General features: G+C 33.5%; 53 protein-coding genes and 8 pseudogenes (1 of these 61 running past the window's edge). 40 read left to right on the forward strand and 21 right to left on the reverse strand.

All coding sequences use genetic code 11. The features are described from left to right. Positions 1–525: pseudogene (locus JFT89_RS15345) on the forward strand (protoporphyrinogen oxidase); the annotation flags it as partial. 65 nt (positions 526–590) lie between these two features. Here the strand turns inward: JFT89_RS15345 and JFT89_RS15350 are convergent. Next, positions 591–1,139 (reverse strand): hypothetical protein, encoded by a 549-nt coding sequence (locus tag JFT89_RS15350; protein ID WP_002065355.1) that lies wholly within the window; start codon positions 1,137–1,139, stop codon positions 591–593. 231 nt (positions 1,140–1,370) lie between these two features. On the opposite strand from JFT89_RS15350, the gene JFT89_RS15355 reads away from it, so the two are divergent. Beyond that, positions 1,371–1,922: a GNAT family N-acetyltransferase gene (locus JFT89_RS15355; RefSeq protein WP_002031946.1), complete on the forward strand. Its 552-nt coding sequence runs from the start codon at positions 1,371–1,373 to the stop codon at positions 1,920–1,922. 43 nt (positions 1,923–1,965) lie between these two features. Here the strand turns inward: JFT89_RS15355 and JFT89_RS15360 are convergent, their stop codons facing one another. Together JFT89_RS15360 and cspD are read right to left on the reverse strand one after the other, a co-directional pair. Continuing rightward, positions 1,966–2,151, reverse strand: coding sequence for a cold-shock protein (locus tag JFT89_RS15360; RefSeq protein WP_000286202.1), 186 nt, complete (start codon positions 2,149–2,151; stop codon positions 1,966–1,968). A gap of 86 nt (positions 2,152–2,237) precedes the next feature. Next, on the reverse strand, positions 2,238–2,441 hold the full coding sequence (cspD, locus tag JFT89_RS15365) for a cold-shock protein CspD (RefSeq protein WP_002012849.1): 204 nt from the start codon (positions 2,439–2,441) through the stop codon (positions 2,238–2,240). Positions 2,442–2,825: 384 nt separating this feature from the next. On the opposite strand from cspD, the gene JFT89_RS15370 reads away from it, so the two are divergent. The 3 genes from JFT89_RS15370 to JFT89_RS15380 all read left to right on the forward strand — a co-directional run bounded on the left by JFT89_RS15370 (position 2,826) and on the right by JFT89_RS15380 (position 5,244). Next, positions 2,826–3,722 (forward strand): CPBP family intramembrane glutamic endopeptidase, encoded by an 897-nt coding sequence (locus tag JFT89_RS15370; protein ID WP_002065357.1) that lies wholly within the window; start codon positions 2,826–2,828, stop codon positions 3,720–3,722. Continuing rightward, the gene (locus JFT89_RS15375; protein WP_201040328.1) at positions 3,722–4,381 is read left to right on the forward strand and encodes a DEAD/DEAH box helicase family protein; all 660 of its coding nucleotides are present in this window, start codon (positions 3,722–3,724) and stop codon (positions 4,379–4,381) included. Before JFT89_RS15370 ends, JFT89_RS15375 begins: the two co-directional genes overlap by 1 nt. 257 nt (positions 4,382–4,638) lie before the next feature. Next, on the forward strand, positions 4,639–5,244 hold the full coding sequence (locus tag JFT89_RS15380) for a PRK06770 family protein (protein ID WP_016095292.1): 606 nt from the start codon (positions 4,639–4,641) through the stop codon (positions 5,242–5,244). Between the two features lie 105 nt (positions 5,245–5,349). Here the strand turns inward: JFT89_RS15380 and JFT89_RS15385 are convergent, their stop codons facing one another. Next, positions 5,350–6,222, reverse strand: coding sequence for a LysR family transcriptional regulator (locus JFT89_RS15385; protein ID WP_201040329.1), 873 nt, complete (start codon positions 6,220–6,222; stop codon positions 5,350–5,352). A gap of 129 nt (positions 6,223–6,351) precedes the next feature. On the opposite strand from JFT89_RS15385, the gene JFT89_RS15390 reads away from it, so the two are divergent. Next, positions 6,352–7,395: an aspartate-semialdehyde dehydrogenase gene (locus JFT89_RS15390; protein WP_201040330.1), complete on the forward strand. Its 1,044-nt coding sequence runs from the start codon at positions 6,352–6,354 to the stop codon at positions 7,393–7,395. 109 nt (positions 7,396–7,504) lie between these two features. Here JFT89_RS15390 and JFT89_RS30675 read toward each other — a convergent pair. Continuing rightward, positions 7,505–7,902 (reverse strand): annotated as a pseudogene (locus tag JFT89_RS30675) (hypothetical protein). 409 nt (positions 7,903–8,311) lie between these two features. On the opposite strand from JFT89_RS30675, the gene JFT89_RS15400 reads away from it, so the two are divergent. Further along, positions 8,312–9,433: a C45 family autoproteolytic acyltransferase/hydrolase gene (locus JFT89_RS15400; protein ID WP_033707619.1), complete on the forward strand. Its 1,122-nt coding sequence runs from the start codon at positions 8,312–8,314 to the stop codon at positions 9,431–9,433. Between the two features lie 53 nt (positions 9,434–9,486). Next, complete coding sequence (locus JFT89_RS15405) at positions 9,487–9,750, forward strand: hypothetical protein (RefSeq protein ID WP_016095296.1); 264 nt, start codon at positions 9,487–9,489, stop codon at positions 9,748–9,750. A 112-nt stretch (positions 9,751–9,862) separates the two neighbouring features. Here the strand turns inward: JFT89_RS15405 and JFT89_RS15410 are convergent. Next, a pseudogene (locus JFT89_RS15410) lies at positions 9,863–9,949 on the reverse strand (tyrosine-type recombinase/integrase); the annotation flags it as partial. Between the two features lie 1,459 nt (positions 9,950–11,408). On the opposite strand from JFT89_RS15410, the gene JFT89_RS15415 reads away from it, so the two are divergent. Continuing rightward, a complete protein-coding gene (locus JFT89_RS15415; RefSeq protein ID WP_016095298.1) occupies positions 11,409–11,660 on the forward strand; it encodes a DUF3947 family protein in 252 nt (83 codons plus the stop codon). Between the two features lie 362 nt (positions 11,661–12,022). On the opposite strand, the gene JFT89_RS15420 is transcribed toward JFT89_RS15415, so the two are convergent. Beyond that, on the reverse strand, positions 12,023–13,948 hold the full coding sequence (locus JFT89_RS15420) for a collagen-like repeat preface domain-containing protein (protein WP_016095299.1): 1,926 nt from the start codon (positions 13,946–13,948) through the stop codon (positions 12,023–12,025). A gap of 432 nt (positions 13,949–14,380) precedes the next feature. Between JFT89_RS15420 and JFT89_RS15425 the strand changes: the two genes are divergently transcribed. Both JFT89_RS15425 and JFT89_RS15430 read left to right on the forward strand, forming a co-directional pair. Continuing rightward, complete coding sequence (locus tag JFT89_RS15425; protein WP_002012858.1) at positions 14,381–14,533, forward strand: hypothetical protein; 153 nt, start codon at positions 14,381–14,383, stop codon at positions 14,531–14,533. Positions 14,534–15,679: 1,146 nt separating this feature from the next. Continuing rightward, positions 15,680–15,949 (forward strand): heterocycloanthracin/sonorensin family bacteriocin, encoded by a 270-nt coding sequence (locus tag JFT89_RS15430; protein WP_201040331.1) that lies wholly within the window; start codon positions 15,680–15,682, stop codon positions 15,947–15,949. Between the two features lie 306 nt (positions 15,950–16,255). Here the strand turns inward: JFT89_RS15430 and JFT89_RS15435 are convergent, their stop codons facing one another. Continuing rightward, entirely contained in the window at positions 16,256–17,158 is a 903-nt protein-coding gene (locus tag JFT89_RS15435; RefSeq protein WP_201040342.1) for a LysR family transcriptional regulator, read from the reverse strand. Positions 17,159–17,287: 129 nt separating this feature from the next. Here JFT89_RS15435 and gabT point away from each other — a divergent pair, with 129 nt between their 5' ends. From gabT to JFT89_RS15465, 6 genes and pseudogenes are all read left to right on the forward strand, one after another. Continuing rightward, entirely contained in the window at positions 17,288–18,613 is a 1,326-nt protein-coding gene (gene gabT / locus JFT89_RS15440) for a 4-aminobutyrate--2-oxoglutarate transaminase (protein ID WP_016095302.1), read from the forward strand. Between the two features lie 14 nt (positions 18,614–18,627). Then, a complete protein-coding gene (locus tag JFT89_RS15445) occupies positions 18,628–19,317 on the forward strand; it encodes an MOSC domain-containing protein (protein ID WP_016095303.1) in 690 nt (229 codons plus the stop codon). Positions 19,318–19,520: 203 nt separating this feature from the next. Next, a complete protein-coding gene (locus JFT89_RS15450; protein WP_002069922.1) occupies positions 19,521–20,405 on the forward strand; it encodes a GNAT family N-acetyltransferase in 885 nt (294 codons plus the stop codon). A gap of 33 nt (positions 20,406–20,438) precedes the next feature. Next, positions 20,439–21,034, forward strand: a pseudogene (locus JFT89_RS15455) (DUF1349 domain-containing protein). 262 nt (positions 21,035–21,296) lie between these two features. Beyond that, complete coding sequence (locus JFT89_RS15460; RefSeq protein ID WP_016092610.1) at positions 21,297–23,051, forward strand: ABC transporter ATP-binding protein; 1,755 nt, start codon at positions 21,297–21,299, stop codon at positions 23,049–23,051. Next, positions 23,044–24,840, forward strand: coding sequence for an ABC transporter ATP-binding protein (locus JFT89_RS15465; protein WP_016095305.1), 1,797 nt, complete (start codon positions 23,044–23,046; stop codon positions 24,838–24,840). The genes JFT89_RS15460 and JFT89_RS15465 overlap by 8 nt, the downstream gene beginning before the upstream one ends. Before the next feature lie 158 nt (positions 24,841–24,998). Here JFT89_RS15465 and JFT89_RS15470 read toward each other — a convergent pair. The 3 genes and pseudogenes from JFT89_RS15470 to JFT89_RS15480 all read right to left on the reverse strand — a co-directional run. Then, a pseudogene (locus tag JFT89_RS15470) lies at positions 24,999–25,472 on the reverse strand (exosporium protein D); the annotation flags it as partial. After that, positions 25,472–25,681 (reverse strand): annotated as a pseudogene (locus tag JFT89_RS15475) (glycosyltransferase family protein); the annotation flags it as partial. The pseudogenes JFT89_RS15470 and JFT89_RS15475, both read right to left, overlap by 1 nt. A gap of 142 nt (positions 25,682–25,823) precedes the next feature. Beyond that, the gene (locus tag JFT89_RS15480) at positions 25,824–26,408 is read right to left on the reverse strand and encodes a LysE family translocator (RefSeq protein WP_201040332.1); all 585 of its coding nucleotides are present in this window, start codon (positions 26,406–26,408) and stop codon (positions 25,824–25,826) included. Between the two features lie 106 nt (positions 26,409–26,514). Between JFT89_RS15480 and JFT89_RS15485 the strand changes: the two genes are divergently transcribed. Beyond that, positions 26,515–27,072, forward strand: coding sequence for a helix-turn-helix domain-containing protein (locus JFT89_RS15485; protein ID WP_002069930.1), 558 nt, complete (start codon positions 26,515–26,517; stop codon positions 27,070–27,072). A 323-nt stretch (positions 27,073–27,395) separates the two neighbouring features. On the opposite strand, the gene JFT89_RS15490 is transcribed toward JFT89_RS15485, so the two are convergent. Next, a complete protein-coding gene (locus tag JFT89_RS15490) occupies positions 27,396–27,845 on the reverse strand; it encodes a BclA C-terminal domain-containing protein (RefSeq protein WP_016095307.1) in 450 nt (149 codons plus the stop codon). A 322-nt stretch (positions 27,846–28,167) separates the two neighbouring features. Between JFT89_RS15490 and JFT89_RS15495 the strand changes: the two genes are divergently transcribed. After that, entirely contained in the window at positions 28,168–29,106 is a 939-nt protein-coding gene (locus JFT89_RS15495; protein WP_201040333.1) for a DUF4183 domain-containing protein, read from the forward strand. 61 nt (positions 29,107–29,167) lie between these two features. Here the strand turns inward: JFT89_RS15495 and JFT89_RS15500 are convergent, their stop codons facing one another. Beyond that, positions 29,168–29,458 (reverse strand): DUF4183 domain-containing protein, encoded by a 291-nt coding sequence (locus JFT89_RS15500; RefSeq protein WP_002069935.1) that lies wholly within the window; start codon positions 29,456–29,458, stop codon positions 29,168–29,170. 477 nt (positions 29,459–29,935) lie between these two features. Here JFT89_RS15500 and JFT89_RS15505 point away from each other — a divergent pair, with 477 nt between their 5' ends. Then, the gene (locus JFT89_RS15505) at positions 29,936–31,237 is read left to right on the forward strand and encodes an exosporium glycoprotein BclB-related protein (RefSeq protein ID WP_201040334.1); all 1,302 of its coding nucleotides are present in this window, start codon (positions 29,936–29,938) and stop codon (positions 31,235–31,237) included. A gap of 311 nt (positions 31,238–31,548) precedes the next feature. Here JFT89_RS15505 and JFT89_RS15510 read toward each other — a convergent pair whose 3' ends face one another. The 3 genes from JFT89_RS15510 to JFT89_RS15520 form a co-directional block, all read right to left on the reverse strand. Continuing rightward, positions 31,549–31,731 (reverse strand): hypothetical protein, encoded by a 183-nt coding sequence (locus tag JFT89_RS15510; protein WP_201040344.1) that lies wholly within the window; start codon positions 31,729–31,731, stop codon positions 31,549–31,551. 124 nt (positions 31,732–31,855) lie between these two features. After that, positions 31,856–32,488, reverse strand: a complete 633-nt coding sequence (locus JFT89_RS15515; RefSeq protein ID WP_201040335.1) for a cupin domain-containing protein — start codon at positions 32,486–32,488, stop codon at positions 31,856–31,858. 293 nt (positions 32,489–32,781) lie between these two features. Beyond that, positions 32,782–34,170, reverse strand: a complete 1,389-nt coding sequence (locus JFT89_RS15520) for an HD domain-containing protein (protein ID WP_002069258.1) — start codon at positions 34,168–34,170, stop codon at positions 32,782–32,784. Between the two features lie 205 nt (positions 34,171–34,375). Between JFT89_RS15520 and JFT89_RS15525 the strand changes: the two genes are divergently transcribed. From JFT89_RS15525 to JFT89_RS15535, 3 genes are all read left to right on the forward strand, one after another. Continuing rightward, complete coding sequence (locus tag JFT89_RS15525) at positions 34,376–34,699, forward strand: luciferase domain-containing protein (protein ID WP_002069261.1); 324 nt, start codon at positions 34,376–34,378, stop codon at positions 34,697–34,699. A gap of 72 nt (positions 34,700–34,771) precedes the next feature. Next, positions 34,772–36,082, forward strand: a complete 1,311-nt coding sequence (locus tag JFT89_RS15530) for a phytoene desaturase family protein (protein ID WP_201040336.1) — start codon at positions 34,772–34,774, stop codon at positions 36,080–36,082. Further along, entirely contained in the window at positions 36,060–36,929 is an 870-nt protein-coding gene (locus tag JFT89_RS15535; RefSeq protein ID WP_016095313.1) for a sigma-70 family RNA polymerase sigma factor, read from the forward strand. Before JFT89_RS15530 ends, JFT89_RS15535 begins: the two co-directional genes overlap by 23 nt. 34 nt (positions 36,930–36,963) lie before the next feature. Here JFT89_RS15535 and JFT89_RS15540 read toward each other — a convergent pair whose 3' ends face one another. Further along, positions 36,964–37,122 (reverse strand): hypothetical protein, encoded by a 159-nt coding sequence (locus JFT89_RS15540; RefSeq protein WP_002085567.1) that lies wholly within the window; start codon positions 37,120–37,122, stop codon positions 36,964–36,966. Positions 37,123–37,427: 305 nt separating this feature from the next. On the opposite strand from JFT89_RS15540, the gene JFT89_RS15545 reads away from it, so the two are divergent. From JFT89_RS15545 to JFT89_RS15555, 3 genes are all read left to right on the forward strand, one after another. Then, on the forward strand, positions 37,428–38,021 hold the full coding sequence (locus JFT89_RS15545) for an O-methyltransferase (RefSeq protein WP_002147990.1): 594 nt from the start codon (positions 37,428–37,430) through the stop codon (positions 38,019–38,021). Between the two features lie 348 nt (positions 38,022–38,369). Next, positions 38,370–39,482 (forward strand): toxic anion resistance protein, encoded by a 1,113-nt coding sequence (locus tag JFT89_RS15550; protein WP_002119468.1) that lies wholly within the window; start codon positions 38,370–38,372, stop codon positions 39,480–39,482. A 24-nt stretch (positions 39,483–39,506) separates the two neighbouring features. Beyond that, a complete protein-coding gene (locus tag JFT89_RS15555; RefSeq protein WP_002069267.1) occupies positions 39,507–40,340 on the forward strand; it encodes a DUF3974 domain-containing protein in 834 nt (277 codons plus the stop codon). A 57-nt stretch (positions 40,341–40,397) separates the two neighbouring features. Here JFT89_RS15555 and JFT89_RS15560 read toward each other — a convergent pair whose 3' ends face one another. After that, positions 40,398–41,957: a glycoside hydrolase family 10-like protein gene (locus JFT89_RS15560; protein WP_201040337.1), complete on the reverse strand. Its 1,560-nt coding sequence runs from the start codon at positions 41,955–41,957 to the stop codon at positions 40,398–40,400. Between the two features lie 226 nt (positions 41,958–42,183). Here JFT89_RS15560 and JFT89_RS15565 point away from each other — a divergent pair, with 226 nt between their 5' ends. From JFT89_RS15565 to JFT89_RS15595, 7 genes and pseudogenes are all read left to right on the forward strand, one after another. Continuing rightward, the gene (locus tag JFT89_RS15565; RefSeq protein ID WP_016095315.1) at positions 42,184–42,489 is read left to right on the forward strand and encodes a PTS sugar transporter subunit IIB; all 306 of its coding nucleotides are present in this window, start codon (positions 42,184–42,186) and stop codon (positions 42,487–42,489) included. Between the two features lie 11 nt (positions 42,490–42,500). Further along, the gene (locus JFT89_RS15570; protein WP_201040338.1) at positions 42,501–43,784 is read left to right on the forward strand and encodes a PTS sugar transporter subunit IIC; all 1,284 of its coding nucleotides are present in this window, start codon (positions 42,501–42,503) and stop codon (positions 43,782–43,784) included. Positions 43,785–43,862: 78 nt separating this feature from the next. Further along, positions 43,863–44,129: a hypothetical protein gene (locus JFT89_RS15575; protein ID WP_016095317.1), complete on the forward strand. Its 267-nt coding sequence runs from the start codon at positions 43,863–43,865 to the stop codon at positions 44,127–44,129. Positions 44,130–44,150: 21 nt separating this feature from the next. Next, positions 44,151–45,302, forward strand: a complete 1,152-nt coding sequence (gene anmK / locus JFT89_RS15580) for an anhydro-N-acetylmuramic acid kinase AnmK (protein WP_016095318.1) — start codon at positions 44,151–44,153, stop codon at positions 45,300–45,302. 18 nt (positions 45,303–45,320) lie between these two features. After that, positions 45,321–46,220, forward strand: coding sequence for a BadF/BadG/BcrA/BcrD ATPase family protein (locus JFT89_RS15585; protein ID WP_033707443.1), 900 nt, complete (start codon positions 45,321–45,323; stop codon positions 46,218–46,220). 138 nt (positions 46,221–46,358) lie between these two features. Beyond that, positions 46,359–46,907 (forward strand): glycerol-3-phosphate 1-O-acyltransferase PlsY, encoded by a 549-nt coding sequence (gene plsY, locus JFT89_RS15590; RefSeq protein WP_201040339.1) that lies wholly within the window; start codon positions 46,359–46,361, stop codon positions 46,905–46,907. A 69-nt stretch (positions 46,908–46,976) separates the two neighbouring features. Beyond that, positions 46,977–48,559: pseudogene (locus JFT89_RS15595) on the forward strand (aminotransferase class V-fold PLP-dependent enzyme). 127 nt (positions 48,560–48,686) lie between these two features. Here the strand turns inward: JFT89_RS15595 and JFT89_RS15600 are convergent. Then, positions 48,687–48,824, reverse strand: a complete 138-nt coding sequence (locus JFT89_RS15600) for a DUF3956 domain-containing protein (RefSeq protein WP_002127410.1) — start codon at positions 48,822–48,824, stop codon at positions 48,687–48,689. 343 nt (positions 48,825–49,167) lie between these two features. Between JFT89_RS15600 and JFT89_RS15605 the strand changes: the two genes are divergently transcribed. Then, a complete protein-coding gene (locus tag JFT89_RS15605) occupies positions 49,168–49,380 on the forward strand; it encodes a hypothetical protein (protein WP_000416118.1) in 213 nt (70 codons plus the stop codon). Positions 49,381–49,627: 247 nt separating this feature from the next. Here the strand turns inward: JFT89_RS15605 and JFT89_RS15610 are convergent, their stop codons facing one another. Together JFT89_RS15610 and JFT89_RS15615 are read right to left on the reverse strand one after the other, a co-directional pair. Further along, positions 49,628–49,957: a YkvA family protein gene (locus tag JFT89_RS15610; RefSeq protein ID WP_002035120.1), complete on the reverse strand. Its 330-nt coding sequence runs from the start codon at positions 49,955–49,957 to the stop codon at positions 49,628–49,630. 193 nt (positions 49,958–50,150) lie between these two features. Beyond that, positions 50,151–50,909 carry a hypothetical protein gene (locus tag JFT89_RS15615; protein ID WP_016095323.1) on the reverse strand — a complete coding sequence of 253 codons (759 nt, stop codon included), beginning with the start codon at positions 50,907–50,909 and terminating at the stop codon, positions 50,151–50,153. Positions 50,910–51,000: 91 nt separating this feature from the next. Here JFT89_RS15615 and JFT89_RS15620 point away from each other — a divergent pair, with 91 nt between their 5' ends. The 6 genes and pseudogenes from JFT89_RS15620 to JFT89_RS15645 form a co-directional block, all read left to right on the forward strand. Beyond that, positions 51,001–51,270, forward strand: a complete 270-nt coding sequence (locus JFT89_RS15620) for a hypothetical protein (protein ID WP_016095324.1) — start codon at positions 51,001–51,003, stop codon at positions 51,268–51,270. Positions 51,271–51,343: 73 nt separating this feature from the next. Continuing rightward, positions 51,344–52,696 (forward strand): DEAD/DEAH box helicase, encoded by a 1,353-nt coding sequence (locus JFT89_RS15625; RefSeq protein WP_201040340.1) that lies wholly within the window; start codon positions 51,344–51,346, stop codon positions 52,694–52,696. A gap of 252 nt (positions 52,697–52,948) precedes the next feature. After that, positions 52,949–53,584, forward strand: coding sequence for a TetR/AcrR family transcriptional regulator (locus JFT89_RS15630; RefSeq protein ID WP_002069302.1), 636 nt, complete (start codon positions 52,949–52,951; stop codon positions 53,582–53,584). 46 nt (positions 53,585–53,630) lie between these two features. Further along, the gene (locus JFT89_RS15635) at positions 53,631–54,893 is read left to right on the forward strand and encodes an MFS transporter (RefSeq protein WP_274606665.1); all 1,263 of its coding nucleotides are present in this window, start codon (positions 53,631–53,633) and stop codon (positions 54,891–54,893) included. A gap of 6 nt (positions 54,894–54,899) precedes the next feature. Further along, a pseudogene (locus tag JFT89_RS15640) lies at positions 54,900–57,237 on the forward strand (ABC transporter permease). A 12-nt stretch (positions 57,238–57,249) separates the two neighbouring features. Beyond that, positions 57,250–57,671, forward strand: the 5' portion of a protein-coding gene (locus tag JFT89_RS15645) for an ABC transporter ATP-binding protein (protein WP_002136331.1). The gene runs 340 nt beyond the window's last position; the window shows 422 of its 762 coding nt (coding positions 1–422); the start codon lies at positions 57,250–57,252; its stop codon lies beyond the right edge, outside the window.

The raw sequence follows: 57,671 nt of genomic DNA on the forward strand, positions 1-57,671 counted from the left end.
CATTTTAATAAATTTAAAAATTCATCGCTTATAAGTATTTACTTAGGTTTTGACATACTAGATGAACAACTACCGGCTGACGGCACAGGTTTTATCGTAACGGAAAACAGTGATTTACATTGTGATGCTTGCACATGGACAAGCAGGAAGTGGAAACATACATCTGGTAAACAAAAGCTATTAGTAAGAATGTTTTATAAGAGCACTAATCCAGTATATGAAACGATCAAAAGTTATAGTGAAGAAGAATTAGTACGAGTTGCTTTATATGATATTGAAAAGAGCCTCGGAATTAAAGGTGAACCGGAAGTAATTGAAGTTACAAATTGGAAAGATTTAATGCCGAAATATCATTTAGAACATAATCAAGCTGTTCAATCATTACAAGAAAAATTGGCCGTGCTTTATCCTAATGTATACTTAGCTGGTGCTTCATATTACGGTGTAGGAATTGGTGCTTGTATTGGAAACGGAAAGAATACTGCCAATGAAATAATTACGACATTGAATGAACAGTCAAAATAATAATATTGAATACATATGTAAATAAAATGTCCCTCCAACATAATGGAGGGACATTTTATTTGTAATTATTTCACATTAATTGCAATCTTTTTATGATTGTCTTTATTCTCTTTAATAGTTAATGTTATTTTTCCAGATTCTTCAAAGGAATACGGTGAGAGCCGATAAAGTTCTTTAATACTATGTTTTTCTTTTAATTTATTTGTAGGAATTAATGTTATATTAGGCTTCCATGTTTCCTGTTTGCCTGAAGGGTAGTCTACTATTATTTCTGGATTATTTAATTGTATTGTTTCCCAAGAGACAAAATACAGTTCAACTTCTGTCTCTTTTTTTAGTAATTCTTCTGAGAAATAACCAAACTCACCAACATTACCAAAAACAGTGAAATTTTGATTTTGCAATTTAATATCTAAATATCTAGGTTGATATGTTGCTGCGTGATACATTCCGTATGAAAGAGAGAGTGTAGCAGCGATTAATATACCAACTGAAAATGTCTTAAAGCTATTTCCTTTAAAACTTGTCATCATAAATGAGTTTGGTGTGAATTTTTTTGCGAATAAAAAAATGAGTAAAATGAGCAAGAGGGATAAGCCAATGAAAATATACATAAAGTTTAAGCGCCTCCGTAAGAAGTATTTACTGTTTTTCTATATTTTAACATGAGAGGGTATAAATTAGGGGTGGTTTTTAGAGGGGAATTAATAAATCCAACGAAGTTATATATTATTAAGAGGATAAAACATCGCTAGAAATATTTGATTTGTGGGACATTAAGGACTTTCCTAATTAGAAATACTTTTTCTGCTATAATAAATGAGTAGAGAGAAAGGAGTGATCCTATGGTATTTCCTATGTTAGAAACAGAACGCTTGCGCTTAGTTGAAATAGAACAATCTTATTGTCAAAAAATATATGAAATATTCTCATTAGATGAGGTAACGTGTTATTACGGTATGAATTCTTTTACTGAGTTTGGACAAGCTTCACGTATGATTGAATCTTTTTCGAAAAATTACTTTGAGAAAAAGGCAATGCGTTGGGGGATTGTATTAAAAGATACAAATAATCTAGTAGGAACAATTGGATTAAATAATTTACAACTTTGGAGTAAACGCTCAGAGATTGGATATGATTTGCATCCTCGTTATTGGGGGAATGGTTATGCTTCTGAAGCTGCTCGAGAAATTATTACTTATGGATTTCGAGATTTAGGCTTATTTAGAATTGGAGCTATTACATATCCTGAAAATATAACTTCGTGTAATATGTTATCTAAATTAGGTTTTCAACAAGAAGGGCTGTTACGTGGATACATTCATCAAGGAAATAAACAACACGATGCATTAATGTATTCTATTGTACGAACAGATGTAGAGGATATTCATTATTAATAAAAAAGCCCCTCTTATTTAAAATAAGAGGGGCTTGTAAAAATCAACCTATTTTAGGTAATAAACGTTCTCCGCTTTTCATACTACTTTTACATAAAGGGCATTTAGGCTCTTCTTCAAATGAAAAGTTCTTTCTCATCCATCCTAAACAATCCTCTGATTCACATTCCCAAACAGGGGTTTGTTCTGGTGGTACTTCTGCTACATCGTTCTTTCGATTGCGATACATGTAACCACTCCTTTTATGTAAAAATTTTTAGTTATATATTAAAAAGGTTGTTAACCGAGCTGGTAACAACCTTTTTATTGATTGAATTATAGCTTTACAACGTTTTTAGCTTGAGGTCCACGGTTACCGTCTTCAACTTCGAAGCTAACTTCTTGACCTTCGTCAAGAGATTTGAAGCCGTCGCCAGTGATAGCTGAGAAGTGAACGAATACGTCGCTACCGTCTGCAACTTCGATGAAACCGAAACCTTTTTCGCTGTTAAACCATTTTACTTTACCTGTTAATGTCATGGTAATGCCTCCTAAAATTTAAAAAGATTACAATATGATCGGCCTTATTCGATTGGAAATAAAAGTTCACATATTATCAAAAATCCATAAGGAGTACAAAACATTCCTGATTGATACTTGATAATATGCAAAGAAAATATAGTACTAAATTGACCTTAATTACTATCTTACAACAAATGGTGGGAAATAGCAAGTGTTGGGAAAATCAAGAAAAAATAGGGGGGTTTATAGCAAAAAGGCACAAAGACATCTCTTTTATTTATATATTATGCCTAATTTGGATTTATGCTAAACTGAGAACATTTTAATTAATAAGTATGTATAAGGGAAAGGATATATATATTTAAGAACAGTTGTGATTTATTTGTTTAGGAGGAGAGAATATTGCGAAATACTCAATTTAAAATAATCGAAGCTGCGAAAGAAGGAAGAATAAAAGTTCATCCTATTTTAGCTGTAATACTAGCTATTGTATTTTTAACTTTAGGTGAATTTTTTATGTTATTTATGCTGTTTTTACCGAAAGCGGATACATCATTTGTAAAGGCAATTTATAATAATATTGAGATGATATTAACGTTTGGTGGGGCTATATTTTTTATTTTTTTATGGATTAGGTTTGTAGAAAAAAGGTCATTTTCATCCATTGGTTTTTGGAAAGTGCAATGGATGAGAAAGTATTTGAGAGGTGCGTTAATAGGATTTGTCTTCATTTCAATACCAGTAATTGTACTTGTATTAACAGGGATTGTAAAACTACAAATGCAACAAATTACGGCAACCGCCATATTTGGTATTGTAGGATCTTTAATTGCTTTTTTAATACAAGGTGCAACGGAAGAAATTATTGTACGAGGCTGGTTGTTTCCAGTTATTTCTGTTAGAAGTCGTATATGGGTTGGGATTATAGTGACGTCCTTTTTATTCGGTTTTCTTCATTTACTTAATCCCGGTATTACAATTCTTTCAATATCGAATATAATATTAGTTGGTGTATTTACAGCATTTTACGTTTTAAAAGACAGTAGTCTTTGGGGGATATGTGCGTGGCATTCCATTTGGAATTGGGCGCAATATAACGTCTATGGTTTTGCAGTTAGTGGCATGACGATATATTCAACGCCGCTATTTAAACCTGTAACAAATGGGTCAGAAGTGCTTCATGGAGGCTCATTTGGTATTGAAGGTAGTATCATTACAACAATAATGCTTTCTATCGCTTCAATCGTTTTATGGAAACAGTTATGGGGGCGAAAAGTGAAACAACGAGATATTAGCTAATGAAAGAGGGAGAAAATATGGGGATTGTAGCGTTTGAGGGAGCGAGCGCTGTTGGTAAAAGTACAACATGTCGAGAATTAGAAAGAAATTACGGTGCATTTATTATTCCAGAAGTTAACGTTTTATTTGAAAGACCTAGAAATGAACATAGAACATGGTATTTTGAAAAACAAGTGGAGCGCTGGAATATGGCAGTGCAGAAATCACAGCAATATGAAATAGTAATACTCGATGGTGATATTTATCAGCCACTTAGTTATAATTGGTGTTTCCATTTTGATATATTTAATCAACCATTATCTTTAATAGAAAATTTTTATAAAGAAAAGTTAATAAATAAGGAAATTGGTTTTCCTGATCAATATTTTTATTTATACACGGATGATGAAGAGCTTAGAAAACGGAAAGAATTTGATGAGACGAAAAGCAGAAGAAACTTTGAAAAACATTTACATATATCTAAAGTATTTCAGCGGTATTATGAAAATTTAAATAACGTTGCAGACGGGTACTGTAAATTGATTGAAGCGAAAAGTGTAAAGTCGAATGAATTAGAAATTGTGACGAGTTTAAACAACTTAAATGTGTGTGAAGATAGACGTTTTGATCTTTCTAGGTTAGATGCTATTACGGAGTGGTTAAAAGAAAATCGTGCATAAAGTAAAAACAACGAGTGGTGTAGAAGGTGCTCGTTGTTTTTTTTGTTTCTTTATAAATATAAAGGTGAATTTTGTAGAATATTTTTAATGTTTAACAGAATAATCTTTCAATTCCGCAAAAAAAGAAATACAATATAAGGAAATATATATAAATAATATGATAGGGGATGGGATGATATATTTTGAATGAAGTAACGGTTTTATATAAGAAATAATCAGGTAGTAAGAACTGAGATGTTTTGGAGGGAACAAGCGAGATGAAAACACTTTTTAAAATAATAGGGATTATAGCTGGTATGGCAGTAATCGGCGTAGGTGTAACATATGGTATGCTGTATTATTTGAATAACAGTAAACCTGCTGCTAAAAAAGCTTCACCAGCAGCTCCGGCAGTAGAAGTGTTAGCTGATAGTAATGTAAAAGCCGAAGATGCGAAGCTTTTAGAAAATGGCAATCATTCATTACCGAATAGTGGTTTTAACAAAAATTTTAAATGGACAGATGAGAACATACAGACAGCATTACATGAAATGGCACATCAAAAAACGAAAGCTGATCAAAAGTGGGGCTATATTTTTATAACACAAGAACGTATTGAAAGTTTACTTGAAATTATAAACAGTAATGATGTTGCACAAAAAAGTACATATGTGGATATTTTAGAACGATGGAAACAAGGAAAATATGAAAAGATTGATGTGGACCACAACAAGATTTGGAAATTACAAAGTGGGAATTTAGGAGAAGGGAAAGGAGTAATGTCAGAAAAGGAGCAAAAAGAATTAATTAATCAAGTTTTTATACAAAAAGGTACATATTCAGGTAGTAAATTAATTGCAGGTGAGGTACAAGCTAATAAATAATATACATATTGATTTTGAAACACCTTTACTGTTATGAACACAAATATTTTAACAAAAATGAGTAATTGCTTTTTAGAGCAGTTACTCATTTTTGTTATTACTCGCTTACTTTTCTATTCTCTCTAATAATGTAAGAAACGATTGCAAAACTGGGGATATCCATCTAGATTTATGATAGATTACGTGGCTTTGAATGACGGCTGGAGTTTCGATGGGCTGAAAACAGAGTTGTTCTTTTTGATTACTTTCTTGTACAACGATGTAAGGGAGAATAGAAATTCCTAACTTACACATAACGGATTGTTTAATGACTTCAACATTGGAAGTCTCAAATGTTTTATTAGGATTTTTTCCGCTTTGACGTAAAAAACAATCTACCATTGGTCTATAGCCACAGCTTTGTTCTGTAAATATAAATTGAGTATCTTGTAATAAAAGGAGTGGATCAGTGTTTGAAGGGAAATGAGCAGGGAAAATCCATCCAAATGTTTCATTACATAAATTGCACGTAATAAAATCATTATGCTCTATACTTTCTCCAATTATGAAGATAACATCGGTTTCTCCTTCATGTAATTTTTTCAATGCTTGCTCATTGGTATTTGTCTCAAGTACGATATTTACTTTCGGATTTTCCTGTTTGTAAGTACGTAATAATTGTGGTAACCGATACACTGCCAATGATTCATTAGATGTAATAGCCAATGTTCCTTCTAAATGGTCACTGTTTTGAGGGATTTCTTGCGCTTTATCATAAATAGTAAGTAATTCTAATGCATACGGATGAAATTGATGACCTGCTTTTGTAAGAAGTATTTTTTTTCCTAATCGATCGAATAGAGGAATGTTTAAATCGTTCTCTAATGCTTTAATATGGGCTGTCACAGTAGATTGCGCATAACCTAATGCATGAGCAGCTTTAGAAAAGCTACCATATTTAACAATGGCACAAAATGTTTTAACATGTCTCATTTCCATAAATGATACCTCTTTTATTATCATGATTTGTGAATGATTATATCATGTATTTCAATTTTTCAAATCATTAAATTTCTTTTAAAATTAAGTTGTGGAGAAATTCATTCAATTGGAATTGGAGGAGAAAAAATGAGTGAAAAGAGCTATCATGTAGCTGTAGTTGGAGCTACAGGCGCAGTAGGGCAAAAAATCATTGCATTGTTAGAGAGGGTAACGAAATTTAATATAGAAGAAATTACATTACTCTCGTCAAAACCATCTGCTGGTAAGATAGTACAATTTAAAGGGCGAGAGATTAAAATACAAGAGGCAAAATCAACTAGTTTTGAAGGTGTAGACATTGCCTTTTTTAGCGCTGGGGGAGAAGTTTCTAGACAATATGTAAATCATGCAGTTTCTAGTGGTGCAATCGTAATTGACAACACAAGTGAATACCGAATGGCACACGATGTACCACTCGTCGTTCCAGAAGTAAATGCACATACTTTAAGGGAACATAAAAGGATCATTGCAGTTCCGAATTGCTCAGCACTACAGATGGTAACAGCTCTTCAGCCAATTCGAAAATCATTTGGTTTAGAACGAATTATTGTTTCAACGTATCAAGCCGTATCAGGCTCAGGAATTCATGCGATTCATGAATTAAAAGAACAAGCTAAGTCAATGCTTACAGGTGAAGAAGTGAAGAGCACTATATTACCAGCGAAAAAAGATAAAAAACATTATCCAATTGCATTTAATGTATTGCCGCAAGTGGATATATTTACAGACAATGATTTCACATTCGAAGAAGTAAAGATGATTCAAGAGACGAAGAAAATTTTAGAAGATCCAAATCTGAAAATGGCAGCTACTTGCGTCAGAGTTCCAGTTGTATCGGGGCATTCTGAATCAGTTTATATTGAACTTGAAAAAGAAGCGACCGTTGCAGAAATTAAAGAAGTACTACTGAATGCACCAGGTGTTATTTTACAAGATAATCCTAGTGAACAAATTTATCCAACGCCATTATATGCAGAGGGTAAAAGAGATACATTTGTAGGTAGAATACGTAAAGATCCTGATACATCAAAAGGATTCCATCTTTGGATCGTTTCTGATAATTTATTAAAAGGTGCTGCTTGGAACTCAGTTCAAATCGCAGAGACATTGGTGGAAAATGGGATTATTTAGTATGGATTTATATAAATATTGAAAATAGAAGGATATTTGGGAAACCGTTAATTATAATGGTTTCCTGTTTTTTACTTAAGGAGTATTTTCCTCTTACTTCAATTAAAATTTAATTTAAGTTAGTTTTTATAGTGTTTTTATAAATATCAACTTTATCTGCAGAGAATTTTAAAAATCTAGGCTCTCCGTTAATTGTGAGATTAATATTAAGTGATAAAGGCATTTCAACCTTTTTCACTACATCTTCTATAGCAATATACTCATCTTCTTTTTCGTTATAAAAACAATGGAACTAATTAATACCTCATTATTTTCAATATCAATACTACACATCATAGGGAATTTCTCATCATTATGTATTATTAATTCGCCAAGTACTATTGAACCGTTTAATTCTTCTGTAAAATTTATTGTTTCCACTGGTTTTACCCACGTTTCATCGCACTCTTCATTTTCCGCTTCGTCTATTGCCCATTCCCATATTGGGTTTTGTTTCAGGTCCTCAATAGTTAATTAATCAATTGGTTTGCTATTACACATTAATATATACTCCTTTTGCCCTGAAAATGGATGAGTAAAAAATTTATTCATTAATTGTAAAATGTGGCTATTTGCAATCCTATAAATACAAGTTTGCTCGTTTCAATAAATAGTTGATCGCAAATAAGAAGTTTCAATGTAGAGTGTTATCCATTTGATATTATTAAATCTAGTTTTGTAATGTTGAACTTATTTTTACAACCTATTAAAAGTCTATTCTTACGGTAATCTTAACAAGGTTTTAACTAGACAGCAAATAATGACTTTTGAAAAGGAAAACCGTGGTTGTGATGGGGGAAATAGCAAAAAACATCAAGAATGAACAAAAGTGTTTTGGTATGATATGGAATATATTCAATGTGAGGGGGAGATTATGGTGTATCAAGTAAAGGGGTACTTTTCATCGCTAAAAGGAAGTCATTATGAAGTTGGAAAACAGCAAGGGGAGTTTGTGAAAAATCATCCGTATCTCATTCCACAATTTATGCAGCAAGAAAATTTAATATCAGATAGCCATTGGACAGAATCTAGAAATGTACTAAAACAATATTGTCCAGGAATTAATGAAGAAATTGAAGGGTTTTGCGAAGTATTGAAAATTCCTTCTAGAAATATGATGTATTATTATCAAACACTATTAAAAGTAGGTTGTAGTCATTGTGCAGTATTACCTAGAAAAACTGATTCAGAGCATACATATGTATTAAGAAATTATGATTTATCACCGAGAATAGATGATATGCGTTTTTGCTCGACGCATGTTGAAGGTGCATATGCACATAGTGGCTTTTCTACTCAATATTTTGGACGAACAGAAGGAATTAACGAGCATGGGTTATCTGTTACATTTTCGGCATGTGGTCAACCTGTAGGGAATATTGATGGTTTAAGAAAGCCGATGGTAAATGGTTTGCAATGTTTTGCGGTAATTCGGGTATTATTGGAGAAATGTCAAAATGTGCAGGAGGCTAAGATATTAATAGAAGAAATGCCAATTGCAAGTAACATTAATATAATTGTAGCTGATCCTTTAAAAGCGGCACATATAGAGATTTTTGATGGTTTTAAATCAACAACAACTAAAGAAGACAGTCAAGGCTTTATCGTATCAACAAACCATGCAGTCAGTTCACCTATTCAGAAATTAAATAATAGGAAATTAGAACAATCTACAAAAAGATATCACATTTTACATGAGCATTTAAATCGAAATGAACAGGTGAGCATGGAATCTTTAAAAGGATTGGTAGAAGAAGAATATCCTATCGGGGTGACGGTGCATAATTATGAAGAGTGGTTTGGGACTTTGCATTCTGTATTATTTGATTTACAGGATCGTACATTGAATATTTGCTTCGGATCGCCACTTTTAAACGAGTGGTACTCATTGAAAGTTGGAGAAAGCCTTCCGTTTTCCGAAGTGAATGTGAACTTTAAAAATAAAACTTATGCTGACTTTTGGAGAGAAGAGAAAAATGAAATGACTCCTAAAGATTAAAAAGGAATAAGATGGTAAAATGAAGGGGTGGGAATAGACAGGGGGGATTGCCATTGCTACAAGCTATGTTACCAATTGTTCTAATCCTTTTTCTAGTCGATTTGATGTATATAACATATCAAAAAAGAAAAAAAGCGGGGATAAAAGGATTAAAAAGTTCATTAACTTCTATTTGTTGCTTTTTAATTGCAATCTTAAATTTGTTTGCATATTGGCTTCATTTTGGCGGTATTTTTACTTGGCTAGTCTCAATCGTATTGTTGCTAGTGGGGGCGTATTTTACAAAATATATTCCAATCTCAAAAAAGGTGCACTAAAATTACATGAGTTTATATGTAATGTTTTATTTCAATGTGCTATAGATGCCTTTAAATCAATGCTTTTGAGCATTTCGATATGTGTTTGCAAACATTTTGTAAACACATATCGAAATATACCCTTCGCGAATGTTTTCGCTGCATCTTCTTGCATATTGGGTAAGACATGAGAATATACCCTTAAAGTTAAAGAGATATCAAATGTCAATGACAGAATTCATGAAGTTTGTAAAGTGCGAGAACGAAGGTGTTTTTGACATCAAGCAGATGTACAGCGCTGAAAAAGCTTTCAAGAAAATGCAGAACCACCGAAATCTACATTTTGCTTACATGGGTATGCGAGTAAATGTAGCTGGCAAGTGGGGTACGATCGTTGGAAACTAGAAAACTAATTTGTTCGATGGGGAAATAGAAGCGTACAACTGCCACCCTTATTGGGAAATTGCTTACTTCGATGAAGAAGGCAATGTGGTTCATAGCTGTCAAAAGGGAGAGTATGCGATATAAGTAAAAAAGGACGAGCAGTCGTACCTACTGTCCTTTATAGGAGAAAAATTATTCTGGACTAGAACTACGAATAACCAGAAAACGCGCTTTTAACCAGTGTTGTCAAAGATGTAATAATCTATGCAACAAAAAAGCTTAGTCGGAATTCAAAACACCAAAATGGCTTGCATTGGTAAACAGGATCAAAAGTAGTATATGCAAAATGAAAAATTCCATACAAAAAGCAGACAACAATTTTGGTTGTCTGCCAGTGAGTAGAATGAGTTAGCTAATTGTGATAAATTGCTTTCCCATTACAAGAAGAGTGAAGCTGCTAGTTCAAACAGCTTGTAGGTAGTCTTTTCGATATTTTAAAAAATATACAGAGAAAGCAGATAAGTGACGAATCTACCTGCTTCTGCTGTAACAAAAGAAAGAAGTATTAGTCGTGGATACGGCGGCTTGAAAATAGTATGTATTGGTTTTGAAAAAATATTCAAGGAGTGAAGGGAAATGGAATGGGGACAAATTTGAGGGCTATTCACTCGAACAGCTTCGTACCCGTCACAGTCGTTATCCTATTGTGACGGGTATCTGACTTATATTATTGAGGGAACGGGACGGAAGGATGCCACGGTATTGTTGCAGGAATCCAGACGGACCTGCGCGCTTACCCCAGCATTCGCGAGCTGCGTCACGGCATTCAAGATAGCAGATTTTCTGCCAGATTTGACGGCTACGTTATAGTTCACGACTAGGGGACGAACTGGGTCCTGAGGGGGAAATCGATTGAGAAGTGCTTGATGATAGGTTGTTCTTAACGTGACGTTCGCTGTCAACGTGATACCTTCTATAGTAATGCCAGTCAGCGTTGTCCCGTTAAATGAGGTGAGTTTGACTGTAAGCATGTAACGGTTTTGCATATTTATTTTTCCTTTATTATTAGACTTAATTTATTTTATGCTTGTCTAACAATTTAGTGTAGACACTTGCATCATAATAAATTGAAAGATATATAAGATTATATTTTGATAAGGCGTGGAGATTAAAAAAAGGCAGTTGAACAAAAACGTTATTTGAATAAAAGCTAGTGGACTAGTTTTTAATACTCACTGAAATTAACACTCATAATATACTTTGTAATAACTTATATGGAAGTGAGTTGAATACTAATGTTTTATTCATATTTTGATACCCGAGATAGAATGCGTCCGTATGGTACGGCGGGTATTACGTATAGTGGAGCACAAAGTACAATTCAAGCTGTTCAACAAGCGTTACAAGCACAGCAGCAAATGAAACAAATACAGCAAGGCATACAACCGTACTATTCATCTATGGAGTATTATTATCCAATGCATCATATTACACCATACGGAATTTCTGTTTCAACAATTCCATATGGAACTGTATACAATTTATAAAAATATGCGAGGAAATAAATTTGAGTATTTATATAAGGGCGCAAGTACAGAGCGCCCTTATAAGAAATGATTCGTATCTGATGAATTAATATTCAATTAAATGTGTAATTAAGATTAATATAAAAATTTTATTTTGTATGTATTTGAAACACGAAAAGAGCACTTAATAAAGTGCTCTCATGACGAGATCATTCACTCAAAAGAAAGAAATACACCATATCATACGAAAATATTTTGAAATGCTCTTGGGCAAATTAATTATTATTTATAAAAAAAGCAGCTAGCAAAAGCTAACTGCTCGGATATGATGGGGATTAATGGAAGAACAGAGAAATATGATTAGTGTCTCTCTGTTTTTTATATTATTCGCAAATAAATCCGGTTGCTATACCAGTTGGAGCAACACCTACTGGGACCGTATCAATAACCGTATTTGTAGCAGTATTGATGACAGAAACAGTATTACTAGCTTGGTTTGTAACATAGGCGCGAGTGCCATCTGGTATGATAGTCACTTGGTCTGGTGATAGTGCAACCGGAATGGTATCGATGACGGTGTTTGTCAACGTACTTATTACAGATACATTATTACTTACTTTATTTACAACGTAAATACGAGCTCCATCCGGTGTAATAGCTATACCAACAGGTTCGGTACCTACGTTAATTGTATCAATAACGGAATTTGTAGCGGTGTTAATAACAGAAACAGTATTGCTGTTTTGATTTGTGACATAAGCACGAGTCCCATCTAGTGTGAAGACGATTATCCTAGGTCGAATACCGACATTAATGGTACCAACAACTGTGTTGGTAGCAGTAGCGATAACAGAAATTGTATTACTTAATTCGTTTGCAACATACGCAAGGGTCCCATTTGGAGAAACAGTAATTCCTTGCGGAGCGATTCCAACATTAATGGTACCAACAACTGTGTTGGTAGCAGCGTTAATAACAGAAACTGTATTATTACCATGATTTCCAACATAAACAGTTGTGTTATTTGGAGAAACAGCTACACCAATTGGATTAGTTCCAACAGGGATGGTAGCGATAACTGTATTAGTGGCAGTATCAATAACGGAAACGGTATTAGAAAAAATATTAGTAACATAAGCACGAGTCCCATTTGGTGAAACTGTTACTTCGAGAGGTGCATTATCTACAGTGATTGTATCGACTACTGTATTTGTTCCGGTGTTAATTACAGATACTGTATCATCTGCAGGATCATCAATGGCTCCTGCGTTTGTAGCATAAACAAGGAAATTACATCCAGGTCCCGTCGGCCCAGTAGGCCCAGTAGGTCCCGTCGGTCCAGTTGGCCCCGGTGGGCAATCACAATCTCCCGATGGCCCAGTAGGTCCCGGTGGTCCTTCAGGCCCTTGAATACCTTGCACGCCTTGAGGTCCAGTAGGTCCTTCAAGCCCTTCAGTTCCTTGAATGCCCTGCACGCCTTGAGGTCCAGTAGGTCCTTCAGGCCCTTCAGGCCCTTGAATGCCTTGCACGCCTTGAGGTCCAGTAGGTCCTGGTGGCCCAGGAACTCCTGTTCCTGTCCCTGAACCAGTAGGTCCTGGTGGTCCTTGAATACCTTGAATACCTTGCACACCTTGAGGTCCAGTAGGTCCTTCAGGCCCTTCAGTTCCTTGAATGCCCTGCACGCCTTGAGGTCCAGTAGGTCCTTCAGGCCCTTCAGTTCCTTGAATGCCTTGCACGCCTTGAGGTCCAGTAGGTCCTTCAGGCCCTTCAGTTCCTTGAATGCCTTGCACGCCTTGAGGTCCTTCAGGCCCCGTAGGCCCTGTCGTTCCAGTAATGTTTAATAGTGAACTATTCAAGACTCCTTGTAAGATTAAGCTAAATGTCTGCTGTAACAAGGGGTCCGATATATTTGAACAACTAATAAGCGAAGACAAGTTTTGGAATAGAAATTGGAATAATGCTGAGATTTGAGTGAGAGATGCAGTAGGTAAGGAATTGATTAATTGGTTTATAGTTCTTAAAACTAAATTTCTATTTGGTGTATTTGGTTGTACTGCTATTAATAAATCATTTAATGCCTGTAATGCTGTTTGGAGTATATGTCTAGTTGTAGGATTTGGTGTTGTGAAGAAAGAAAGAATAGCTTGGTTTAATTGGTTTATTATTTGCAATAATTCTTGTTGTTGAGAATTTGAGAAAAAAACAGGTGTACAACAATTACTTTGATTACAAGGGGATACAGAAATAAAGCAGGGGAGCTGAAACTTATCACACGAATTTGGTGAGTTTGACTTATTATTATATCTCATAAATAACTCCTCTAAAAAATTTAAAATGTTAGGTATGTCTTGATAATCTATATTAGCAACTGAGTTTAAAGTATTTATGGGTATATGTTTAATATGAAATGTTCAGAAATTTTTCTTCCTTCAAAGTATATGTCAATAAAGTGAAGATGATCTTATTTTACATGTAATCATATATATAAATAAAATGAAGATATTTTTATAGTACATATAATCAATACTTAGTTACTAATAGGATGTTGTAATCATAGGAATAGAAGATATTATGACATATGATTTTATTAATATGACTCGCATTCCATATAACGGGCATCTGATTTGAATTTTTTCCAGTATCTTAATACATTTAAGAGACTGGATTGTTTAGTGGAAATAAAACTTAATAAAATAATCCTTTTATAAGTAAGTAGATCGAACGGAGGGGAACCGTATCGTATGAATCAATTGTCATTTTCTGAAGACATCGATGAAAAAGAGATGCGAAGACTTGTGGTGAAGGAGCTGAAAAACTACAAAGCATTGTGCGTTCGGATGAAAAATCAAGAAGAACAGGCTCAAGCGGGGGCATCGTTCTTTTTCCTAAAATAAAAGGTGACGATAAGAATCATGAGATACGTTTTAAACAAATTGAACGGACATTGAAATATGCTCTTGATAATGATCAACGTCAGATAATTGAATTGAAGTATTTTGGGAGTGAGAAAGTCAAAGATTCCTATGTTTATAATGAATTGATGATGAGGCGTGATAGTTTTTATGAGAATAAAAAAATAGCTATCCGTTTGATAGCTACTGCTTTAGGGATTATATGAACGTGGTTTTATTTTAGTGAAGATGAAATTATGATCTTTTGTGTTACTGATATAAATTGTTATATGATACGTGTAATCCATCTTACTCGCTCTGCCTTGTGGCAGGGCTTTTTTATATAATAATATAAATTAAGTAGTTAAAGAGGTGTGTTTAAATGAGCTGGGAAGAATCATATAGAAGAGAGCAACCATGTCCATGTGGTAAGGGGAAATATATTGAAATTATGAAGGTGTATGCAATAGAAGAAATATAAGAAAGTGCTAACACGTATGCGGAATAGACATAAAACATCGCTGATTTGCCATTCATAAAAATAGACTTTTCTTAGCAGAAATCACTAATTATAAATACTTATAAAATTAGCTCTGATATAGCAGATATTGAAGCGAAGAAAAATAAAGATGGGAGTGCATATTGGAAATACGAAGATGACCAAACAAAATTATGGAATATACGACTATAGAACTAGAAAATGATGACATAAATCTAAATATTATTGTTTAAATTCATATTTTATAATGTCCATTTAGCCCGCATTAACTGCCCGTAAACCCCCTCTGATTAAAGTTTCACTTTATAAAAATGAGCCCATAGTAAAAATAACCTAAAAATAGGCATATGAGCAAGGTGCATCATCTAGTGATAGGTCATATTTTGTTGGTGCACGTATTGAACTTAGTTTATCCCGCAATTTGTGGGCAGTAAAACTCCCACCTCAAAATTCAACTGGAGCAAAGAAATTAGGTGGGAGCCCTGCTGCCCGTAAACGCCCGATTGGTGCGGGCTAATAATCAGTGGGGGATGAACAAAACCCCTACTGATTAAAGTTTCACTTTATAGCGCTATTTCTACTTAGATTTAACGAACAGAAATATAGGAAAGTATCGATGGGGTTTTAGTTTATAAACGGAGGTCATGAAGATGAAGAATTTTCAACAAGAACTACAAGCGTTAAGCCTTAATGATTATCAGCCTGGAAATATTGTGTATTGGGACCAGCAAAACCAATATCCATATTACTATATTACAGATGATGCTCGTCGCTGTGGCGGCTGTGGCGGTGGTCGTTGTGGTGGATTCCGTTGTTTTGGTTGCTTCGGTTGCTTTAGTTGTTTTGGTTGTGGTGGTTGCTCTAATTGCTCTAATTGTTTTGATGGTTTTAATGGTACTGCTGTAACATTTGAATATTGATAAGAGACAAAAGGAATCCATTTTGAAAAAAGATTGATCGAAACGGATTCCTACTTTGTGAAGCATTATATAATTTTTATAAAAAGTGCTAACAAGTTTGCAAACGGACTTGCTAACACCTATACGAAATAGACATAAAATATCGCTGATGTGTAGCTTAATAATACGATAATAATTTAGCACTTATAATGAATAATAGGTTATTAGAAAAGAAACCATAAAATGTAATGTTTTATATCATTATAAAAAGAGATTATTCTAATAGGTCGTTGTGTAACGGCTGCATAGGATAATCTCTTTTTATGCTTATTTTTGTAAAGAATGTACTGTTATTTTGAGTTGCTCAATAAATTTCCGGGTAGCAGCGCACATATATTTATCTCTTCTATAAATAAGTCCTATATCTATTGTTGGAGTGGGGTTTTCAATTTTAATAGCTTGTATGTGCTCATTTTGCAAAAAGTCTATATACGGTTTTGGTAACACGGTAATCCCCATACCTTGTGCGACCATTTGAATTAAAGATTCCATTGTACTAATTTCTAAAATTGGCTTTGGTTTAAAGTTAAAGTTTTGACAATGGGATGTAATTAGTTCAGTTAAAAAGAAATTTTTAGGTAAAAGAATTAAAGGATAGTTCTGTAATTCTGCAATAGATACACGATCATGTTCAGTTAAAGTATGACCGGTTGGCACGACTAATGTAAGTTCACTTTTATATAGTGGGATAGAAACAATTTCTTTATCTTGTACTGGAAGAAATGTAATGCCAATATCTAATTCATTTTGTAATAATTTTTCACGAATTTCCCCTGTACGAAGACCTAATACAGAAAGTTCAATATTGGGATATAAATTATTGAAATTTAAAATGGCTGGTGGTAGTAAATAATTTACGACGGTTAACAATGAGCCGATTGTTAAGGATCCATGTTGTAATCCGTTTAAATCTTGAATGGCAGAACGGGCTTGTTCGACTTCGTGAAAGATTGTTTTACTGTGCGATAATAAAACTTTTCCTGCTTCAGTTAAAGATATTTTTTTACCAATTCGATCAAAAAGTGGCATTCCTACTTCATGTTCTAATGCACGTATTTGTTGGCTTAGTGAAGGTTGTGAAATATTTAATTTCTCGGCTGCTCTTGTGAAATGTAATTCTTTCGAAACAGCTAAAAAGTATTCTAATTGTCGTAATTCGATTGAAATCACCTCAAGTTTAATCATAGGATATACCTATCATTATTATATAAATAATTGAATTGAACAATGGTTTTGTGGGATTTATAATCATTTTATCAGAAATGGATTGATTAAAAAATTAGATGAGGTGAAGAAAAATTGTTGAAATCTAGCGTATTACCGGGCAGTTATTCACAAGTACTTCAAAAAAGGTATGAGGAGGCTGTACCGACAGGAATATATCATTTAACGCCTTTATATGTAAAAGAAGCAAGGGGAGCGATAATCACAGATGTAGATGGAAATCAGTTTATTGATTTTGCTGGTGGAATTGGTATGCAAAATGTTGGCCATTGTCATCCGAAGATTGTAAGAGCGGTACAAAAACAAGCAGAATCATTTATTCATCCTTGTTTTCATGTAACTCCATATGAAAATTATATTACTTTAGGGGAGAAAATTAATGAGAAAGTGCCAGGTACAAGTAAGAAAAAAACGATGTTTGCCAATAGTGGTGCGGAAGCGATTGAAAATGCTGTAAAAATCGCACGTAAAGTAACAGGGAGGAGTAAAATAATTTCATTTGAACGAGGATTTCATGGGAGAACATTAATGACAATGTCTCTATCGACCAAAGAAAATCCATATAAAGCAGGATTTGGTCCGTTCGTTTCAGACATGCATATATTGCCGTATCCGTACTATTACAGAGCTGAAGAAGGAGCTTCTCTTGAAGAAGTGGATTCTCAAGTCATCTATCAGTTTGAAAGGTTTTTAGAAGAAGTATCACCTGAACAAGTAGCGGCAATCGTAATGGAACCAGTACAAGGAGAGGGTGGGTTTATTGTTCCTTCCATTTCATTTGTAAAACGATTACGAGAAATTTGTAATCAATGCGGTATTTTAATGATAATGGATGAAGTGCAAACTGGATTTGGCCGAACAGGGAAATGGTTTGCAACGGAACATTTTTATATAGAACCTGACATAATGACTTTGTCAAAATCAATTGCTGGCGGTTTACCATTAAGTGCTATTGTCGGTCGTGCGGAGTTGATGGACATTCCTGGGAGAGGACAAATTGGTGGAACTTTTGCCGGGAGTCCGTTATCATGTGCAGCCGGTCTTGCTGTATTTGAAATAATGGAAGAAGAAAATCTAGTTGAAAGGGCTCAGCAAATTGGAAATAGAATAATGTCACATCTACATCAAATGCAATTAAAGTACGAAGTGATTGGTGATGTTCGTGGAATCGGTGCGATGGTTGCAATGGAACTTGTAACGAATCGCATAACGAAAGAACCTGCAAAAGAACTAACAGTAAAGCTAATTGAAGATTTTTGGAAGAATGGGCTTATAAGTATTGGAGCAGGGATATTTGATAATGTACTACGCTTTTTACCACCTCTAGTTATCTCAAACGAAGAAATAGATAGAGGGTTTGAAATAATAAATGAGTCTTTTGAAAAGTTGTGCCGCAATTAAGAGGAGGGATTTGAATGACTAAAGTATATGAAATCCTATCTTTAAATATAGGATTTCCAAAAGAGGTTATGTATGGTGGGAAGTTAATTCAAACAGGGATAAATAAAAAGCAAGTAAAGGAACCTGTTTTTTTATCATTTTTAAAGTTTAATGGAGACGGACAGGCGGATTTAGTTCATCATGGAGGGGTAGATAAAGCGGTTTGTGTTTATACTGGTGACCACTATCCTTACTGGGAAAAAGAGTTGAATCAAGAACTTGTATATGGAGCTTTCGGTGAAAATATAACGGTAAGAGGAATGCGAGAAGAGGATGTTTGTATCGGGGACATGTTTCAATTTGGAGAAGCGATTGTACAAATAACGCAACCAAGACAGCCTTGTTTTAAATTAGCGAAGAAATATAATATTCCAAAGTTGCCATTATATTTTCAAGATACAGGATACACAGGGTTTTATTTTCGTGTATTAAAAGAAGGGTGGGTATCACCAGTCGATACGTTAAAACGGCTGGAGTCTGATCAAAAAGGTGTTACAGTAGCGTTTGCTAATCGTATCATGCATAAGGAAAAACTAAATATTGAAGGATTAAAAAGAATTTTAGAAGTAAATGCACTTTCTACTAGTTGGAGAAAGACATTTGAAAAGCGTATGAGTGGAGAAGAAATTAATACGAAGGAGAGGCTTGAAGGAACGAAAGAATAAATTTTTTTTATAAATGGTGCATTTCTATTAGTAAAAGCTAATTAGAAAGCACTATTTTTATATAATAAACTAATCAAAACATAAAATAAATTAAACCATTTTTAAAAGTTTTATGATACTATATTTATTTGAAAGGCCTATTTTTTGAGAGCAGGTCATATAAGTATATCTAAATTAATGGAATCGACGTATGGAGGGACAACATGGGGAATGTTGAAAAAATGGCAAACTTTCTATTAGAAGAACCGAGAAGAGAACAGTTATTTCCTTTATTTGAAGAAGTGTTTGGGATTACAAGTCAAACATTGAATGATTTTTCGGAGAAAGGGTATTGGGATTATACATATAAAGCATTATCATTTTTACAAGATGATAATGCGATTGCAAATGTTGCGGCATTTTCACTTCCGCTTTTAATTAATGGTGAAAAAATAAATGCAGCGGGTATTCAATCAGTAATGACACATCCGAATTATCGTAGACGAGGATTAATGAAACAATTGTTTAGTAAGATGATAGAGGAAATTGATGAGCAATTCGAGTGTACGGTCTTGTTTACTGAAAATCCGGAACTATATAAACCATTTGGTTTTCAAATTGTGCAAGAATATTTGATGACAGTATCATACGAAAACAAGAGTAATAAAGATTCTCAACTTAAAAAGTTAGATTTTTATAATGAAGCGGATAGACAATTAATATATGAGATTATTGAAAATGGCCAAAGGCTTTCTAATAAATTTTCAACGTTAAATTACCGCTCTTCATTTTATTTAAATATGTATGATTCAACATGGAATGAAAACCTGTATTATTCAGAGAAATTAGATGCGCTGATTATTTTTACAGTAGAAAATCAAAAACTAAAATTATTTGGAGTATTTGCGCCGGTAATTCCGATTTTAGATGAATTATGTGAGGAAATCCCTGGGGAATTTACGGAGATTGAATTTTATTTTTACCCAGATCAATTAGGAATTGATGATGTACAATATACAGAATTACAGACTAGTAAGTATTTAATGGTTCGAAGTAATAAAGAATTAGATTTTAAAGGTTATAAATTCCCGGTATTAACTGAGTTTTAAATATTAATTTAAATGCTTTTTTATGGAGGAATTATGAAAACATCATATATACCAAACCATATTGAGCAACTTACTGTAATGAACGCACCTGAATTTTACAAACTTGAAGACAATGATACATTCATTGTCCATTCGAAAGAAGAAACAGATTTTTGGCTGAAAACCCATTATGGTTTTGAAGTAATGAATGGCCATGTATTTTATGATGAGATAATGACAGATTTTCAGGCTGAAGTTCAATTGCGCATGAATCCAAATGCGACATACGATTAAGCGGGTTTATTTGTTATGATTTCTGAGAAGTGTTGGTTAAAAACATCTTTAGAATATATTCCTGAGGGCCATCACATTTAGGTGCTGTCGTAACGAATAATGGCTATTCTGATTGGTCAACGCAAGACTATCCAAATGAGTTTGCTAAGCAACAATTACGTTTTCGAATTATTCGAAAACTTGGCGATTATACAATATATGTGAAAACGAGTCAGCGATGGGAACAAATAAGAATCGCTCATTTGATGGAGGACATAGGTAATGAGCCTGTTAAAATTGGTTTTTATACGTGTAGTCCTTCTGAAAATAATGGATTCGAGACCGAGGTTTTCGATTTTAAAATTGAACAAATATAGATGGGAAAACCGCATTCTTACTAAATGAGAATGCGGTTTTTATTAAGTTAAAGAGTATTCGCATCAACTGGCAGTGAAAATGCCTGGTAGATTAAAGTTCCATTTTATTGACTAAAAATGATTTAAAACTTATCATTTAATAATGTTAAATATTAATTTGCCTAATATAATAGGACTAATGGAGAAATTACAGACTATATCGCTCAAATAAGGAGGACTATAAATTATTCGATGGTAATTTCATGAAAAAAGGAGATTGTGTATGAAATCATTTCGCAAGTTGTTACAGTATTTAAAACCATACATGTTCTTCGCTATTATTGGACCGCTATTTATGGTACTTGAGGTTGCGATGGACTTAATTCAACCGACAATAATGCAACATATTATTGATGTTGGAATTGCAAACCGGGATTTGAATTATGTAATAAAAATGGGGCTTCTTATGATAGGAGCAGCAGCAATCGGTTTAGTTGGAGGACTTGGTTGTATGATGTATTCTACAAAAGCTGCTGTTAATTTCGCTACAGACATACGAAAAGATGTGTTTGCGAAAATAGAAACATTTTCTAGCAAAAATCGTGATTCATTTGGAACAGGTAAATTATTAACAATCGTGACAAATGATATTACATCTATTCAATCGGCAATGACGATGACGTTACGTGTACTTGTCCGTGGACCGTTATTATTTATTGGAAGTATCATTATAGTCTTTGTAACAGCGAGAGACCTATTTCCAATTTTACTTGTTGTGGTACCCGTATTATTAGTTGCAATTGTATTGATTGCAGGTCAATCGAGCGGTTCATTTAAGCGAGTACAAGAAGCATTAGATAAAGTAAACACAAAGCTACAAGAAAATTTATCCGGTGTACGTGTTATAAAAGCATATGTAAGACAAAAATATGAAATCGCACAGTTTGAGAAAGTTAATACAAGTTTAACTGAAATAAATATTCGTGCAATACAAATTATTTCATTGATGATGCCAATTATTATGCTAGTTGTAAATAGCGGAATTGTAGCAACTTTATGGATTGGTGGCGAGAAAGTTTTTAACGGTACACTCCAAGTAGGGGCCATTTTAGCTTTTATTAACTATTTAAATATCATTTTAATGTCACTTATGTCTATTAGTATGGTATTTATTCAAATTGCCCGTGCTTTTCCATCAGCTGATCGTGTACAACAAGTCTTACATACTGAAGTTGATATTACAACTGAAGGCGACGTATATGAACCAAAACAAGTGGGTGGTAATGTAGAGTTTAAAAATGTTAGCTATAGTTATACGAAAAATAATGAATATGTTTTAAAAGATATTTCATTTACTGTACGTAAAGGTGAAAAAATAGGGATTATTGGATCGACCGGAAGTGGTAAATCTACATTGGCGAAACTATTGCCACGACTTTACGATGTTGATCAAGGTGAAATATGTATAGATGATGTTAATGTGAAAGCATACGATTTGCAAAAACTTCGTGCTTCCATTGGCTTCGTTCCACAAAAGGCACTTCTTTTTTCAGGCAGTATAGAAGAGAATTTACGTTATGGCAAAGAAGATGCAACTTATGATGAATTGGAATTAGCATCTTCATCTGCTTGTGCGACTGAGTTTATCAATAAGCTGGAAGACTCTTATGAATATAACTTAACACAAGGTGCAACCAATCTATCTGGTGGTCAAAAACAACGTATATCTATTGCAAGAGCCCTAGTGAGAAAGCCATCTATTCTTGTATTAGACGATTCTACATCGGCAGTTGATGCGAAGTCAGAGGCTGTAATACAGGAAGCGTTAAGGACAAGATATAGTGGCACAACGACATTTTTAATTGCATCAAAAATATCTTCTATTATAGATGCTGATAAAATCCTCGTTTTGAATAACGGTGAATTAGTTGGAAATGGTACGCATGAGGATTTATTGGCAACTTGTGAAGTGTATCAGGAAATTTATCTTTCCCAAGGTGGTAGCCTGCAGCAAGAAGGAGGGGAAGAGCGTGCGTAATTTTCAAGGACAATTTGGAAATAAAGGTGGACGTAACAATCCGAAAACGGGAAAAACTAAGAATACTAAAGGAACTATAATGCGAGTATGGAACTATATGGGGTATCAAAAAGCATCTCTTATGTTCGTTATTATTCTTGTATTTATCACGACATTACTAGGTTTACTTGGGCCATATTATATGGGGGTCATCATTGATGAATACATTGTACCGAAGGATTTAAGCGGGACAGCCAGAATGTGCATGCTACTCATTGCAATATATGGGATAACCGTATTATTAACATGGTTACAAACATTTGTAATGATTAATGTTGCATTAAAGACTATACAAAAAATACGACAAGATATTTTTGAAAAAATCCAAACACTTTCTCTACGATTCTTTGATGTACGTTCTCAAGGTGATTTAATGAGCCGTGTGACAAATGATATTGATAACTTAAATCAAGCTTTGACACAAAGTGTTGTGCAAATCATTTCATCAGCGTTAACGTTTATAGGTGTAACAATTGCGATGTTTTCATTAGATTGGATTTTAGCGATTGTAACTTTAATTACAGTACCTATTATGTTTTTCGTTACGAAAAAACTAGTTGCTTATAGTGGGAAAAACTTTGCGAAGCGTCAAAAGGATTTAGGAGAATTAAATGGATTTATTGAGGAAGCTATTACAGGCGCAGACGTAACTACGTTATATGGAAAAGAAAAAGAAACTGTACATAACTTTAATGAAATTAACGAACAGCTAAGAATTTCAGCAACGAAGGCTGAAACGTTTTCAGCATTTATTTTTCCAAGTATGAACTTTATTAATAACTTAGGAATGGGGCTTGTAATTGGAACTGGATCGGTAATGGTATTAAACGGAATGACAACAGTAGGTGTCATTGCAGCTTTTATTAATTATTCTCGGCAATTTTCAAGACCACTTAGTCAATTTGCAACTTTAATGAATACGATTCAAGCGGCAGTTGCTGGAGGAGAACGTGTCTTTGAAATTATGGATGAAGTACCAGAAATTCAAAATAAAAAAGATGCAGTACTTGTAAAAAATTTACAAGGACATGTTAGGCTTGAGAAAGTTTCATTTGGATACGCACAGGACAACATGATTTTAAAAGATGTGAGTCTCGAGGCGAATCCTGGGGAGACAATCGCTTTAGTCGGTCCAACTGGATCAGGAAAAACAACAATTATTAATTTGTTAACTCGCTTTTATGACATTCAAAAAGGGCAAATTAGCATTGATGAAAAAGATATAAAGGATTATGATATTAATTCTTTGCGGAGTAAAATAGGGGTTGTTTTACAGGATACGTATTTATTTGCAGGAACGATTATGGAAAATATTCGATATGGACGTTTAGATGCAAGTGATGAAGAAGTAGTTGCAGCAGCAAAAGCAGCATCAGCACATTCTTTTATAAAACATCTACCGAATCAATATGAAACGGAAATTGCTTCAGAAGGTTCGAATTTAAGTCAAGGACAAAAACAACTCCTTGCGATTGCACGAGCGATTTTAGCAGATGCAGATATATTAATTCTCGACGAAGCAACATCTAATATTGATACGAGAACAGAATTACAAATTCAATCGGGATTAAATAATTTAATGAGAGGGCGAACAAGTTTTGTAATCGCTCATCGGCTGAAAACGATTGAAAAAGCAGATCAAATACTTGTAATTAAAGATGGTAGTATTTTTGAAAGAGGAAATCACGAATCTCTTATGGAAGAGAAAGGATTCTACTTTGATTTGTATACAAGTCAGTTTAAAATTTAACAAAAATATTGATGTAATGCGGTTTCTCGTGATAAGAGAAACCGCATTTTTTGTATTTGCAAACATTGCTATCCGAATAGTCTCTCACTAAATGTTTTAACAGCATCCTCTTGTATTAATGGGAAAATGTAAAAGGAGAGATTTCTTTTTCGGTTATTCTAGCAATCATAATCGTTGTCGTATTCATTGCAACATTCATCGCAAGGGCTGTTCTGATCATTGCAGCAAATACAAAACGTTTTATTGATAAATATATCAATAAAATCAAAGGAATCGGAATTATTTGTGAGGGTAAGTTTTTGGAAATCTTCTACTTGAAAAATCCTTGTTTCATTAGGAACTATCGTAGCGATAATTGGTGTGTTAGAAATCCTTGTTTGAATAGTTACTTCAATGGGACCGGAATCGTTAGGAACAGATATTTGAAGTAATGTTTTGTTGTGATTAATAGTAAGATCTTCAAAAACCACTCTTGAAGAGTTAGGGGGTACGATAATATCTAGAGGTACATTTCCAGTTGAGGAAGTTCCCGAACCGGCTATGGTATGAGTCTCAATAAAACAGTTACTCTTTTGGTTAAGAGAATGTGATTGTTCTGCATAGTAATCATTTTGGTCATCACAGCAGATGCAAATTCTAATACTTTTGAATTGCGAATTTCCCAATGAGGTGCAAATAACTTACATATTTCCACTGAACGGTCAGTAGATCCTCGGTTAATTAGAATATCGTGATCAAATAGTTTTGTATGATGCATTAACCACCATGGAAGTAAATATTCTTCATTGTAAAAATGAGAACTTAAAGTAGTCTTAATGAAAACCTCCTTCTTATATAACACATTTCTTATTTAGTACGATAAGGTGGGAATCTTATCGCTAGAAGGTTCCCACCTTAAAACTAGAAAAACAAAGATGATAGGTGTAAGGATAATTATTTATTTCGGATTGACTGTTAAATTAAGAATTGGGATGGTTATGGAGTTAGTTGATAACAATTGAAATAGCGCTAAAAATTAATAAAACTGCCATAATAATGTTAAAGAATTGGTTATGTTTTAATAAAAGTTTTTGGAATATTGAACCGAATAGGCTCCAACTAAACGTACTCATTAAACCGACTACCCCTAAAAATAATGAAAAAAGAAGGTAACTAGAATATGAATTGTAATAAGGGAGAATAAAAGTTGATACTACAGTCAGCCCGAATAATATTCCCTTTGGATTAACGAATTGAAGCATAATTCCTACTAAAAATAAGTTTTTATTGCTTTTTTCATTTGTATTTGCACTACTTTTACTATTGAGTATTTTAAAAGCTAAATAAAGCATATAAGCTACACCTAAAATTTTTAAAGGAAATTCAATTATTGGCAGAATGTTTATAAGTATAATATTAAAGAAACTACATAATGAAGTGATGATGAAAAAGCCGAAAGCCACTCCGAAGCAAAATTTAATGCTACTTTTTAACCCATGTTGGTTGGCGTATGTCATAGCTAAAAAATTGTTAGGACCTGGTGTGAAGCTACTAATAAAGACGAATAATGAAAAAGAAAATATAGGCATTTCAAACCTCCCTTTTAATTTGTATGTTATAATGACCGAAAAGAACAATATAACGTGTACTTTTTATTATACATAATGGTCGTTATATTGTATAGGAGTGTTTTTTATGGAGGAAATTCAACTTATCCTTGCAAAAAATTTAAAAGCTATTCGAGAAAAAGAAAAGCTGAGCTTAGAAAAAGTTTCTCAATTAAGTGGTGTAAGTAAAACGATGATCGGACAAATTGAAAGGGGAGAATCTAGCCCGACACTAACTACGATTTGGAAAATTGCTAATGGCCTGAAAGTGTCTTTTACTTCTTTAATCAATAATCCACAGCCAGATACGAAAGTTATTTTACGAAACGATGTTCAAGTATTATCTGAAGACAATGGGAGATATAAAGTGTATCCTTCGTTTCCTTTCCAAGATGATAGACATTTTGAAATCTATACTGTTGAAATTGAAACAGAAGGAAAGTTATATGCTGAAGCGCATAAAGAAGGAACAGAGGAATTTATAACTGTGTTTGATGGTGAACTGACAATTGAGGTAAATAATTGTCAATATAGATTAAATAGTGGAGACTCAATCAGGTTTAAGGCGGATAGACCTCACGCTTATTATAATTCAGGAAGTACGTTAACTCGGTTGAGTATGACAATTTATTATCCAGCTTCATAAGTTTTTATGTACATAAAAAATATAAGGGAAGCGTAATTATAAAACCATCTATACAAGGTGGTTTTTATTATGTGAAAAATTACAAAAAAAGACACTCATTTGAGTGTCAACACAGTATTTCTCTCGCATATAGGATTGGAGAATGTTTCTCAAATACATATTGAGATGATTAGTAAAGGAGAAACTGTCTTCATAAATAACTTAACATTGATAGCGTATAGAGTAAATTGATAATGTTTATCCGGAATATTTAGTATAGATAGTTTCTACTATCTATATAGGGGAATGGCATTTAAAGCTAAGAAGAAAAAATGAATCATTTATTAATCAACTCGTATAATTGTTAGAGAGGCGCCAGTTGATCCACCACCGACTAAATTGACAATTGATAAGAGATCGAATAATTGAAGAGAAATAGTATTACCTGCATTTAATATTGTAATTAAATTATTATTATAACTTGAAGTAGATAAGGCAGGAGATAGAATTGAGCCCAGAAGTGATGTAGATCCGTTTAAAATTAGTCTTGAACCCGCAAGAAGTACAGTTGTAGTATTAATTTGATAAGAAAGATAATAACGTCCCGTTACAGGGACTGTAAATAAATCATTCGCACTATTGACTGCAAAGCTATCAAGGCTTTGATTGTTTGAGAGTGGTATGTTAGTACCACCTAGTACAACTGAAACTGTTCCACCCACTGTATTATTTGCAAACATAGAATTTGTTGTAACGTTTATGCCGGTACTACCCGTGGGTCCGGTATTACTCATGGGTCCAGTACTACAGTAGGACTAGTTAGTCTATAAGGAAGGATAATTGTACGTCATTATTTTGGGGATTTTCTCTATCTTTATTTTTAATTAAAATCACCTCATTTTTATGATAAAGGAGATACTTTTCATATATTCTATTAATAATATTTTTTATAGTAACGGCATGCTGTTTAAAATACATTCATTTTTAGTAAGTTACATTAAATTTGATTTTGTACAAAGATTTTAATCGAGAGATTAATAGTATTTTTTTAGATAATTCTTTTAACATTTCGGAACATCTAACATTTAATAAATACTATAGAAGGGGGATGCAAATTTGAATCGATATGACAAATTACCAATGTCTAAGGAAGTTATGGATTCTAAAAATATTGGTCCTACATTTCCACCTCTTCCGTCTATTAATTTTCCAACCGGAGCAACCGGAGAAACAGGAGCAACCGGAGCAACCGGAGCAACCGGAGAAACAGGAGCAACCGGAGCAACCGGAGAAACAGGAGCAACCGGAGCAACCGGAGAAACAGGAGCAACCGGAGAAACAGGAATAACGGGAGAGACAGGAGTAACAGGAATAACAGGAATAACCGGAGCAACCGGAGAAACAGGAGCAACCGGAGAAACAGGAATAACAGGAGTAACAGGAATAACAGGAATAACCGGAGAAACAGGAGCAACCGGAGCAACCGGAGAAACAGGAGCAACCGGAGAAACAGGAGCAACCGGAGAAACAGGAGAAACAGGAATAACAGGAGAGACAGGAGTAACAGGAATAACAGGAATAACAGGAATAACCGGAGCAACCGGAGCAACCGGAGAAACAGGAGCAACCGGAGTAACAGGAGAGACCGGAGAAACAGGAGCAACCGGAGAAACAGGAGCAACCGGAGTAACAGGAGAGACCGGAGAAACAGGAGCAACCGGAGCAACCGGAGTAACAGGAATAACGGGAGAAACAGGAGCAACAGGAATAACCGGCCCAACGGGAATACCGGGAACAATCCCAACAACAAACCTATTATATTTTACTTTTTCAGATGGGGAAAAACTTATATATACTAATGCAGATGGTATAGCACAATACGGTACAACACAAATCTTATCACCAAGTGAAGTTTCTTATATTAATCTATTTATAAATGGAATTCTTCAACCACAACCTTTTTATGAAGTTACAGCTGGTCAGTTAACTTTATTAGATGCTGAACCACCCTCACAAGGATCTTCAATTATCCTACAATTTATTATTATCAATTAAAAAGGACAGATTTCCTATAAAGAGAAATCTGCCCTTTTGTTCTAAATTTGGTTAGTTAAAATTAAGTGACGATAAATTCAATTGTAATTGGAATTCCACCGTCTAATACATCTCCGCCAGGAATTGTAATAGCACCAGTAGGACCTGTGGTGACACTGGAGTTCACGCTAGGTTGAATTATGCCGTTTACATAGAGGTTGTAATACGTAAAAGTCGGAAAGGCAGTTGCAGTAGTACCGGTATCGTTTAAACAAGCTGTTGCAGCAATTGCAAAAGCTGCACCTGTTCCTGTTCCAGCTCCTAGTGTAGATGTAAATCTTCTAGAAGCGATAAATGGTTGAATAATTGGCAATTAAATTTCACTCCTTTAATTATTTTTTGAACGAAGTATAGAATAACTTGTCCACTATATTGTATGAAAGTTTTTTATAATAGAAACGGCTTCATGATTATAGAAGGAACACAATATTAGTAAAGGTATCATTTTTAATTATTTGAAAGAATGATGTTGTTACTTGTGGAATATATGCTAATGATTTATTTATGTTTTAATTTTTAAATGAAAATGTGCTTTTGGACCTAATAGATAAACGTGGAAAAATAAAATAAACTCTTAAGTTTAGGTGTTTAATCTAAGCAGTCAATTATTAAAAACATATAATTAATATGTGAGTCATGAACATAATTAAATTACGTTTTCAAGTTTGATTATAATTCATGTTTCCTATTTTAAGAGAAACATATAACTCAACTACTTTTTACAATCGCATCTTTTATAGTTCTTAGAATAGGAAAACACTCAACTATAAGAAAAGTAAGGAGGAAATAAATGTCACATAATAATTGTTTTGGTCATAATAACTGCAATCCGATTGTTTTTTCAGCAGATTGTTGTAAAAACCCACAGTCAGTTCCTATTACTAGCCAACAATTAAGTCAATTAATTACTTTACTAAATTCATTAATATCAGCTATTGCAGCATTTTTTGCAAATCCAAGTAATGCAAACAGATTAGCGTTACTCGATTTATTTAATCAATTTTTAATTTTCTTAAATTCCTTATTACCTTCCCCAGAAGTTAATTTTTTGAAACAATTAACTCAAAGTATTATAGTTTTATTACAATCTCCAGCACCTAATTTAGGACAATTGTCAACATTATTGCAACAATTTTATAGCGCTCTTGCACAATTCTTCTTCGCTCTAGATCTTATCCCTATATCCTGCAACTCAAATATCGATCCTGCAACTTTACAAGTTCTTTTTGGTTTATTAATTCAATTAATCAATGCTACTCCAGGGGCGACAGGTCCAACAGGTCCAACAGGTCCAACAGGTCCAACAGGTCCAACAGGAGCAACAGGAGCAACAGGAGGCGGAGCAACAGGAGCAACAGGAGCAACAGGAGCAACAGGAGCAACAGGAGCAACAGGAGCAACAGGAGCAACAGGAGCAACAGGAGGCGGAGCGACAGGAGCGACAGGAGCGACAGGAGCAACAGGAGCAACAGGAGCGACAGGAGCAACAGGAGCGACAGGAGCAACAGGAGCAACAGGAGCAACAGGAGCAACAGGAGCGACAGGAGCGACAGGAGCAACAGGAGCGACAGGAGCAACAGGAGCAACAGGAGCAACTGGTGGCGGAGCTATTATTCCGTTTGCTTCAGGTACAACACCATCTGCGTTAGTTAACGCGTTAATAGCTAATACAGGAACTCTTCTTGGATTTGGATTTAGTCAGCCTGGAGTTGCTTTAACGGGTGGAACAAGTATCACATTAGCGTTAGGGATAGGTTCTTATGCATTTGTAGCACCACGTGCAGGGACTATTACGTCATTAGCAGGTTTCTTTAGTGCAACAGCTGCATTAGCTCCATTATCACCTGTTCAAGTGCAGATACAAATATTAACTGCACCAGCAGCAAGTAATACGTTTACAGTACAGGGCGCACCTTTATTATTAGCACCAGCATTTGCTGTAATAGCGATTGGTGCTACAGCATCAGGTATCATACCTGAAGCAATTCCGGTAGCCGCTGGGGATAAAGTATTATTATATGTTTCATTAACAGCTGCTAGTCCAATAGCTGCAGTTGCTGGATTTGTAAGTGCAGGTATTAATATCGTCTAACTTGTTACAATGTTTGTTTGAAATTTAAACAGGCATTTGTATATAGCCCCACCTAATTTTATTAGGTGGGGCTATATTTTTTGTGGGAAATTAGAAATAAATCAATTGAAAAGTTACTCTTTGTTAAGTTGGTATATAAGAAAAATTAAAATTTATGATTTGCACTTTATTGTTTATGGAATAAGTTATATAGTTTGAAAAATTACATATAAACAAAAAAGATGAATTCTATTAAAAACAGAATTCATCCATTAAATAAACTATATACTAGTGGGTTAAATTGTTAATCATGAGCGGTGAAATGTCATTGCTCAAATTAGTAATAAACTATTTATTTTTATTACAGTTACATCCTTTTTCTTTACATAGCCTTGCTCTGCTAAATCTCTTTGTGACTGGGAATCGGAAGATTGAGAGTTCGAAGATTGAGAGGATGCTGAAGAGCTACTATTTTTATTATTAGAGTAGTTTTTTCGATAGTTATAATTACTCATAGTACTATCACCTCCAATTAAATATATAAATATTATATGTATGTACTCTATTAATTGTTACGATAAAAAATCTCCTCGATATTTTCCGAGGAGATAAATGGTGGTTCTATTAAAATGATACTAATTAATACCCCCAGTATAGAGGGAAGTAATAAGAATCTTGGTAATATAGATTTTGTTGTTGAGTAGGGGGCTGAGTTGACTGATTTATCATGTCGCGGTTTTGATTACAGTTTCCGGGAGGACCAATTACCGTAGTGGATTGAATTGGGGATACTGCTTGTTTCCATTGTTGTTCATTGAGGCAATAAGTATGAGCCATCATATTAGCGGGAGTTAATCTTAAAATATCAGAACCAAAAATAACTTCTGGGGTTGGGGCATTGAATATAGCTAATAAATGAGTATTATCTGCTGAAGCAATTTCATAATGCCACCACGCTTGTGGAATGTTGGCAACTTGCCCTGGTTTTATCGGTAAGTTTAATATCTGATTCGTAAATGGATTAAGTAAAGAAACAACAGCGGATCCTGAAATACAGTAAACAAGTTCAGCTGCATTTTGATGAATATGTGGTTCTACAACATTCCCTGTACTTAAATAAATATCTAATAAAGAAGTATTTTCTAAAGTATTTAATTGTTTAATGCCAAGTACATTTATATAATTTTGGGCATCTTTCTTAAAAAAATTACTTTTACTTAAATCATGAGTGAAATTAGTTGAGGGGGAAGTGTAGTCGATATTAGAAGTCAATTGTATTACCCGCCTTTCTATAGGTAAGTATGGATACAACTTTAGGATATGTGCCTAGTGTTAGTTATGTGCATTTGTCTGTATCATAATAAATTCACCTGTTTTATAAATAATATAGGTTGTGCTTCTTATTTCTCATAATGTAAATACGGATAAAAATTAGAGCGAACTAATGAAAGGCGGAATTATTGATGTTAGGTTAGGAGTAAAAATATTAAAATTTATTTCGTATATTTTAATGGTTACGTTATATGAAAAGACCAATGCCTTATAGAAAGGAATTGGCCTTTTATTTAAGATAGTTTTTGATGAATCATTAATTGTGCTTTAGCAGTATTGGCGTAATTTAGCCACTCTAATTCCAAGTTTTGTTTTAAATCGAAATGGATTTCGATGACGTCAAAATGAGATACCTTTGTTTTAAGTGGAACAGGCATCCCATTTACTTTTACTTTTTTCATGCTATGTGCAATTTTTGGAAATGCAGAGAAAGAAAAATCAATAATTGTAGCACCATCTGGTAAATAAATAGGTTGTAAATCTGTAGTATAAGCCGTAATAATATTTTCGAATAGTTCATACGATACTAAATTGTGGAAGGCGATTGGATCTGTAGTTAATAAATCGTTATTCACAATTGTATCATTCATTATTTTATAAGATATTGCTTGAACATCTACAGTTCTACTATTCAATAAATAAAAAATACCATTATCTTTTAATGTTTTTGCTGATTGCGTTTGAATGATAATTGTTTGTTCAGTATCATTCATATTTATTTTAGTTTTTAAATTGTTATTAAAATGGCTATTTTCAAGAGCGATATTATCTTCGAAATAGTTTATAGTTGGTTTGTATAATTGATGAATCATTCCAAGAATTTTATAGCAATCTAGCACACTTGCAGTGGTGATACATATTCGTGAAACACTTGATACGTTTTGAGATTCTTGTAGTTGTGAGTAAGCAGAGTAAATAGGGCTGAGCTCATAACTTATTTCAAATGACAGGGTAGTATCATAAAAAGAAAGTATGCCTTTTCTTAAATTCGTTATATTGTTTTGAATGCGTGGCGCATATTCCGTTAGAAGATTATGTGTTTTTTTATATCTTTCCTTATGTAGATATTGAAAAGCAAGATTTTCTAATTCATGCTGGATTGAATATAAACCGAATCTCTCTGCAAGTGGTGCAAAGAGTGTTAGTGTTTCGTTTGCATAAGCTACTTGTTTTGCAGGCTTTTTAACACTCAATGTTTTTATGTTATGAAGGCGGTCTATAACTTTTATAATACCAACACGTATATCTGTTTGAGAGGCCAGTAATAACTTTTTAAAATTAATTGCTTCGTATAATGCTTTCTTTTGACCACATTGTTTTTTAACTTTTGTTAATCCATCTACAATATATTGAACGTTCGCACCAAAATATAACTTAACTTCTTCTAGAGAATGCTCTGTATCTTCTACAACATCGTGTAATAACGCAGCAATTAATGTTGTGACGTCAGCTTTATAATTTAGTAATATTTCTGTAACCGCGAAAGGATGAATGATGTATGGTTCTCCAGTTTGACGGTATTGTCCATCGTGTGCTTGCTCTGCAAACTTTATAGCTTTTTTAAATAGTGTTAATTCCTCAGATTGAAGATAATTCGCCTTTCGTAATAATACCTTGCACATATATATCCATCCTTAAAATTATTTTTAATAATAATTCTATATAATATGATAAAGACCTTTTGAAATTGTAATTATTGTTTAAAAAAATAAAGTATATTGAGATTAAACTATATTCGTATTCGCATTCATACTTTGGATTGATGGAAAAAAGTAATGAACGTGTTAATTTAAAATTACATCAATCAATAATAAGGAGTGAATGTTCATGTCATTTAGTGAAACGATTAGAAATGAAGTGCTCAGCTGGGCGGGTGTTTCTGAAAAACCTCATCGATTTGGTGGTATTGAAATAAATTATGGTAAGAAAGAACTTGGTCATCTTCATGGTGAAAAGTTAGTTGATTTACCATTTCCGAAGGTAAAGCGAGATGAATTAGTGAATGAAGGGTTAGTGAAACCACATCACGTATTACCTGAATCAGGATGGATAAGTTATTATATAAAGAGTGAAGAGGATATTCCATTCGCAATTGAGTTATTTCGTATGCAATATGACCGAATACAAAAAAGAAATAAAGTAGATAAATAAAAATTTATTTTTATGTCACATCCCTCCTAAATCGTTCGTCTTGTATGTAGAACGATAAGGAGGGATTTTATTATGAATACATTTGATGTAGCGATTGTTGGTGGTGGGCTTGCTGGGTTAACAGCATCTATATATTTAGCGAAAGAAGGAAGGAAAGTTGTTGTATTAGAAAAATCAAGCCGTTTTGGTGGCAGAGCGATGACAATAAATAAAAACGGCATATATATGAACCTTGGAGCACACGCTTTATACCGCGGAGGAGAAGCGTTCTTAACATTTAACGAGCTTGGTATGAATCTTACGGGAGGAATGCCGTCCACGAAAGCACACGGAATATGGAAAGATGACGTATATACTATCCCAACGGATTTTCGCTCCATTTTATCAACACCGTTACTTTCATGGTCTGCAAAAGTACAATTCTCTCGTCTTATGATTCATTTAGGGAAATTAGATGTAGGAGAAGTTCAAAAAATGAGTTTATCTACATGGGCAGAAAAAGAAATAAAAGATCCAATGGTTCGAAATATATTTTATGCGTTATGCAGAACAACAACATATACGTTTGCTCCTACAATACAGTTAGCATCATCTGTACTAACGCAAATACAGCTTTCAATAAAAGAAGGAGTATTTTATGTAGATGGTGGTTGGGAGACGATAATAACAAAATTAAGAGATATAGCGAATAATGTTGGGGTGCAATTTCAGGCTAGTAAGCATGTATTGGAAGTAGAAAATTGTGAAGGTATACAAAAAATTCGTTGTTCGGATGATGAAGTATTTAAAGTTAATGCAGTTGTCGTGACGATTCCACCGAAAGAAGCTTGTAAAATAATAAAAGGTGCAGAAGGAACAAGTTTGTATAGATGGAGTGAACAATCGGTACGGGTTACCGTCGCTGCATTAGATATTGGTTTAAGACGCTTAACCAATCCTACACATCAATTTGCATTAGGGTTAGATCAACCTATATTTTTCACGAATCAATCAAGAGCAGCCAAATTAAGTGAAGATGGAGCAATTGTAGTGAGTGTAATTAAGTACCATAATCCTATGCTAGAGATAAATCATTTTCATGATGATCAAGAACAGTTAGAAAATACGATGGAGTTGCTACATCCTAATTGGAAAAGAGAAGTTGTTGCAAAGCAATATTTACCGAAAATAACGGTAGTACATGATTTTCCTCATATTGACCGTGTTGAAAAACCGGGCCCTAATATACCTGAAATGCCAGGTGTTTACGTTGCAGGAGATTGGGCTGGGCATGATGAAATATTAGCTGATGCTGCGGTAGCAAGCGGGAAACGTGCAGCGTTACACATTTTAAAGCAATTAGAAAGTGAGGCAGTTCATCATGGAAACGGAGCAATTATATGAAGCGTATCAACCATTATTATTTTCATTAGCATATAGAATCCTTGGGAGTGTTATGGACGCTGAAGATATCGTTCATGACGTATTTATCGCGGTAAATAATATAGAGGATGTTCAATCTATAGAAAATATGAAAGCATATTTGTGTAAAATGGCGACAAATCGTTCAATTGATACATTACGTTCGGCAGCACATAAACGTAATGTATATGTAGGGATGTGGTTACCAGAGCCATTTGTGGAAGAGTCTGATGAGCCAGTAGAGTCATTTGTAATGAAAGAATCAATTTCTACGGCATATTTATTACTTTTACAACAATTGTCTGAGGTAGAAAGGGTTGTTTTCATATTAAGAGAGGTTTTCAGTTATGACTACGAGGAAATAGCTTCAATTGTTGATAAGAGTAGTGTGAATTGCCGGAAGATCTTTCAACGCGCACGAAAAAGTATTTTAGATAAGCCGAAGCAATCAACATTAAGTACGAAGAAAATGGCTGCCTATGTGGAAAAATTTGTATCATCATTACAGTGTGGGGATACGCAAGGCATGTTAGAAGTTTTAAAAACAGATGCGATATTTAAAGCAGATGGTGGTGGTAAAGTTACAACTGCAATTAATCCGATTTATTCTGCAGATAAAATTATACGTTTGTTCTTTGGAATTGCAAAACGATTGCCAGAAAAGTATAGTGTTGATTTCAAAATAGTAAATGGTGCACCAGGCGTTATAGTTACAATAAATAATAAAGTGACGTATGTACTTTCATTCATATTTGAGGATGAGAAAATTTCAAACATTTATATGATGGTTAATCCTGAAAAACTTATGCACTTAAATGTAATAGTATAAAAAAGACGCATTTCTTTAGAAGTGCGTCTTTTTTTTATTTTTCTAACATTTCAAGAGGTACATCTTTTTCGCCGGCTACCTCGAATTTAATTTCCCCGTCTTCTTCATAAATGCGTTTAATAATCGGTATAGTTATCATTAGTTTTTTATGCTGTTTACGTCTTCTAGCAGCATCTAAGTTAATCACGTTCATGTGTAAGCATCCTTTCTTACAGAAATATATAAACAAAAGAAAATGCGTCCGAAAAGGGCGCTTAGTTGAATTAGAAATACCGATTCATTTAAATGGGGTTTAGATTATCTTATAATTGAAAACTGATTGTAAAATAATGTGAATTAAATAATTGCACGTAGAAATTAACTTTACCAAAAAACGAAACAATATGCTATAAAAAATTTTAATTCTTTGTCGTATAACAGGAAAAAGGTGTGCATTTCGCATATAATAAAAAGTAGACGGGCATCATGTACTTTTTCATCATATTGCTTGGAAAGGCGATGGAGAAAATGAATACTCTAGATTCATTATTATTGCAACTTGAACAATATGGAGAAGAGCATGATCGACATAAAGAAAAAAGAGAAGAAAAATTAAGAAATATTTCTCGTGAAATGGGGCAGTTTTTATCAGTATTAGTAAAGGGGTGCAATGCAAAAAAAATTTTAGAAATTGGAACTTCAAATGGCTATTCTACATTGTGGCTAGCAAATGCGGTAGAAGAAACAAATGGAAATGTTACAACTGTAGAACTTTCTTCAGAACGGGTTGGAGAGGCACTTGAAAATTTTGAAAGGGCAAATCTTACACAGAGAATCGATATTCATAATCAAGAGGCTGGGGCATTTTTAGATTCGCAAATAGATCGTTCATTTGATTTTATTTTCCTAGATTCAGAGCGCACGCAATACATGTGGTGGTGGGAACATATAAAACGTATTTTAGAGCCAAAAGGTTTTCTTGTAATTGATAATGCAACTTCTCATGCGGGGGAATTAGCTGGATTTATAAAGATGATTGAAGAAGACGTTACGTTTGAAACAGTGTTATTAGCTTTTCAAAAGGGAGCATTTGTTGCGCGGAAGAATAATTAGAAGTGGACCTAATATAATTATCACATTGAAAGATAGTATATGTCAAAAGATAGAGCATTATATGAATTTAAGAAGGTAACTAAATGGAATTTAAAATTAATAGTCAGTGGTGATAAGTAAGGTAAGCTGTGAAGAATCCGTCTTCAGCATGTTGTTCTCTAGGTCTTAAGTCTGAGGAAAATAATGACGAGAACAGGTATACTTATACTATGAAACAGGGAATGACTGCATAAGCAGGTATTTCTTGAAAAATCGATTTCAAGCAAGCAAAAATGTATATGAAATACGATATATTAGATGAAATATAGTGCACATAAATTCGCACATATAAATAAAGGAGCGATTTTGTTGACTGAACTCGAGAAAAAAGAACCTGTATCGATTGTGAAAGATAATAATGTAGAAGTAGTAGTGGATACAGTAATAAAAGATGCAGAACTTGAAGAACTGAATAAAGAAGCAGATCTTTATGTACAAAAGTTAAATAGCGAGCAAAATACAGATTTATCAAAAGTATTGTCGCAGCTTGGAGACTTAGGGGATAAAGAGCAGCAAGCGGCAGGACAAACGCTATCAGCTTTAAAACGTCCTGTGACAGCGATGATGAATGGAAAGAATGAAGAAATTCCAAATACATTGTTAGAATTACGAAAAGTGGTATCAGAACTTGATCCAAACTCATTAAAAGCAACTGGTATGAAGAAACTTATGTTTAAAGTGTTTAAGAAAAATCCGCTTGAAAATTACGTGCATAAATATCAATCTATAGATAAGCAAATCGAGGAGATTATAAGATCACTTCTCATTGGCCGTGATAACTTGCAAGAGGATACGGTTGGTCTTGAAATGTTAAAAGAGCAATCACACGATAAAATTCACGCTCTTGATAAACAAGTATACTTAGGAAGAAAACTTGCTGGTATGCTTGAAGCTGAGAAACAAAATCCAGAACGTCAAAGGGATATTCCGTTAATAAATGATGCATTAGAAAAGATACTTGTGCGTACTCGTAATATGCAACAAGCAAAAAGTGTATTATTACAATCTATCGCATCTGTAGACATCATTAAGAAAAATAATGAAAAGCTATCAGAGGCAATTCGTAATGCAATTACGATGACGCAAAACGTTGTAACGGTTTCCGCTGCAATACAGCTTGCATTAACAAATCAACGTAAAACAATTGATGCTGTTAATGCAACAAATGAAGCGATTGAATCAATGGTATTAAGCAATTCACAAGCATTAAAACAAAATACAGAAGAAACAACAAAACTCCTTGAAAATCCTGCAATTAGCATGGATAAATTACGTGAATCATTCCAAAATGTATTTGCCGCTATTGAAGCATCTGAGAAATCGTCAGAACGTATTATTGAGTCTAGTAAGAAATTTGTAATTGAACTAGATACATTTAATGATGAGATGAAGCAGAAACTCATTCAGCGTCCAAGGAAATAACAGACTTTTAGAGGAGGTGAAAAAATGAGTTTCATTCAAGGAGTATTATTACTATTAGGATCATTACTTTTAATCGCATTTACTGTCGTTGTTTTAGTTGTATACTTCGGACGTAAACTTTATTTTTCATGGACGAAACCATATAAGAGAGCACAAGATTCCATTGAGAAATTATCAAACAAATCGACACCGTTTTTACAAGAGTTTACGCAACATCCACTCTTTTATCGCTGGATTCGTACGGAAGGAAAGAAAGAACAACATACATTGAATACTCTTTTCTGTACATCAGGTCAACGTACGAGAGAACAAGTATTTTCAATGTTACCGAAAGAAAAACAGAAAAAAGTGCATGTAATGGCAAAAACAACGAAAAAGCTTACAAATGAAGATATCGATGTGGCCGCGATGAAAGTGAAAGATTTCTTAAGACAAGAAACGCAGCAAACTGTAAAACCGACAGACTTATCGTTTTATAAATTGTATTTCTATGATCGATATCCAGATGCATTAAATACAATTCAAGCATATAAACGCTCGATTAATCCTTCACTACAAAGAACGGTTGATGACATTACAATTTCAGTATTAAATGCATTGCCGTACTATCAAGAGCAGCGTATGTTTGAACAACAACATAAACTTGAAACGTTTTTAATGAAAGATTTAACTGCGATGTTATCTTTAGTGGTGCAATTACCTCCATCACAACGACCAGAAAAAGAAGAAGAGTTAAAAGTCTACTTGCAAAATTTCCAAAAAGAAATGGAAGTAGTAGAGCGTGATATTCGCGACTCCATTGATCACGATTTGAATGTGAAGATGAGAGCAGCGACTGAGAAGTTTAAGAATAAATAAAAAAGGCGCCTTAAAAGCTAAGTATTTCTCAGCTTTAAGGCGTTTTTTTTTGAGATTTTATTTTGCCTTAACGGTAGTAAAACTAGAAGGAATGCTTTCATTATGCAATCGATCAACTGCAGTTACCACATACGTATACGTTTCTCCAGAAATAGCCGTTTTATCTACGTAAATTTCTCCAAGTTTTGTTTTTCTTACAGTAGTAAGTAAATGTTTTGGGTTTTGTATATCCACTTCATTTTTTCCATTCACACGGTAAATGGCGTAATAAGAAGAGTCATTATCTCTATTGTCAATTATTCCCACGGCAATACCTTCTTCTCTTGGAATAGCACCTTTTAAAGTAGGTTGTTTTGGTGGATCTTGATCAAGCCAAGGCATAGGTGGGATTAATGCAGGATGCTTATATATGTCTTTTGAGAGTCTGTTTTTAACTCCTAGTGGATTGTTATTAATATCTTTTAAGCTAAAATGCATACTTCCTTTTATTTCAGGATATTGACGATTTAATGCGATTTGTTTTGGGTATTCTTCAGGATCAGACCAAGCAGGGACAGAGTTGTTATTAATTTTATAGGCCGCCTGACCGATGTATAGGTGAATGGGTTTATTATTGGTTTCTTTTATCCACCAATCTACTAATATATCATATGCAGCAGGTGTAAAACCTATATTCCAATATATTTGCGGTGTAATGTAGTCAATATATCCTTTTTGTATCCACTCACGTGTGTCAGCGTAAAGGTCATCAAAGTTTCTTTGACCTGCAGTTGTGTTAGAGCCAGTTGGATCATCAGCTATATTTCGCCATACGCCAAATGGACTAATGCCAAATTTTACGTGTGATTTTTCTTGTTTTATAGCAGTATTTAAACCTTTTACGAGTTCATTTACATTATTGCGACGCCAATCTTCGATAGTTGAAAAATTCCCATTATTATATGATTCAAATGTTTTTTGATCAGGAAATTCTTCGCCAACTACTTTATAAGGATAAAAATAATCGTCCATATGAATTGCATCAACATCATAATTTTTTACGATTTCTAAAGCGCCTTCCGTTATAAAGTTTTTCACATCTGGAATACCAGGGTTGTAATATAGCTTCCCGCCGTAAGGTATAACCCAATCGGGATGCTGTTTTGCAGGGTGATTATCCGATAATCGATTTATATCAGTGTGATTCATCGTTATTCGGTATGGATTAATCCATGCGTGGAATTCTATATTTCTTTTATGTGCTTCTTCAATCATAAATGCGAGTGGGTCGTATCCAGGGTCTTTTCCTTGTGTACCCGTAATGTATTCAGACCAAGGACCGTAATTTGAAGGATAGAAAGCATCAGCAGTCGGTTTAATTTGTACAACGACTGCATTCATACCAGTGTTTTTTACATCGTCTAATAGTCTTATAAATTCTTGTTTCTGCTTTTCAATAGGTAAGCCAGTTTTTGAAGGCCAATCAATATTGAGAACAGATGCTATCCATACAGCGCGTAATTCATGTTTTTTGTAAGTAGTATTTACTTCAGCATAAGTAGAGTGAGGGGAAATGAAAGAGAAAGGAGTAAACAATATGACGATACAGCACATCATTACTAAACGTTTCATAATCATTTATACGCCTCCCTATTATACGATTATTTAAAATAATATATGATGTTAGGTTGGCTCTGCAATTGAGAAAAATAAATATTGAAACATTAATTTAATAGGAAAAATATTTTTAGTGAAATTTACTTTCAGTATAACTAAATCGTTTCATTTCTTCATATGCTTGTTAGTAAAGTGAAACTTTCTTTCATTTGAAAGAAACAATTTATAAGTATAGGAGGATTCAATAATGAAAGTTTTATTCGTTTGTTCTGGAGGAATGTCCAGCGCAATTGTTGTAAACGCTTTAAAAAAAGAAGCAGAGAAAAAAGGTGTGAACATGCAAGTGCATGCAATTGGAACGAATGAGGTTGAGGAAGAAGTCAAGAATGGTTGGGATGTTGTAATGGTTGCACCTCAAGTTAGACATCGATTTGACGCTGTAAAAAAACTTACAGAACAAGAATCTATTCCGTGCGGTATTATTCCGCCGCAAGCATACACGCCGCTTGGTGGACCGACTTTATTAAAAACTGTAAATGAATTAATTAGTTAGGGGGAAGCGTTATGAATAAGTTTGTCACGTTTCTTGATAAAAACTTATCTGGACCGATGGCAAGGCTTTCTGAACAGAGGCATTTACAAGCAATCCGTGATGGAGTTATTTCGGCGTTACCATTTATTATCGTAGGGAGTTTCTTTTTAATAGTAGCATTTCCACCATTACCGAAAGATAGTTTCATATCAGTTTGGGCATTGAAAAATCAAACAAGTATATTAATACCATATCGTTTAACGATGTTTATTATGTCTTTATATATAGCATTTGGTATAGGATACAATTTAGCGAAAAGTTATAAGTTAGATGCTTTATCAGGGGCACAGTTAGCAGTATGCTCACTACTTTTAACATTGACGCCCGAATTAATCGATAAAAAAGGATTTATGCTTCCGATGACAAATCTCGGGGGGCATGGATTATTCGTAACGATGATCGTATCTATTTTATCAGTAGAGATTTTAAGATTTTGTAAGACGAAAAATGTAATGATTAAAATGCCAGAACAAGTACCGCCGTCTGTTTCACGTTCGTTTGAAGCACTTATACCTGCTGCATTCGTAATTATTTTAGTGAGTTTAGTAACTGTAGTTTTTAGTATTGATTTACATCATGTAGTTGATAAATTAGCGGCACCGTTAGTAAAAGCTGGTGATAGTTACTTCGGTGTAATCATTCCAGTATTTTTAATTACATTTTTTTGGTCATTCGGAATCCATGGTGTGTCGGTTGTTGGAACTGTTGCCCGGCCATTATGGGAAGTATATTTAGGGAAAAATGGTGAAGCAGTTGCTAGTGGAGCAAATCAGTTGCCATTCATTTCACCAGAACCATTATACCAATGGTTTATATGGATTGGTGGTTCTGGTGCGACGTTAGGACTTGTATTAGCTATGATTGTATTTGGTCGATCAAAATATTCGAAGGCATTATCAAGAACTTGTATTGTGCCTGGTATCTTTAATATTAATGAACCTGTTATTTTTGGATTGCCAATTGTACTAAACCCAATTTTAATTATCCCATTTATCATTACACCACTAGTAACAGCAACTATTGCATACTCAGCAACTGCGATGGGGTTTGTTACACCAACACATATAATGCCTCCATGGACATTACCAGCTCCAATTGGTGCATATTTAGCCACAGGTGGAGATTGGCGTGCAATTGTATTAGTTTTTATAAACATAGCAATATCATTCCTTATTTATTTACCATACTTTAAAATGTACGACAAAAACATGCTTGAAATTGAGAAAAATGGTGATGGGGAATCTGTTAATCCGTAAGTTTTATATTTTATTTTTGAGTGATAGGCATTTTGTCTATCACTTCTTTCACATTAAGTCCAGAGAGGGTGAAATGGAATGAATATAAAATTTAGCTATAAAGGTGTATTTTTATTGTTATTTGGAGTGATATGTGCGAATTTACTTTTCGTACCTTTATTAAGAATGCTAAATCTATCACAAATGCATAGTATATGGATTGTTACAAGCATTGCGGCAAGTGTTTTGCTTACGATCGTTGTTTCTTTCATTGATGGCACATTTGTATCGAAAGTCCAGTTGTTTATTAGATTTATATTGTTTTCTGTAGGTTGTACGTTGTTTACTTACATAATTGTTTTTTAGTGAATAGGGGGCATGCATTTTATGTATATTGCAGGGATAATGTCCGGTACATCGTTAGATGGAATAGATGTAGCGCTCGTTCATATAGAAGGGAACGGTGTAGATTCTAAGGTCGAACTCATTCATTTTACTACTGTTCCATTTTGTAAGGATATAAAAAATGAGATACTGCAGGCTTTATCAATTGATACATCTAATGTTCAATTGATATGCAGTTTGAACTTTAAGCTTGGTTTATGTTTTGCTAATGCTGTGGAGGAAGTTTGTAAAAAGGCTGATTTGTCATTGGAACAATTAGATTTAATAGGTTCTCACGGACAAACGATTTATCATCAGCCAAAGCAAGAAGGCAATAGTATTTCTTCGACATTGCAAATTGGAGAACCAGCAGTTATAGCATATGAAACGAACACTACGGTTATCTCTAATTTTCGAACAATGGATATGGCAGCAGGGGGACAAGGTGCACCACTTGTGCCATATTCAGAGGTCATTTTGTATCGCCATCAAACTAAAAATAGATTACTACAAAATATTGGCGGGATTGGTAATGTTACAGTGATTCCAAGTAAACGAAGTAATAAGAGTGTAATTGCTTTTGATACTGGCCCAGGAAATATGGTAATCGATGATGTATGTCAAAGATTATTTCAGTTGCCATATGATCAAAATGGTAGGATTGCAAAACAAGGAGTAGTTGTAGATGAAATTTTGACATATTGTATGAACCATCCATTTTTGAAAATGAATCCACCGAAATCAACTGGTAGAGAACAGTTTGGAGAAGAGTTTGTAAGTGAATTATTGAAGCGGTTTGAAAAGCATGGTAAAGAAAATCTTTTGACGACTGTCACGATGTTTACAGCAAGTTCAATTGTTCATCATTATAAGGAGTTTATTCTGCCGTATTATGAAATCGATGAAGTAATTTTAGGTGGTGGGGGCAGTTATAATCGTACACTTGTTGACATGATACGAAATGGATTGAATGAAGAAAAGTGCGCGATATTCATTCAAGAAGATATAGGCTATTCTTCAGAGGCGAAAGAAGCAATCGCCTTTGCGATATTAGCAAACGAAACGCATCATCGTAATCCGAGTAATGTGCCAAGCGCAACAGGTGCAAAGCAATCTGTAGTTTTAGGGAATATAACATTCCCTCCAATAAGATGATGAAAATGAGGCGAACATATGAAGTATATGATTGGAGTAGATGGTGGAGGCACGAAGACAGAAGCAATTGCATTTGATCAAGAGGGTAACGAAGTTGTAAGAGGTACGAGTGGGTTTGGAAATATATTAATAGATTATGAAAAAGCAGTTTCGCATATTATGGAGGCGATCGATCAATGCAAGAAAGCTTTAATAGATGGGCATTGCGTTTGTATTTGTTTAGGGTTAGCGGGTATAAGTGGAGCGAATACAAATGAATTAACATTACGATTAATAAAGAAATATGAAACGAAAATTGAAGTTTTTAATGACGCAATGATTGCACATGCAGCTGCTTTAAAAGGGAAGGATGGAATTTTAACGATTGGCGGTACAGGCGCAATTTGTATTGGAAAGAAAGGAGAAGTGTACGAGTATAGTGGTGGATGGGGACATATTTTAGGCGATGAAGGAAGCGGATATTGGATTGCGTTACAAGCTTTAAAGAGAATGTCATTACAATTCGATCAAGGAGTTAGCCTTTGTCCATTAAGCTTGAATATTCAAAGGCAGTTTCAACTTTTGACACCGTCTCATATAAAAAGCCTAGTATATACTTCTTCAAAAGATAAAGTTGCAGCAATCGCACCATTAATTATTCAGGAAGCGAGAAATGGGAATGATGATGCACATGAGATTATGATGCAAGCCGGTAAGGAATTAGCGAGAATTACAGTAGATGTTTTTAATAAGATGCAATGTAAGTTTTCAACTCCAATTGTAGTAAGTGGTAGCATATTACGTTTAGTTCCTGAAATATATGATGTATTTAAGAAGTGCTGTGAGGAAAGGATTGAAGAACTTACATTTGTATCCCAATCAGAAATGGCAGTGAAAGGAACATATTATTTAATGAAGGATTTATATTTTAAAGTGTAAATAGATAAATGAGAATTTTTGTATTATTTGTAAAAATATGATATTAAAATGTACGAAGGGATGTAGATTGAAAAACGTACAAAATACGTAGTAATTGAATAGTGTATATGTATTCCCATGCAGAAAGTGAATGATTACATGATTAATAGTATGCAGTTTTTGTATTTGGTGGCTTCTTATTTATTTGGTAACATCTTAACCGCTTATATAGTAACAAAATTGAGACATAACGTTGATATTAGGGATGAAGGAAGCGGAAATCCTGGCGCAAGAAATATGGGGCGCGTATATGGAAAAGGGTATTTCATCGCTACATTTTTAGGTGATGCGATCAAAGGGGCAATCGTAGTTTCTATTGCAAAATACCTTTTTGAAGATTCTACATTTGTAATGTTAGCTTTACTGGCTGTTATACTTGGACATATTTACCCAATTTTATTTAAAGGCAAGGGCGGAAAAGGCATTTCAACATTTATTGGAGGGTTAATTGCATTTGATTATTTGATAGCGCTTACTCTTATTGCTGTTTTCATTATATTTTATTTAATCTTTAAAGGATTTACTAAGCCCGGACTAATTACAATCGCTTGTTTACCAGTTTGCATGATTTTGTATTCTTACTCTATTGTTACGACTATTTTAAGTGCACTTATCATTGTACTTATTTTATATGTAAATCGAGAATGAAATGAACTTTTAATAAGTGGAGTTAATCTCCACTTATAATTTTTATTAAATACATAAAGGAGATACAACATGGGGTTAATTTATAAAGTTGCTGATCAAGCTTGGGAATTTGAAAGTATACATAAATTGAATTATAAAACATTTGTAGAAGAAATTCCGCAACATGAAGAAACGAAAGATCGTGTTCGTATAGATCGTTTCCATGAAGAAAATACATATTTAATTTGTTTAGATGACGATAAGTTAGTAGGTATGGTTGCATTGCGAGGAAAACGACCATTCTCGTTAGATTATAAAATTCCAAATCTAGATTTTTATTTGCAAGAAAATGGAGAAAATGGATATGAAATTCGTTTACTTTCAGTAGAACGTGAATATCGAAATGGAAGAGCATTGTTAGGTTTAATTCGCTTTTTACATCGTTATTTGCTTCTAAATGGATATGAATTGGCACTCATTTCTGCTACAACACGTGAACTACCTTTATATGAGCAAATGGGATTCAAATCTTTCCATACGTTAGTTGGTACTGAAGAAGCAGCCTTCCAGCCAATGTATGTTACCCCTGCTATGTTTGAAGAGTCGAGTGTTGGGGGTATTATGACGAAAGAATATACGTTTTTACCTGGTCCAGTGGATATTGAAGAAAATGTTCGAAAGGCATTTTCTACTAAGCCTATTTCGCATCGTTCTAAGTCATTTCAAGTGACAATGGAAAATGTAAAAAAACGTTTACTGCAAATGACAAAAGCAAAACGTGTACAAGTTATGTTAGGAACAGGGACGTTAGCGAATGATGCAATTGCTTTACAGTTACGTTCATTAAAAGGTAAAGGACTAGTTTTAGCGAACGGGGAGTTCGGTAATAGATTAATTGAGCAGGCAAAACGTGCACATTTAAATTTTGATACGTATAAAAAAGAAATGGCAGAGCCGTTTATTTATACAGAATTAGAAAAAATAATGGCAATTGGAAATTATGAATGGCTTTGGTTTGTTCACCATGAAACATCAACTGGAATGTTAAATAATTTAGAAGAACTAGACATTCTTTGTAAAAAGTATCAAATGAAACTATGTGTAGATTGTATAAGCTCAATTGGAGCAATACCAATAAATTTGAAGGATGTATATTTTGTAAGTGGTGTAAGCGGAAAAGCAATTAAATCATTTACAGGATTATCTTTCGTTTTTCATAATCACATGATAGAGAAAATGAAGCAATACCTGCGTATATGGATATTGGTATGTATGAAATGAATGATAGTATTCCATACTCCCATTCATGGAATTTAATTTATGCATTGCAAGAAGCATTGAAGCGATTTGAAGATGAAGAGGCATTTGAAAAAATAAAAGAGGCGTATGCTTATATTGAACAAGCTATTACTACTATGGGTTTAAAGCTTGTTTCACCTAAAGATCATGCCGCTCAAATTGTTCTTACCATTCAATTAAACGAAGGGCAGTGTTCTAAGGCAGTAGGCGATGCATTAGCATTACAAGGATATATTGTTCATTATGAATCAGCATATTTACAAAAGAATAACTGGATTCAAATAGCATGTCTGAATCACTATAAAGAACGTGATATGAGGAGGATGTTAAATTGTTTGCAGATGTGTGTGTTAAAGAAAGTTCTTTTAACGTAAATGCTTGTATATTTATTATATAATTTCTACAAGGCTATGAGTCACACTTGCTAAGTGTATAGAAGTGCATTTTTTGACAAGAGTTTAAAAGAGGGCGAAAGCTCTCTTTTAAACTTACTTAAATGAATTATCCACAGATTGGAATACCGAGAACTCTCAAAGCTAGTGCTACTTGAAGAGTAATTTCCAATCTAGCAATTTCGATGCCAGCAACTGTGAGTACTAAAAAAGGTTGGCCGTTTACGAACACAATACAACTTTCCACATATACGCCTCCTTTCTAGTGATCTACTACAGTATATGAATGAAACTATAAAACGTTATAGTTAGATTTATGAATTTTATAAAAATAATAGATTTACCCTATGTTTACGAAACAAATGGAGTTTCATAGTGTTAATAATTTAATTGTTAGAAAAGGAAGCAACTATAATAAGATGCTTTTTATTATATTTACGTTTCAGCGTGACAATAAATAAAGTTAATCAATGACGAATTGAGAGGGAAATATATTGATAAATATTTGTATGAGGTAAACTAAGAAGGTTTTAGAAAAACGAAAAGGAATTTTTATACTTGTAACATAAAAATTCTAGGGGGATGTTAATATGGAAAAAACTATGATGGTAGAAACAACAAACATGATGATGTCTATGGAAAAAATGATGTGTGAAATGAAGTGTATGAAAATGATGATGAATAACATGATGCAAATGGATGTAGAAATGGATAAGGCAATGATGGTGAAAATGAATGAATGTGATGAAATGATGAAGACTACTATGTCTATGATGAAAGCGATGAAAGAGAAATGTTGTTGAAGTAGCAAAGTATAGCGTAAAATGATGATGATCTTGTAAATTTAAATTAGTAAAGAGCCTGTTTTAGTTGGTAAATTAAAATAGGCTCTTTTAACTATTGTTCAAAAATAAATTGAGTTGACCAAAAAGAACTAAAAGATTATTTTAGTTCTTTTTTCTGTATTAACACTGTTCAAATCATTTGTTTAAAACCTATAGATGATAGTTAGGCAGTGAGCAAAGACAAGTAAGAGCCTATCTTTCTTCGTTAAATGTGTGCTGAAGTAAATAATGACTCCATTTTTATTTTACTCTTTTCTCTAATTTCAGCATCAGCATGTCGCATAACATATTTATGCGCTACAGCGATTGCTAAAACATCATCTAATAAGCCAATCCCAATAATAGCAGCTATATCTGGAATGAAATCGATTGTTAATACATAATAGGATAAGGCGGCTAATATAATGAGTTTCGCTTTAGTAGGTAACTCTTTCTTTTTCATTGTGTAGAATAAAATAATACTTTCATATACGCTGGATTTTCCAAGGTTTACTGAGCTTTTTTTGAATTTTTTCCAAAGTGTCTGTTTCTCCATATAAACACTCCTTTTACAAAAACATAGATTTTTTAAAAGGATGGACAAAAAAGTGAGAAAATAATCAATTTATTATTTTTTCTTACTTGTATATTTCCATAAGAAATAGGAAAGTACCTGTTCAAAAAAATAAAATGTGTACTATATAAAATAATAAAAAGCCTAGCTTTCCTATGCCGGAAAGCTAGGTTTTTCAATTCATAGATTCTGCGATTTGAATCAAATCCTGAGCATTGTATTTTCTTTTTATATATAGTTTGTTACCAATTGCGATTTTATATTGAAAACCGTCTCTCTGAAATATAAGCTCATATGCTAAATCAAAATGAGAGTTAAATAATGCTTTCGTATTATTTTTTAAATTGTAGAACTTAGTTCCTTTATGTACATATTGGTCTAATTTATGTTGAACTGGTGAAACAGTGATTTTTAAAATCCCATTAATATCTTCATTATTGTAATGTAGTTCCAAGTAATTGTTATAGATGTAACCGTAAAATTGCTGAATATCGAATGGGAATTTTGTGGCTGTTAGTATATGCTGCTTAAACTTCAATTCATATTCTTTTACAATAGTAGCTTCTTTCATAAAGGGATTAGTTCCATCATAAATTTGATTAATGTGAGATATTTTATTGTTTTTTGTTACTATTTCTAAAATGAAACCAATAGTACATACATCACTAGTGTCTTTGAAATAAGCGATAAGAATTGTAGTATCCTCTTTAGGAGACGGTACTTCTAAAATTTTATGAAGATGTTTTTCTTTTTGGAAAGTAGGTATTTTGAGTCCTTCTGTTACATATGAATGCATTAATTTTTTATCACTTTTGAGTAAAGCATGTTTAAATTTATTAATCACATTAGATTGTGGTTTAGCCATAATAATTGTGGTGGATTGAAAATATAGTAAGAAAAATATGCAAAAAATCTTTATTAATTTAGTAATCAATTTTATCACCTTATAACTATCTTTCCGTAAAATTGAAATATATATGTATAGGAGTTTATATACTTTAAAAGAAGTTATAGGAGGGAAGAATATGAGCTCTTTATTCGATGTAATAGCGAATATTATTTTGTTGTATCCCCGAAATGATATGAAATTAAAACATCATATTGCGAAGTTAAGTGAATTAGAGTGGTTTCGAAATCTACACGAAGATCCGAAGTACACAAGTTTGATTTGGGGTAATAGAAAAATTAAAAAGTTCATTTTGTCTTCTATTAACATGGAAGCATTAATAAAATCTGAGAAAAAGCAAAAAGAATTTGTCCATCTAGTACACGATGAATATAAAAAGAGAAGGTAAGAATTTTTTTATTTTTCATATTTGGCGAAACAAATGGTACAATGAAAGCTAATGTGAAAAATAAGGAAAAGAAGTGGTCAATATGAAAAACTTTTTAGAATTAGGAATTAGTGAAACTTTTAATCATACATTACGTGAAAATGGAATCACAGAAGCAACACCGATTCAAGAGAAAGCAATTCCTGTTATTATGTCAGGAAAAGATATTATTGGACAGGCGAAAACAGGAACGGGTAAAACGTTAGCATTCGTGTTACCGATTTTAGAAAAAATCGATCCAGAGTCTAGTGATGTTCAGGCTTTAATTGTTGCACCAACAAGGGAACTAGCCCTGCAAATTACAACTGAAATTAAAAAAATGCTTGTTCAAAGAGAAGATATTAATGTACTAGCGATATATGGCGGACAAGATGTAGCACAACAATTAAGAAAATTAAAAGGTAATACACATATTGTTGTTGCGACACCAGGACGATTATTAGATCATATACGACGTGAAACAATTGATTTAAGTAATCTTTCAACGATTGTACTAGATGAAGCGGATCAAATGCTTTATTTCGGATTCTTATATGATATTGAAGATATTTTAGATGAGACACCTGATAGTAAACAAACGATGTTATTCTCAGCAACGATGCCAAAAGATATTAAAAAATTGGCGAAACGTTATATGGAAGAGCCGCAAATGATCCAAGTACAAAGTGAAGAAGTAACGGTAGATACAATTGAGCAGCGTGTCATTGAGACGACAGATCGTGCAAAGCCAGATGCACTTCGTTTTGTTATGGATCGTGATCAGCCATTTTTAGCAGTTATTTTCTGTCGTACAAAGGTTAGAGTAAGTAAGCTTTATGATAATTTAAAAGGACTAGGTTATAATTGTGCTGAACTTCATGGTGATATACCTCAAGCGAAACGTGAAAGAGTCATGAAGAGTTTCCGCGAGGCTAAAATTCAGTACTTAATTGCGACTGATGTAGCAGCTCGTGGACTTGATGTAGATGGTGTAACGCACGTATTTAACTTTGATATCCCTGAAGATGTAGAAAGTTATATTCACCGCATTGGCCGAACAGGACGTGCAGGTGGATCAGGTCTTGCAATTACGTTCGTTGCAGCGAAAGATGAAAAACATTTAGAAGAAATTGAAAAAACGCTTGGTGCACCAATACAAAGAGAAATAATCGAACAACCGATGATAAAAAATGTAGATGAAAATGGAAAACCGGTACAAAAGCCGGCTCCAAAGAAATCAAGTGAATATCGTCAAAGAGATAGCCGTGAAGGTTCAAGAAGTGGTTCAAAAGGTGGTCCAAGAAACGATTCAAGAAATAGTTCGAGAAATGATAACAATCGATCATTTAATAAGCCAAGTAATAAGAAAAGTAGTACAAAACAAGGTCAGCAAAGACGTGGCCGTTAAATAGTTATTATTCAAAAAGAGTCGCAAAGTGTTGCGGCTCTTTTTTGTTTTTATACAACGAAGTCGATATAAGTACAAGGGTGATTGCATAGAAACAACCTTTAAAATTTCATTTACCGTATTTAAAAATTTAAAATTCATAAAGGAAATATAAAGTAGGTTGTTGTATATGTACGATAACAGGAAACTTTTCACATACTAAACATATACTTTAAATAAACCGACAGTCGGTCCGTAGGAAGGAGTACATGAATGAGGATCGTAAAAGAATATGGGGAGCGTAGAAATGAAATTTTAGAAACTGCTGAACGTTTGTTTGTTACAAAAGGGTATACGAAAACTACAGTAAATGACATTTTAAAAGAGATTGGTATAGCAAAGGGGACGTTTTATCATTATTTTAAGTCGAAAGAAGAAGTAATGGATGAAATTATTATGAGGATTATTAAAGCGGATGTTGCTAAAGCGAAAGCAATTGTCTCTAACCCTAATATCCCAGTTTTGGATAAGTTATTTCGAGTTTTAATGGAACAATCACCAAAATCAGGAGATGTAAAAGATAAAATGATTGAACAATTTCATCAGCCAAATAATGCGGAAATGCATCAAAAAAGTATAGTACAATCAATTATTCATTTATCTCCTGTTTTAGCAGAGATTTTAGAACAAGGAATCGCTGAAGGCATATTTTCTACTCCATACCCACAAGAAACGATTGAATTATTACTCTCTTCAGCACAAGTCATATTTGATGAGGGTTTATTCCAGTGGAAGCCGGAAGAAATGATGAGGAGAGCTAAAGCTTATATCAAAATGATGGAAGCATCTGTTGGAGCGAAAGAGGGAGCCTTTGATTACATGGTGGAGGTTTTAATCAAACAGAAATAGTAATTTTCTGTTTGGATATTATCGACCGACAGTCGGTCTGAATCGAATGAAAGGTGTGATAAGGATGTCAGCTAGTATAAGGTCTTCGATGAAAGATTTTCACTTAATGGTGAGTGGACAAATTATTACTATTTTAGGTTCAACACTTTTACGTTTTGCCCTGTCATTATATGTGCTAGATATAACAGGGCGTGCTGATATATTCGCAGGATTATATGCGGTAACGAGTATTCCGTTTTTGCTAGCCCCTCTTGGCGGAGCGATAGCAGATCGTTTCAATCGCCGTAATTTAATGGTTATTTTTGACTTTATCAACGCTGCGATTGTATTAAGCTTTATAATTTTGTTATTTACTGGACCTGTATCTATTATATTGATTGGAACAATTATGTTTTTACTAGCAGTCGTTAGTGCAATGTATTCACCTGTTGTAATGGCGAGTATTCCGCAATTAGTTCCAGAGAATAAGTTAGAGCAAGCGAACGGTATCGTAAATGGTGTGCAAGCATTATCGAATATAGTTGCTCCTGTATTAGGAGGAATACTGTACGGCATAATTGGTTTGAAAATGCTCGTAATAATAAGTTGTCTTGCTTTCTTTTTATCTGCGATTTTAGAAATGTTTATTAAAATACCTTTTATAAAAAGAGCACGAGAAAGCCATATAATACCGACAATTGTAAAGGATATGAAAGAAGGATTTATATATGTTTTAAAACAACCATTTATTTTGAAATCTATGCTTTTAGCTGCATTACTAAATTTAATACTTACACCGCTATTTGTTGTTGGCGCTCCAATTATTATACGAGTAACAATGGAAAGTAGCGACACGTTATACGGAATTGGAATGGGATTGATCGATTTTGCTACTATTTTAGGTGCATTATCGATAGGTTTTTTTGCGAAAAAGCTACAGATGAAAACATTGTATTACTGGATGCTTTTAATAGCTTTATTAGTACTACCAATGGCACTATCAGTTACGCCAGTTATTCTTAATTTAGGATACTATCCACCATTTATCCTCTTTATACTTTCTTCTATTCTAATTGCAATGATCGTGACAATTGTATCCATCTATGTGATTACTGTAGTCCAAAAGAAAACACCAAATGAAAACCTAGGAAAAGTAATGGCAATTATAACAGCGGTATCTCAATGTATGGCACCAATTGGGCAAGTCATTTATGGTTTTATGTTTGAAGGATTCAGTATGAAAATTTATTTACCTATATTAGTTATTAGTTTCATAATGATAATAATAGCGATAGTGACGAAGAAAATATTATGGAATGAAGGGAACTAGCTCCATATGATTAGGAGAATGTTAAAAAGAGATTTCTCTCAAAATAAAATGATAAATACCATTCTATTTATGTTTATCATGTTATCAAGTCTTTTAATCGCAAGTGCTTCAAGTAACGTTATAAATCTATTGAACTCAACGGATCAATTGTTTAAAGTATCAAACGCACCGCACTTCGTACAAATGCATGCCGGAGAAATAAACCAAAAGTCAATTGATTCATTTGTAGCGCAAACTCCTTTTGTAAAAAAACAACAAACAGCAGAGATGGTTCAAATAGGCGGATCTAACATTTTTATAAAGAAGAAAAATCAAGCGGAACATAATAGTGTAATGGACATTAGCTTCGTTAAGCAAAATACTATTTTTGACTTTTTATTAGATTTAAATAATGAATTGATCGATGTTAGGAAAGGGGAAATAGGTGTACCAATTTATTATATGCAAAAATATAATTTGCGTATTGGAGATAAAATTTGGGTTGTTAAAAATAATAATGAGCTAGAATTTACTATTTCGGCATTTGTTCGTGATGTTCAAATGAACCCATCACTTGTTAGTTCAAAACGATTTGTAATAAGCGATGATGACTTCGAAAGAATAAAGGGGAATTTTGGAGAAAGTGAATATCTTATTGAATTCCAGCTAACAGATTTAAATAAAATAAATGGATTTGAAACTTTATACCAGTCATCAAACTTACCTCAAAAAGGTCCCTCTATTACGTATTCACTCTTTAAAACACTCAATTCATTAACAGATGGAATAATAGCTGCAGTGCTTATCATAATAAGTGCATTATTAATGCTAATCGCGATTTTATGTATTAGATTTACGATTATGACTTCAATGGAAGAAGATTATCGGGAAATTGGTGTTATGAAAGCTATCGGCATTCAAAGTAAAGATATTCAAAAACTATATGTAACAAAATATGTTGTTATTTCCGCTATCGGATGTATATGTGGATATATCCTTTCGTTATTTGTTACAAAAATATTTACCTCTAACATCGCACTTTATATGGGGACAGTTAATAAAAGTATTTTATATTATGTTGTGCCATTGATAGTCACAACATTGTTATTTCTAGCCGTTATCCTTTTTTGCCGCATCATTTTGCGGAATTTCAGGAGAATTACAGCAATAGACGCTTTACGATCAAGAGATAAACTAGGAAAAAGAAAGATTAGAAGATTTTTTCTCTCTATCAAACTAAAATTACAAATGTAAATATATTTATTGGTATACAAGATGTAGTGAAACGATTTAAGTTATATCGAGTATTAAGTATCGTTTTAATTATTGCAGTGTTCATGATTGTTGTACCGGTTAACTTTTTGTACACGATTCAGTCACCGCAATTTGTTAATTATATGGGAACAGGAAAGAGTGATATACGAATAGATTTACAGCAATCTGAAAATATAGAAAAACGGTTTAATGACGTTATATCGTATGTCGGAAACGATGAAGAGGTAGAAAAATATGCAGCATTTGTAACGAGTACATTTAAAATGGTGAAAGCTGATGGTACACATGAAAACTTAAATGTAGAAGTGGGAGATTTCGCTCAATTTCCAATAGAATATGTTAAAGGTATGGCACCAAAAAATGAAAATGAGATCACTTCTCTTATATGAACGCAAATGAATTAAAAAAGAATATAGGGGATGAAATCGTTTTATTTGTAGAAGGAAAAGAGAAAATGCTAACTATTAGTGGTATATATCAAGATGTAACGAATGGAGGAAAAACAGCTAAAGCGAGTTTTTCTTATAATAAAGAAAATATATTATGGTACGTAGTAAATGTAGATATGAAACCCAAAGTGAATCTACAAGAAAAAGTGAAGGAGTATAAACAAAATTTTAATTCTGCAAAAATAACAGATACGGATAATTATTTATCTCAAACTTTAGGAGAGACAATTAAACAATTAAGACTCGTGACACAAGTGGCAATTTTGATTGCTATATTGATATCGGTTTTAATAACTGCGATGTTTTTTAAAATGTTATTGGTAAAAGATTCTTCGCAAATATTAATTATGAAAAGTATCGGCTTTTCCTACAAAGATATTCGTATACAATATGTTACTCGTTCTATTTCTATAGTATTAGTAGGTATTTTAACAGGGACATTTATAGCTGCTACGTTTGGAGAAACACTAATAAGCTGGTTAGGTTCATTTATGGGAGCAGCTCACATAAAGTTTGTTGTTAATCCGATCATTTCTTATGTAATATGTCCAGCTATTTTATTTATATCTGTGACCGTAGCAACACTTTTCAGTAGTTTTACAGTGAAACAAACAAATGATTTAAAGCTAAATGGGGAGTAGGAGGTGTGTAATTTGAAAAAAATTTTAGAAGTAAAACAATTAAATAAAAAATACGCAATGGATGGAAATAAAACTTACCATATGTTAAAAAATATAAATTTAGAGATTTATGAGGGAGAGTTTATATCGGTCATGGGACCTTCTGGTTCAGGGAAATCGACGTTACTATATAATATTAGCGGAATGGATCAAATGTCATCAGGAAGTGTGAAAGTTGATAGTAAAGAAATAACATGTATGAAAGAAGAGGTGTTAGCAAAATTACGACTCAGCGAAATGGGATTTATTTTTCAACAGAGCAATCTTCTTAGAAATTTGAATCTTTTTGATAATATAGTTTTGCCTGCGTATTTAGCAAAAGTTGAGAGCAGGAAAATAATAAATAAACGTGCACTTGAATTGATGAAGAAAACGGGAATTAGTCAAATTGCAAC

It is taken from the genome of Bacillus sp. TH25, from assembly GCF_016650935.1.
Lineage (GTDB): Bacteria > Bacillota > Bacilli > Bacillales > Bacillaceae_G > Bacillus_A > Bacillus_A mycoides.

What these genes read in the sequence shown, in the direction of transcription:
- JFT89_RS15415 (WP_016095298.1), top strand. Translation starts at nt 11,409, where the DNA reads ATGTTTTATTCATATTTTGATACCCGAGATAGAATGCGTCCGTATGGT.
- JFT89_RS15555 (WP_002069267.1), top strand. Translation starts at nt 39,507, where the DNA reads ATGAGTTTCATTCAAGGAGTATTATTACTATTAGGATCATTACTTTTA.
- JFT89_RS15560 (WP_201040337.1), bottom strand. Translation starts at nt 41,957, where the DNA reads ATGATTATGAAACGTTTAGTAATGATGTGCTGTATCGTCATATTGTTT.
- anmK (WP_016095318.1), top strand. Translation starts at nt 44,151, where the DNA reads ATGTATATTGCAGGGATAATGTCCGGTACATCGTTAGATGGAATAGAT.
- JFT89_RS15490 (WP_016095307.1), bottom strand. Translation starts at nt 27,845, where the DNA reads ATGAGTAATACCGGACCCACGGGTAGTACCGGCATAAACGTTACAACA.
- JFT89_RS15545 (WP_002147990.1), top strand. Translation starts at nt 37,428, where the DNA reads ATGGAGAAAATGAATACTCTAGATTCATTATTATTGCAACTTGAACAA.
- JFT89_RS15535 (WP_016095313.1), top strand. Translation starts at nt 36,060, where the DNA reads ATGGAAACGGAGCAATTATATGAAGCGTATCAACCATTATTATTTTCA.
- JFT89_RS15520 (WP_002069258.1), bottom strand. Translation starts at nt 34,170, where the DNA reads ATGTGCAAGGTATTATTACGAAAGGCGAATTATCTTCAATCTGAGGAA.
- JFT89_RS15380 (WP_016095292.1), top strand. Translation starts at nt 4,639, where the DNA reads ATGAAAACACTTTTTAAAATAATAGGGATTATAGCTGGTATGGCAGTA.
- plsY (WP_201040339.1), top strand. Translation starts at nt 46,359, where the DNA reads ATGATTAATAGTATGCAGTTTTTGTATTTGGTGGCTTCTTATTTATTT.
- JFT89_RS15530 (WP_201040336.1), top strand. Translation starts at nt 34,772, where the DNA reads ATGAATACATTTGATGTAGCGATTGTTGGTGGTGGGCTTGCTGGGTTA.
- JFT89_RS15575 (WP_016095317.1), top strand. Translation starts at nt 43,863, where the DNA reads ATGAATATAAAATTTAGCTATAAAGGTGTATTTTTATTGTTATTTGGA.
- JFT89_RS15605 (WP_000416118.1), top strand. Translation starts at nt 49,168, where the DNA reads ATGGAAAAAACTATGATGGTAGAAACAACAAACATGATGATGTCTATG.
- JFT89_RS15620 (WP_016095324.1), top strand. Translation starts at nt 51,001, where the DNA reads ATGAGCTCTTTATTCGATGTAATAGCGAATATTATTTTGTTGTATCCC.
- JFT89_RS15390 (WP_201040330.1), top strand. Translation starts at nt 6,352, where the DNA reads ATGAGTGAAAAGAGCTATCATGTAGCTGTAGTTGGAGCTACAGGCGCA.
- JFT89_RS15385 (WP_201040329.1), bottom strand. Translation starts at nt 6,222, where the DNA reads ATGGAAATGAGACATGTTAAAACATTTTGTGCCATTGTTAAATATGGT.
- JFT89_RS15570 (WP_201040338.1), top strand. Translation starts at nt 42,501, where the DNA reads ATGAATAAGTTTGTCACGTTTCTTGATAAAAACTTATCTGGACCGATG.
- JFT89_RS15630 (WP_002069302.1), top strand. Translation starts at nt 52,949, where the DNA reads ATGAGGATCGTAAAAGAATATGGGGAGCGTAGAAATGAAATTTTAGAA.
- JFT89_RS15420 (WP_016095299.1), bottom strand. Translation starts at nt 13,948, where the DNA reads ATGAGATATAATAATAAGTCAAACTCACCAAATTCGTGTGATAAGTTT.
- JFT89_RS15430 (WP_201040331.1), top strand. Translation starts at nt 15,680, where the DNA reads ATGAAGAATTTTCAACAAGAACTACAAGCGTTAAGCCTTAATGATTAT.
- JFT89_RS15425 (WP_002012858.1), top strand. Translation starts at nt 14,381, where the DNA reads ATGAATCAATTGTCATTTTCTGAAGACATCGATGAAAAAGAGATGCGA.
- JFT89_RS15635 (WP_274606665.1), top strand. Translation starts at nt 53,631, where the DNA reads ATGAAAGGTGTGATAAGGATGTCAGCTAGTATAAGGTCTTCGATGAAA.
- JFT89_RS15505 (WP_201040334.1), top strand. Translation starts at nt 29,936, where the DNA reads ATGTCACATAATAATTGTTTTGGTCATAATAACTGCAATCCGATTGTT.
- JFT89_RS15445 (WP_016095303.1), top strand. Translation starts at nt 18,628, where the DNA reads ATGACTAAAGTATATGAAATCCTATCTTTAAATATAGGATTTCCAAAA.
- JFT89_RS15485 (WP_002069930.1), top strand. Translation starts at nt 26,515, where the DNA reads ATGGAGGAAATTCAACTTATCCTTGCAAAAAATTTAAAAGCTATTCGA.
- JFT89_RS15350 (WP_002065355.1), bottom strand. Translation starts at nt 1,139, where the DNA reads ATGTATATTTTCATTGGCTTATCCCTCTTGCTCATTTTACTCATTTTT.
- JFT89_RS15540 (WP_002085567.1), bottom strand. Translation starts at nt 37,122, where the DNA reads ATGAACGTGATTAACTTAGATGCTGCTAGAAGACGTAAACAGCATAAA.
- cspD (WP_002012849.1), bottom strand. Translation starts at nt 2,441, where the DNA reads ATGACATTAACAGGTAAAGTAAAATGGTTTAACAGCGAAAAAGGTTTC.
- JFT89_RS15460 (WP_016092610.1), top strand. Translation starts at nt 21,297, where the DNA reads ATGAAATCATTTCGCAAGTTGTTACAGTATTTAAAACCATACATGTTC.
- JFT89_RS15480 (WP_201040332.1), bottom strand. Translation starts at nt 26,408, where the DNA reads ATGCCTATATTTTCTTTTTCATTATTCGTCTTTATTAGTAGCTTCACA.
- JFT89_RS15565 (WP_016095315.1), top strand. Translation starts at nt 42,184, where the DNA reads ATGAAAGTTTTATTCGTTTGTTCTGGAGGAATGTCCAGCGCAATTGTT.
- JFT89_RS15585 (WP_033707443.1), top strand. Translation starts at nt 45,321, where the DNA reads ATGAAGTATATGATTGGAGTAGATGGTGGAGGCACGAAGACAGAAGCA.
- JFT89_RS15610 (WP_002035120.1), bottom strand. Translation starts at nt 49,957, where the DNA reads ATGGAGAAACAGACACTTTGGAAAAAATTCAAAAAAAGCTCAGTAAAC.
- JFT89_RS15360 (WP_000286202.1), bottom strand. Translation starts at nt 2,151, where the DNA reads ATGTATCGCAATCGAAAGAACGATGTAGCAGAAGTACCACCAGAACAA.
- JFT89_RS15510 (WP_201040344.1), bottom strand. Translation starts at nt 31,731, where the DNA reads ATGAGTAATTATAACTATCGAAAAAACTACTCTAATAATAAAAATAGT.
- JFT89_RS15450 (WP_002069922.1), top strand. Translation starts at nt 19,521, where the DNA reads ATGGGGAATGTTGAAAAAATGGCAAACTTTCTATTAGAAGAACCGAGA.
- JFT89_RS15525 (WP_002069261.1), top strand. Translation starts at nt 34,376, where the DNA reads ATGTCATTTAGTGAAACGATTAGAAATGAAGTGCTCAGCTGGGCGGGT.
- JFT89_RS15355 (WP_002031946.1), top strand. Translation starts at nt 1,371, where the DNA reads ATGGTATTTCCTATGTTAGAAACAGAACGCTTGCGCTTAGTTGAAATA.
- JFT89_RS15375 (WP_201040328.1), top strand. Translation starts at nt 3,722, where the DNA reads ATGAAAGAGGGAGAAAATATGGGGATTGTAGCGTTTGAGGGAGCGAGC.